The organism is Streptomyces hoynatensis (genome assembly GCF_003626535.1).
Lineage (GTDB): Bacteria > Actinomycetota > Actinomycetes > Streptomycetales > Streptomycetaceae > Streptomyces > Streptomyces hoynatensis.
Window position 1 is genome coordinate 1 of record NZ_RBAL01000018.1, and the last position, 56,051, is coordinate 56,051.

Below are 56,051 nucleotides of genomic sequence, written 5' to 3' on the forward strand. Positions count from 1 at the left end.
CGTCCAGGCCATCATCGCCCTCGCACGCCGACGGGCGAGCGTCCTGTGGGTCCTCCTGCGCGACAACCGGGTATTCACCCCCGCCCCGCCAGTCACGCAGGCGGCTTGACTTCATCATTGAGACTCCTCGTGCTCCTCGCAGGTTTGGGGCAGGGCCGGGCCACGGCCGGCCCTCCGCTTTCCGGCACCGGGCACGCTACCCGGGGGGTCCGACAGCGGCGGTGCCGCGCGGCCGGGCGCCGGAACGGGCGGACGGCGCGGGGCGGCCTCGTGTTGCCGCCCGCCCCGCCGGGGCGGGCGCCCATAATGGCGCAGGCAGGACGAATCGACGGCGCCCCGGCGCGCCTTCACGGGGTGGGCCGGGCCGCCGGGCGCCAGGAAGGCGCGAGCCCATGAGCGCAGCGGAGCGCATCACCACGCCGTTCACCGCCGACTCCACCGCGGCCGAGGTGCTCGACGGCGTCGACCTCACCGGCCGCCGGGCCGTCGTGACCGGCGCCACCTCCGGCATCGGGGTGGAGATCGCGCGGGCGTTCGCCGCCGCGGGCGCCGAGGTGACGCTGGCCGCGCGCGACCCGGACACGGGCGAGGCGACCGCAGAGGACATCAGGGCGACGACGGGGAACCCGCGGATCGCGGTGGCGCGGCTGAACCTGTCCGACCAGGGTTCGGTGGCGGCCTTCACCGCGGGCTGGCAGGGCCCGTTGCACATCCTGGTGAACAACGCGGGCATCGTGTGCACGCCGGAGCTGCGCACCAGGGAGGGCTGGGAGCTGCAGTTCGCGACCAACCACCTCGGGCACTTCGCCCTCGCCACCGGGCTGCACCCGGTGCTCGCCGCGACCTCGGGGGCCAGGGTGGTGACGGTCAGCTCGGCGGCGCACCTGAGCGGCGGCGTGGACTTCGAGGACGTCCACTTCCGCCACCGGCCCTACGACCCCGCGCTCGCCTACGCCCAGTCGAAGACCGCCAACGTGCTGTTCGCGGTGGAGGCGAACCGGCGCTGGGCGAGCGAGGACATCACCGTCAACGCCGCGCACCCCGGGGCGATCAGGACCAGGCTGACCCGCCACCTGAGCCGGGACGAGGCCGAACGGGCGGCGGCCGGGGGCGAGTTCCCGTTCAGGACGCCGGAGCAGGGCGCGGCCACCCCCGTGCTCGTGGCGACCTGGCCGCCGCTGGCCGGCCGCGGGGGCCGCTACTTCGAGGACTGCAACGAGGCCGCGCCCCACGAGCCCGGCGCCCACAGCGGGGTCGCCGCGCACGCGCTCGACCAGCAGGCCGCCGCCCGGCTGTGGCGGCTGTCGCTGGAGATGCTGGCCGCGGCCAGGCACGCCTGACCGGCGCGCGGGCGCCCGGCTCGTGGGGGCGGGGCCCGGCCGGTGGGCCGCGCCCCGGCGCGCGCGGCGTATTCTTTGGACCCCCCGGGACCCGCCGCGGCGGCGCCCCGGAGGACGAGCCTCAGCGGCGAGGGGAGCGTGCAGTGCCGTCCATGCGAGACGTGGTCGTGGTGGGTGCCGGGCCGAACGGGCTGACCGCGGCCGTCGAGCTGGCCCGCCGCGGCCTGTCCGTCGAGGTGTTCGAGGCGAAGGAGACGGTCGGCGGCGGCGCCCGCACCGAGGAGCTGACCCTGCCCGGCTTCCGGCACGACCCGTGTTCCGCCGCGCACCCGATGGGGATCGGCTCGCCCGCCTTCGCCGCCATGCCGCTCGCGCGCTACGGCCTGACCTGGCTGCAGCCGGAGCTGTCCCTGGCCCACCCCTTCCCCGACGGCAGCGCCGCGGTGCTGGCCGCATCGGTGGGCGAGACGGCCGCCTCGCTCGACCCGCGGGACGCGGGCACCTACCGCCGCCTGCTGGCGCCCTTCCTCGGCAAGTGGGCCTCGCTCAGCGGCGACTTCCTCAAGGTGCCCTGGGACGGGCTGCCGCGCGACCCGGTCACGCTGGCCCGGTTCGGCCTGCACGCGGTCCAGCCGGCCTCGCTGCTGATGCGCAGGTTCCGCGGCGAGCGGGCCAGGACGCTGTTCTCCGGCCTCGCCGCGCACGTGATCTCCGTGCCGGGCACCCCCATGACCGGGGCGATCGCCCTCGTGTTCGCCCTCGCCGCCCACGAGCGCGGCTGGCCGCTGGCGCGCGGCGGCTCGCAGGCGATCTCCGACGCGCTCGCCGCCTACCTGCGCGACCTGGGCGGGGTGATCCACACCGGGGTCGAGGTCAGGCGCCTCGACGAACTGCCGCCGGCCAGGGCGTACATCTTCGACACCTCCCCGACCGCGCTGGCCAGGATCGCCGGCCTCGGGCGGGCCTTCGACGGATTCTCCTACGGCGCCGCCGCGTTCAAGGTGGACTACGCGCTCGACGGTCCCGTGCCGTGGAAGGCCCCCGAGGCCAGGCGGGCCGGGACCGTGCACCTGGGGGCGGACAGCGGCGAGATCCACGCGGCGCTGCGGGACGCCTCCGCGCGGGGGCGCGCCCCGGAGCGCCCCTTCCTCATCACCACCCAGCCGACGCTCGTCGACCCCGGCCGCGCGCCCGAGGGCAAGCACGTGTTCTACGCGTACGGGCACGTGCCGCGCGGCTGGGACGGCGACCTGACCGAGGCGATCGAGCGTCAGATCGAGCGGTTCGCGCCCGGGTTCCGCGACCTGGTGCTGGCCAGGGCCGTCGCCGGGCCCGCGGAACTGGCCCGGCGCAACGCCAACTACGTGGGCGGGGACATCGCCTGCGGCGCGTTCCGTGGACTGCAGACGATGTTCCGGCCGCGTCCTGCGGCGAACCCCTACGCGACCCCGCACCCGGCGGTCTTCCTGTGCTCCTCCGCCACCTGGCCGGGACCCGGGGTGCACGGGATGTCGGGACACAACGCGGCGAAGGCGGCCTGGCGCCGCCTCGGCCTGGCCACCCGGGTCTGAGCCGACCGCGCGCGCCCCGGGCCCGGCCGGTAGCGTCTGCGTCTTGTGGATCCGACCATACGACCTTCACACCCCTCGCCCCGCGGGGGCCGCGGCCGGCGGCGGCACGCCCGCACCGCCGCGACCGCCCTGGCCTGCGCCGTGGCCCTGCTCGCCGCCGGCTGCTCGGGCGGCAGCGACCGTCCCACCTCGGGCCGCTCCTCCAGCGGGCCGCAGGGCGGGGAGGCGAGCCAGGCGCAGGAGAGCTACCCGGGCCTGCCCGACGAGCTGGGCAGGCAGCGCCTGAGCTGGGCGACCTGCCAGGCCCCGACCCCGCTCCAGGGCACCAGCCCCGAGGGCGCCCCGGGCGAGGAGTGGGAGTGCGCCACCCTCACCGTCCCGCTCGACTGGGACGCGCCCGAGGGCGAGACGATCCCGATCGCCCTGATCCGCGAGCGGACCACCGCGCCCGAGGCCGACCGCATCGGCTCGCTCGTCTTCAACTTCGGCGGCCCGGGCGGCTCCGGGGTGGCCACCCTCCCGCCGGCCGCGGAGGAGTACGGCGAACTCCGCGCGGGCGGCTACGACCTGGTCAGCTTCGACCCGCGGGGCGTGGGCGAGAGCGCCGGCGTGGTCTGCCTGGACGACGCCGCCACGGACGCGCAGAACCAGGAGCTCACCGGCGTGCCCGACACCCCCGAGGAGGAGGCGCTGTCCGAGCGGCAGGACGAGGAGTACATCGCCGCCTGCGAGGCCAACTCGGGAGAGCTGCTGCCGCACGTCACCACCGCCAACACCGCACGCGACATGGACCTGCTGCGGCACGTCCTCGGCGACGAGCGGCTGAACTACTTCGGCATCTCCTACGGCACCAAGCTCGGCGCCGTCTACGCCCACCTCTTCCCCGGCAACGTCGGCCACACCGTGCTCGACGGCGTCGTCGACCCCGACCCCGACCAGGTGGCCCAGACCACCCTCCAGACCGAGGGCTTCCAGCTGGCCCTCGACCACTACCTGGCCCACTGCGCCCAGCAGGACGGCGCCGAGTGCCCGACCGGCAGCGACCCCGAGGCGGGCAACCAGGAGCTCGCCGGCCTCCTCGCCGGCCTGGAGGAGAGCCCGCTGCCGACCTCCGACCCCGACGGCAGGAAGCTGACCTCCCTCATCGCGCTGACCGCCGTCGCCGCCGCGCTCTACTCGCCCGACACCTGGGACTACCTGACCCTCGGCCTGCAGGAGGCCGTCTGGTCCGGCACCGGCGACACCCTGCTCTACCTCGCCGACCTCTACACCGGCCGCGACGCCCAGGGCCGTTACAGCAACCAGAACGCCGCCAACAACGCGATCAACTGCGCCGACGATCCCTCGGGCATGAGCCCGGAGGAGGCCACGGCCCACGAGGACGAACTCACCGGCATCTCCCCGGTGTTCGGCGAGTACATGGCGGCGACGCTGACCGGCTGCGAGGGCTGGCCGGTGTCCGCCTCCGAGACCGAGCGGCCCGCGTACGAGGCCCGGGACGCCGCCTCGCCGCTCCTGCTGGTGGCCACCACGGGCGACCCGGCCACCCCCTACGAGGGCGCCGCCCGGATGCAGGAGGCCATCGGCGGCCCCGGGGTGGCCCCGCTGCTCAGCTTCGACGGCGAGGGCCACAGCGCCTACACCTCGGGCGACGCCTGCGTCACCGGGGTGGTGAACGCCCACCTGCTGACCGGCGAGGTGCCCGAGGACGGGCGGGCCTGCTGAGAGGGCGCCCGGCCCGCCCCTCCCGGCGGGCCGGGCCGGTGTGACCGGCGCCGCCTCCGCGGGCCGGGGCGGGCATGGCCCGCACGGGCCCGGGCCGGATAGGGTCGCCAGCGGCTTTGACCGCCTGCTCGACCGCGGGGCGCTACGACCACAGGGGCTGACCATGACGGACACGGGGACCACCACGCGCGTGCTGATCGCCGCGGACAAGTTCAAGGGCTCGCTGACCGCGGCCCAGGTCGCGCGGCACGTCGCCGCGGGCCTGCGCGCGGCCAGGCCCGCCCTCGACGTGGCCTCGCTGCCCGTCGCCGACGGCGGGGACGGCACCGTGGACGCGGCGGTCGCCGGGGGCTTCTCGGCGCGGGAGGCCGAGGTGACGGGCCCGCTCGGCCTGCCCGTCACGGCCCGGTTCGCGCTGCGCGGGGACACGGCCGTGATCGAGATGGCGGAGGCCTCCGGGCTGCGCCTGCTGCCGCCGTTCACCTTCGCGCCGATGACCGCCACCACCTACGGGACGGGCGAGTTGATCGCGGCGGCGCTGGACGCCGGGGCGCGCACCGTCGTCCTCGGCGTGGGCGGCTCGGCGACCACGGACGGCGGCGCGGGCATGCTGACGGCCCTGGGCGCGCGGCTGTACGACGCGGAGGGCGACCCGCTGCCGCACGGTGGCGGGCCGCTGCGGGAGCTGGCCAGGGCGGACTTCTCCGGGCTCGACCCGCGGCTGAAGGACACCGCGTTCGTCCTCGCAAGCGACGTGGACAACCCGCTGACCGGCCCGGCGGGGGCCGCGGCCGTCTACGGCCCGCAGAAGGGGGCCGACCCGATGGACGTGGAGGCGCTCGACGCGGCGCTCACCACCTACGCGCGGGTGCTCGGGGAGACCCTGGGCGCCCCCGCCGCCGCGGCCGCCAAGGCCCCGGGCGCGGGCGCGGCCGGCGGCATCGGCTACGGCGCCCTCGTCGGCCTCGGCGCCACCTTCAGGCCGGGCATCGAGGTGCTCCTGGAGGTCCTCGGCTTCGAGGCCGCGCTGGCCGCCGCCGACCTGGTGATCACCGGCGAGGGCTCCCTCGACGCACAGACCCTGCACGGCAAGGCGCCCGCGGGCGTCGCCGCGGCGGCCAGGGCCGCGGGCAAGCCGGTGGTGGCCGTCTGCGGGCGCCTGGCCATCGAGGAGGCGGCCCTGCACGCGGCCGGGATCGAGGCCGCCTACGCGCTGACCGACCTGGAGCCCGACCCCGCGGTGTGCATCGCGCAGGCGGCGCCGCTGCTGGAGCGCGCCGCCCGCCGGCTCGCCGAGGAACGCCTGTGACCCCGGCCGCGCATCCGGCGCGAGGCGGCGGCCCCGTGGGCGGGCCGCCCCGGCGGGACGGCCCGATCCTCACTGCTCGCTGGTGGACACCACGTAGACCCGGGGGCGTTCCTCGCTGGTGACGTCGACCGTGACCGCCACCTCCGGCTCCGCCTGCGACTTGTGGACGACCAGCCCGGCGAAGGTGCGCCCCGGGTCCTCGAAGTCCCAGCCCACGGTGTTGGCGTCGGCCCTGCCGACGGTGACCTCGCCCTCCTCCAGCGCCGAGGGCTCGGTCCCCAGGTCCTCGAGGAAACGCGACAGCTGCCGCGGCGAGCAGCGGAACTCGACGTACATCGTGCTCCGGTCCCAGGAGTTCTCCTCGTAGTAGCCCACGTACGCGGCGCCGCTGGGGATGGGCACGTCGTAGATGCGCCGCTGGACCTTGCTCGGCCACTCGTAGATCAGCCCGCGCGCCGAGGCGATGCGCTCCTTGCCCTCGCCGCTGTCCCGGCTCTGGTAGGCGGAGAGCGCCAGGTAGCCCGCGGGCAGGGCGATCAGCAGCACGACGAAGAGGGCCGTCAGCCAGCGGTGGCGGGGGCGGCGGGGCGGGCGCCCCGGGGCCGCGGCGGGCGCGTCGGCCGTCGTCGTGGCCATCAGCCGGCCGCCCGCCCCCGCGGCGGCAGCCGCAGCTCGAAGCCGGTGCGGTGCACGCGCTCGGCGCGCCGCCGGTTGGCGCGCCGGAACCTGCGGGCCACCAGCCGCGCCAGGTCGGCGGCGCCCACCATGCCCGCGTCCGCGCCCAGCTCGGCGCGGACGACGGTGGCCTCGGGGCGGTAGCCGCGGCCGGTCAGCTGGCGGCGGAACGCGTCCCGCGCGGGCGCGATGAGCAGCTCGTCCGCCTCGCTGACGCCCCCGCCGATGACGAACCTGGCCGGGTCGAGGGCGGCGGCCAGGTTGGCGATGCCCACGCCGAGCCAGCGGCCGACGTCCTCCAGCAGCTCCACGCACATCGGGTCGCCCGCCCTGGCCAGCTCGCTGATCAGCGGGCCGGTGATGTCGCCGATCTGGTGGCCCACCCGGTCCAGGATGTGCTGGGCCACCGGCGAGTCGGCCGCGGCCAGCTCGCGGGCCTCGCGCACCAGGGCGTTGCCCGAGCTGTACTGCTCCCAGCAGCCCCGGTTCCCGCAGGGGCAGCGGTGGCCGCCCGGCACCACCTGCATGTGGCCGAACTCGCCCGCGACCCCGAACGCGCCGCGCTTGACGCGGCCGCCCTCCAGTATGGCGCCGCCGATGCCGGTCCCCAGGGTGATCATCACCAGGTGCTCGGCGCCCCGGCCGGCGCCGAAGCGCCACTCGCCCCAGGCGGCCGTGTTCGCGTCGTTGTCCACCATGATCGGCACCGCGAGCCGGGTGGCCAGGGAGTCGCGCAGCGGCTCGTTGCGCCAGGCCAGGTGCGGCGCGAACAGCACGCGCGAGCGGTCGGCGTCCACCCAGCCCGCGGCCCCGATGCCCACGGCGTGCACGTCGTGCCGGTCGGACAGGTCGAGGACGAGCTCGGCGATGGTGTCCTCGACGACCTTCGGGCTCTTGGACTTGTCCGGCGTCTCGGTGCGCACCCGCTCCAGGATGGTGCCGTCGGCGTCCACGACCCCCGCCATCACCTTGGTCCCGCCGATGTCGATGCCGACGGTGGGGACCCGGGGGGCGGACAGATGTGAGCGCCGCTCGCGCGTGGCGAGGGCGCGCAGCACGTTGCCCCGCGCCGTCCGGCGGTTCGCGCGCTCACGGTAGGTACTCATCGGCTCGATTGTGCCCTACCCCGGCGTGGGCCGGGCCGGTGGCCGCCCGCATCGGGGTGCTCCCCTCCTGCGGCGGCCGAAAGGCCCCCGGGCGCCCGATGCGCTCGATGCGGCCGGGGCGATCCCCCGCCGCCCGGGCGCACGGGCGTGGCTGCCCGGCAGGCCGGCCGGGCGGCTTTCCGCGGGGGCGTTGCCGGGAAATGCCGGGGCCGCGCGGTGCCGGATGCCGCTGCCGCGTCCCGGCTTTTCGGCATTCGTGCAAAGATCCCGCTGAACCGGATCGGGGATCTCCCGGGAGAAACCGGCTCAGGGCGCGGGAGGAGAGCAGGTGAAGCGTCCCACGATGCAGGACATCGCCCGCCGGGCGGGCGTGACCAAGGCCGCCGTTTCCTTCGCGCTGAACGGGCGCCGGGGCGTCTCCGAGCCGACGCGGCGGCGCATTCTCGCGATCGCCGAGGAACTCGGCTGGCAGCCCAGCAGCGCCGCCAGGGCCCTGTCCGACGGCAGGGCGGGCTCCTTCGGGATGGTCATCGACCGGCCGGCGCGCACGCTGGGCCTCGAACCCTTCTTCATGCAGCTGATCTCCGGCATCCAGGCCGAACTGGCCGTGGACACCACGCCCCTGCTGCTGACCATGGCCGAGGACCAGGCCGCGGAGATCGCCCTGTACCGCAGCTGGTGGGCGCGCCGCCTGGTGGACGGGGTCTTCCTGGTCGACCTCCAGGTCGAGGACGCCAGGGTGCCGGTGCTCCGGGAGCTGGGCATGCCCGTGGTGGTGATCGGCGCGCCGCTCGGCACCGGCGGGCTGCCCGCCGTGTGGAGCGACGACGCGGCCGCGGTGGCCACGGCGGTCGCCCACCTCGCGGAGCTGGGGCACCGGCGCCTCGCCCGCGTCTCGGGGCCAGGGCACCTGCGGCACACCTCGATCAGGAACGCCGCCTTCGACCGGGTGATCCGCGAACTCGGCCTGAGCGGGCGGACCCTGGAGGCCGACTACAGCGGCGAACGGGGCGCGGCGGCCACCGCCGAGCTGCTCGGCGGGCCGGGGCGGCCGACGGCGATCCTCTACGACAACGACGTGATGGCCGTCTCGGGGCTGACCGCGGCCCAGCGGCTCGGCCTCGCCGTCCCCGCCGAGCTGTCGATCGTCGCCTGGGACGACTCCCCGCTGTGCGAGCTGGTCAGCCCCTCGCTCACCGCGCTCAGCCGGGACATCTGCGCCTACGGCGCCCACGCGGCCAGGCGGCTGCGGGAGGCGGCGGGCGGCGCGGCCACCGGCGACAGCGAGGACCCGGCGCCCTCGCTCGCCCGGCGCGGCTCCACGGGGCCGGCTCCCCGGGACGGATAGTGCCGCAGGGCACCCCCGGGGCGGCGCGGCAAAAGAAGTAAACCGGTTTAGAGAGCTCCCTCCCGGGATGCCGGAAGGGAAGCGGGACGATTCTGCGAACACGTCCGCACAGGGCCGCACCGAAATTTTCGCAATCGCCTGGCCCTGGTTTTCCTCCGCACTTCCCGCCGCTCTCCCCTCTTGACGCTGAACCGGTAAAGCAGTTGACTTCCCTCGGCCCGCCGGGGCCGCGCGACCGCCCTCGCCTCAACCGCCTTCCCCGCGAGGAGCCGCAGCCGCGCCACGCACGCCTTCCGGCCTTCCGCCGACGTGCGCGGACACGGCTCGGCCCGGCTGCCGGTCGCGCCCCGACGGGCCCGCCGGCGCTGCGCCGCCTTGCCGCGGCGCAGCGCCCCTCGCCCTGCGGGCGCCGTTCACTCGCCCGTGCGCCGGCGGGCGGGACTCCCCCGCCGTCCGGCGGCGCGCCCCCGCGGCCGGTCCGGGGCCAGCCGCCACAGGGTCACCACCTCCGCGGCGCGCGCGGCGTGCAGCGGGTCCGCACGCCGGCGCGAGCGCGGGTGCCCGGGCCTGGTGCGGAGCCGGCCCGCCACCCGCAGCCCGGCGGCCGCGATCAGCTCCCGCAGCTCCCCGGGGGCGCGCAGGCCCAGGCGCTCGGCCAGGTCGGAGAGGATCAGCCAGCCCTCGCCGCCCGGCCGCAGGTGCCCGTCGAGCCCGTTCAGGAAGCCACGCAGCATGCGGCTCTCCGGGTCGTGGACGCCCGCGTCGAGCGGCGCCCGCGGATCGCCGGGCAGCCAGGGCGGGTTGCACACGACGAGGTCGGCGCGCCCCTCCGGGTACAGGGCGGGCCCGGTGATCCGGACGCGGGCGGAGAGGCCGAGCCGCCCCATGGTGTCGCGGGCGCAGGCCAGGGCGCGCGGGCTGACGTCGGTGGCCAGGACGCGGCCGAACCCGCGGCGGGCCAGCACGGCGGCGAGGACTCCGGTGCCCGTGCCGAGGTCGAAGGCGATCCGCCGGGCGCCCCCGGCGGTGGCCGCGGGCAGCGGCGCCTCGGCGACCAGGCGGACGTACTCGCCCCTGGTGGGCGGGAAGACGCCGTAGTGCGGGTGGATGCGTGCGCCCAGGGCGGGCACCACGACTCCCGTGCGGCGCCACTGGTGCGCCCCCAGCACGCCGAGCAGTTCGCTCAGCGCGACCACCATCGGGCCGCGCACCGGCCCGTATGCCTCGGCACAGGCGCGGCGGACGTCGGGGGCCCCGGGCAGGTCGAGGCCGAGGTCCTCGCCGAGCAGCACCAGCAGCGCGCCGCGGGCCGCCGCCCGGCGGGCGCGGGCGGCGCGGTGGGCGGCGTAGGAACCGGGCGGGCTCCCCGCCGGGGAGGGCTCGCGCGCGGCGCGGCTGCCGAGTTCCCGCAGCAGGCGCCCGGCCCCGGGGTAGTCGCCGCGCCACAGCAGTGCCGTGCCCCCGCGGGCCAGGCGGTAGGCGGCGTCCCGGCTCAGGCTCTCGTCGGCGGGGAGGACCCGCCCGGGCGGCGGGGCGCCCTGCGCGGAGTGCCAGGGGGCGGCTCTGGGGAAGTGGGCCTCCCGCCAGCGCACCAGGGGCGCGGCACCGGCCGGGGGCAGGCCGGGCCCGGCCGGTGGGCCGTCCGCGGACGGAGGCGGGGACGGGGGCGGGGACTCGGGCGGTGGGGTGGAAGGGGGCGTGCATCGGGACGTGGACACCACGTGCTCCTCGTGCTCGGGCCAACGGTGACGCGAGACGCACGTCGGCGGGGAGCGCTGCCGGGGCCGCCCGACGCGGGGCCGCGCCGGTGGTGCCCGCGCCGGGGCCGGTCCCGCCCGGGGCCGCGATCCGCCCCGGGGCCGGGGCGATCGGGCGGACGGTGTGACGGGCGGCAGGGGTGACGGGCCGGCTATCGCTCCCGCGCCGAGGCGCGGCGGGAGGCGTCGCCGAGGACGAGGCCGGGAACCGGGGCGGGGGCACAGCCCGAGATCATCAACCCGCCCCTTCCGGTCGCCTGGCGTTCGGTCACCTGCACGTGGGCCCGAGGTTCGCACGGCGGGGCGCCGCGGGGCAAGCCGGGGCGCCTGCCGGGGCGTTCACCAGCGGACCGGCAGGCTCACCGGTCCCCTGATGAGCATGCCCACGCGCCAGGAGAGGGCGTCGGGGGCCGGCACGTCGAGGGCCAGCCCGGGGGCGCGGGCGAGGAGTTCCGCAAAGGCGACGCGGGCCTCCAGGCGGGCCAGCGGCGCGCCGAGGCAGTAGTGGATGCCGTGGCCGAAGGCGATGTGCCCCCGGGTCTCGCGGGTGATGTCGAACCGCGCCGGCTCGGGGAACTTCGCCTCGTCGCGGTCCGCGTCCGCGATCACCGGGAGGACGACCTCCCCGGCCGGGATGAGGGTGCCGGCGATCCGCGTCGGCTCCCTGGTGAAGCGGACGGTGGGGGTGGGCACGGGTCCGTCGTACCGCAGCATCTCCTCCACCGCGCCCTCCAGCAGGGAGGGGTCGCCGCGCAGCAGGGCGAGCTGGTCGGGGTGGGTGAGCAGGGCCAGGGTGCCGTTGGTGATCAGATTCACGGTCGTCTCGTGGCCGGCGATGAGCAGGATCCAGGCCATGCCGAGCAGTTCCCCGGGGGAGAGCCGGTCGCCCTCCTCGTCGGCCGTGGCGATCAGGTCGCTCATCAGGTCCTCGCCCGGCCGGCTGCGCTTGGCCTCGACGAGGTCGGCGAGGTACGCGCCGACCAGCGGCACCGCGGCCTCCTGCTCCTCGACGGGCGCGGCGCTCGTCAGCGTGTTGGACCAGGCGCGGAACTGCTCGCGGTCCAGCTCGGGGACCCCGAGCAGCTCGCAGATCACGGTCATCGGCAGCGGGAAGGACAGGGCCGGCACCAGGTCGGCGCGCCGCGACGGGGCGGCGAGCATGGCGTCGAGCAGCCCGGTCGTGATCTCCCGCACCCGCGGTTCGAGGGCGGCCACCCGGCGGGCGGTGAACTCCCTGGCGACCAGCCGCCGCAGCCTGGTGTGGTCGGGCGGGTCCACGGCCAGCAGGTGCGTGTCGGGGCCCGGGCGCACATAGCCGACCTCCCCGGGGGCGGTGGGGTACGCCTTGACCAGCCGCGGGTCGGCGAGTGCCGCCCGCGCCTCCTCGTAGCCGAGAATCAGCCAGGCCTCGTAGCCTGCGGGCGTGCGCACGCGCTGCACGGGGCCGCGGGCGCGCAGCCGCGCGAAGACCTCGTAGGGGTTGCGCGCGAAGTCCTGGCCGAGCGCCGCCAGGTCGGCGATGACGTCCTGCGCCACGAGGCCCCACCCTTCGTCGTGCCGTTCGTCCTGCCGCGTCGCCGGCCGGGCCGGCCCGGGCGTCCTCCGGCATCATCGCCGCCGCCCTGGCGGAGCGTCAACGACCGGCCCCGACCTGCGGGTTCACGGAAGAAGCCCCTGGCACGCCGGGGTGCGGGCGCGGCAATCGGCGCCGGGAACGCCGCGGGGGCAGCGCGGGAAGGAACCCGAGAGGAAGGCGGGAGGAACGCGAAAGGGAGGCGGAAGGAACGCGGGAGGAACCCGAAAGGAACGCCGCAGAAAAGGGGGCGCCGGAACCGTGTGGGGGACGGTTCCGGCGCCGTGTGGGGGGACGCGCGTGCGGGAGTCGTGGGGTGGGCCGGGCGGCCGGCCGCCAGGTCAGCAGTCGAAGTCGACGAGGTCGAAGGAGGCGTAGTGGTCGGCGGTGTAGTAGTCCTCCTCGTAGCCCTCGCCGGTGACGATGCGGCGGGCGCCGCGGTCGTCGCTGCCGGGGGTCTCCACGGTGTACTCGTGGTAGTAGCCGGAGGGCTGGGAGGGGAGGATGCCCTCGCGGTTCTGGAAGACGGTCCCGTCCTGGGGATAGGGGAACGGGCCGCCCGCGTCGATCAGGTCGAGCGTGTCGTATGCCTCGTCGGGGAGGTCGGTGTAGCAGATGTCGCCGACGGCGAACGGCGCGACGGTGGCGGCGGGCCGGTCCGCGAGGGTGGGGGAGGCGGCGGTCGCCTGACCGCCGAGGAGCACGGTCGTCAGCAGGGCGCCGAGGGCGCCGATCCGGACAGTCCCGCGAAGGCGGGAGCGAGGGTTCATGCCCATGCCAACAGGATGGGCCGAGGGCCGCGCGGCTCGTCAACGTGGCCCTGCGGATATTTCCCAGGAGTTCACAGGATGGTCCCGCCGCTCCACAGCTTCCCCCCGGCGGCCGCCACAGAGCATTCGCCTCACTCGCACCGGCGTCCGGTTTCGGCCGTGGGGCGGCGGGGAGGGCGCGCCGGGTGCGGGTAGGCTGCCGCTGATCGCCACACCGAGCCCCGACCTCTTCGAACAGGAACGCGACGTGCCGCCGTCCGACGTCCGCAAGTCCTCCGCCAGCGGCGGGGTCCAGTCCCTGGAGCGCGCCTTCGGCCTGCTGGAGCACATGGCCGACGCGGGCGGGGAGACGGGGCTGAGCGAGCTCGCGGCGAGCAGCGGCCTGCCGCTGCCCACGATCCACCGGCTGATGCGCACCCTGGTCGCCTGCGGCTACGTGCGCCAGCAGCCCAACCGCCGCTACGCGCTTGGCCCGCGGCTGATCCGCCTCGGGGAGAGCGCGGCGCGCCCGCTCGCCACCTGGGCCAGGCCGCACCTGGCCCGGCTGGTGGAGGAGACCGGCGAGACGGCCAACATGGCGCTGCTCGACGGGGACGACGCCGTCTACGTGGCGCAGGTGCCCTCGCGGCACTCGATGCGGATGTTCACGGAGGTCGGGCGCCGGGTCAGGCCGCACTCGACGGGGGTGGGGAAGGCGCTGCTCGCCGGGCTCCCCGACCGCGAGGTGCGGGCCCTGCTCGCCCGCACCGGGATGCCGGCGGCGACCGAGCGCACGCTCACGACGCCGGACGCGTTCCTGGAGGCGCTGACCCGGGTCCGCGCCCGCGGCTACGCCGTCGACGACAACGAGCAGGAGATAGGCGTGCGATGCGTCGCGGTGCGGGTCCCCGACTCCCCCACCTCGGCGGCGATCTCGGTGTCGGGTCCCGCCGGGCGGGTCACCGACGAGGCCATCGAGAAGATGGTGCCGCTCCTGCAGGAGGTCGCGCGGGACCTGTCCGCGGCGCTCGCCGGCCACACCGGCGCCTGAGCCGCGCCCGCCCCGGTTTCCCGGCGCGCCCGGGCCCGCGCGCTCCCGGGCGGCTCGCTCTAGGCTGGGGCGCATGACTGAGGGCGCCGTGGGCGGACTCGTGCTCGCCGCGGGCGGCGGGCGGCGGCTCGGCGGCAGGCCCAAGGCCCTGCTGGTGGGCCGGGGGCGGCTGTTCGTGGAACGGGCCGCGGCCGACCTGCGCGCGGCCGGCTGCGGCCGGGTGCACGTGGTGCTGGGCGCCGCCGCGGAAGAGGTGCGGGCCAGGGCGGACCTGACGGGCTGTGTGGTGGTGGTCAACCGGGACTGGGAGTCCGGGATGGGCTCCTCGCTGCGGGCCGGCCTCCGTTCGCTCGCCGGCGCCGGCGCCCGGGGCGCGCTGGTCAGTCTCGTGGACCAGCCGGGGGTGGGCGCGGCGGCGATGGCCCGGGTGCTCGCCGCGTACCGGACGCCCGAGACGCTGGCCGCCGCGGCCTACGCGGGGCGGCGCGGGCACCCGGTGCTGATCGGCGCCGCCCACTTCGCGGGGGTGGTGCGGGAGGCGCGCGGGGACCGCGGGGCGCGGGCGTATCTCCGGGCGCACGAGGGGGAGATCACGCAGGTGGAGTGCGCCGACGTGGCCGCGCCCGACGACATCGACGAGCCGGGAGACCTCGTTGACCTTCGGTGAGCCGCCCGGCCACGCCGCCGGGTGAGCCGCCAGGCCCGCACTCCTCGTTGATCTTCCGCAATGAGGAAACTAGCATCCGCATTCCGTCTCGCTGAAGGAGTGACCGCCCATGTCCGCCGTCACCGTCGACGCCCCGGCGCCCCTGCCCCGGCAGGACGAGGTGCTCACCGAGGAGGCGCTGGACTTCCTCGCCGAACTGCACCGGCGGTTCACCCCGCGCCGGGACGAGCTCCTCGTCCGGCGGGCCGCGCGCCGCGAGGAGATCGCACGCACCGGCAAGCTCGACTTCCTGCCCGCCACCGGCGTGCAGGCGGGGGTGTGGCAGGTGTCCCCCGCGCCCCCCGCGCTCGAGGACCGGCGGGTGGAGATCACCGGCCCGGCCGACCGGAAGATGACCGTCAACGCGCTGAACTCAGGCGCCCGGGTCTGGCTCGCCGACTTCGAGGACGCCTCCTCCCCCACCTGGGAGAACGTGGTGGGCGGCCAGCTCAACCTGGCGGACGCCCTGCGCCGCCGCATCGACTTCACGGACGAGCGGGGAAAGCGCTACGCGCTGCGCCCCGACGAGGAGCTGGCCACCATCGTGACCAGGCCCAGGGGCTGGCACCTCGACGAGCGGCACCTCACTGTCGAGGGGCGGGCGATCCCGGGCGCGCTGGTGGACTTCGGCCTGTACTTCTTCCACAACGCGCGCCGGCTGCTCGACCTCGGCAAGGGCCCGTACTTCTACCTGCCGAAGCTGGAGTCGCACCTGGAGGCGCGGCTGTGGAACGACGTGTTCGTCTTCGCGCAGGAGCGGCTCGGCATTCCCTACGGCACGGTCAGGGCCACCGTGCTGATCGAGACGATCACCGCGGCCTTCGAGATGGAGGAGATCCTCTACGAACTGCGCGACCACGCCTCGGGGCTGAACGCCGGCCGCTGGGACTACCTGTTCTCGCTGATCAAGAACTTCCGGGACCGCGGCGCGAGGTACGTGCTGCCCGACCGCAACGCCGTGACGATGACCGCCCCCTTCATGCGGGCCTACACCGAGCTCCTGGTCCGCACCTGCCACCGGCGCGGGGCGCACGCGATCGGCGGCATGGCGGCGTTCATCCCCTCCCGCGACGCCGAGGTCAACGAGCTGGCCTTCGCCAAGGTCAAGGCCGACAAGGACCGGGAGGCGGCCGACGGGTTCGACGGCTCCTGGGTGGCGCACCCCGGGCTCGTCCCGGTGGCCAGGGAGTCCTTCGACGCGGTGCTGGGCGACCGGCCGCACCAGAAGGACCGGCTGCGCGAGGACGTCAACGTCACCGCGGAGGACCTGCTGGCCGTCGGCGATGTGGACGCCGGCCCCACCCAGGCCGGCCTGGAGAACGCGATCCAGGTGGGCACCCGCTACCTCAGGGCGTGGCTGGACGGGAAGGGGGCGGTGGCCGTCTTCGACCTGATGGAGGACGTGGCCACGGCGGAGATCTCCCGCTCGCAGATCTGGCAGTGGATCGCCGCCGGCGTCACCCTCGACAACGGCGAGCGCGTCACCCGCGACTACGTGCAACGCGTCGCGGCCGACCAGCTGGTGGCGATCCGTGAGGAGGTCGGCGAGGACGCGTACGTGGACCAGGGCTGGGAGCGGGCCTTCGACCTGCTGATGCGGATCGCCCTCGACAAGGAGTACGTGGACTTCCTCACCCTGGCCGCCTATCCCCTGCTCCCCTGAGGCCCGCCGCCCCCGGCCGGGGAGGCGTCCCCGGCCGGGGAGGGGCGCGAACCCGCCTGCGATGATCGGGGGATGGACAGACCTCTCACGCCGATCACGGACCGGGTGACCGGCCCCCGCCTGCGGTGGGCGGCGTTCGGCTGCCTGCTGGCCGGCCTCCTGGCCGGCTGCGGCACGGAGCGCGCCGGGCAGCAGGCCGCGGCGGTGCCCCCCGCTCCCTCCGGCTCCTCCCCGGCGTCGGACCCGGCCTACGTGGTGCCCTCCCCGTCCGCCGGGGAGGAGGCGGTGGGAACGGAGTGCCCGGACGACGGCGTCCGTCTCTCCCCGGCGCCGGTGGACGCCGCCCTGGGGCTGCGGGCCACCTCGATCCTGCTGACGAACTGCGGGGAGGAGCCCTACCCGGTGGAGGGCTACCCGCTGCTGCGGCTGCTGGACGAGCAAGGGCAGCCCCTGGACGTGGAGTTCGCGCGGGGCTCGGCCGGCATCGCGGTCGTCGAGGGCTTCGACGATCCCCCGCAGCAGGTGACGCTGGCCCCGGGCGAGACCGCCGAGGCCCCGCTGCTGTGGCGGAACACGGTCACCGCGGGGACGCCGGTGAACGGCGCCTTCCTCGAGGTCACCCCGGCCGAGGGCCTGGCGCCCCAGCGGGTGCGGCCGGACGGCGGCGTGGACGTCGGCACCACGGGCCTGGTCGGCGTCGGCCCCTGGCGGGAGCGCGGCGGCGAGGACCAGGGCACCGGCGCGGCCGAAGGCTTCGACCCCGAGGCGGGGGCAACGGAACGGCCCGGCCCGGACTGAGCCCGCCGCGCCGGGCCCGCGTCACCCGGGCGGCGCGGGTCGCGGCGCGGACTGCGGATCTGCGGCCAGGAAGGGGCGCAGCAGCCCGAGCAGCGCGTCGGGCCGGTGCAGGGGAATGATGTGGCCGCAGTCCTCGATGACGTGCCCGGTCAACTCGTCTGCGAGGGGCCGCAGTTGGCGTTCCAGGGCCGCGCCGACCGGGTGGGCGCCCACCGCCATCGCCGGCACCAGGAGGCGGGCCCCGGCCGTCTCCTGCCGGATCTGCGCCGCACTCTGGGGCAGGGCCCGGTAGTGGGAGAACGCGCACCGCAGCGCCTCCCTGCCGGTGTAGGCGCGCACGAAGGCGTCCCGCAGGGCCGGGCGCACCCCCGCGCCGAGGGTTCCGGTGTCCAGGAACCAGTCCACGTAGGCCGCCTCCCTGCCCTGAAGCAGCCGCTCAGCGAGGCCGGGGACGGCGTGGAAGCCGAACCACCACGGGCGGCCCTCCGCCGGGAGGTCCCCGGCCCCAGGCAGCCCGCCGAGCAGGGCCTCCATCAGGACCAGCCGCCGCACCCGACCCGGGTGCCGCAGGGCGAACAGGAAGGCGGGCGCGACGCCCGCGTCGATGCCGACGACGGCGGCCGAGGGGACGCCCAGCGCCGTGAGCAGCCCGGCGACGTCCTCGGCGAGGGTCCCCGCGTCGTACCCGTCCGCGGCGCGGCCGCTGCCGCCGAGGCCGCGCAGGTCGGGCGCGATCACCAGGTGACGCCGCGCCAGGTCCGCCATCACGTCCGTCCACAGCTCCCAGGTGTGGGGGAAGCCGTGGAGCAGCACGACGGCCGGGCCGCGGCCTGCGGTCGCCACGTTCAACTCGACGCCTTCGACGGCGATGCGACGGACCTCGGCCATGGAACTCTCCAGCTCGTCAGGGGTAACCATTGGTGACAAGCTCACGCTAGGGAACTAACCTGGCGGCCGGAAGACGGCACTTCTCCCTCAGGTGGTGAGCCACGGGTGACCGGGTCAGAACGGGGCAGGCGCGGGGATCTCTTCTCCCCGTGGTGCCCGACGCGCGAGCTGCTCGACCGCATCGGCACCAAGTGGACCTCGATGGCGGTCAAGGCGCTTGCGGAGGCCGCCCCGGCGGAGGTCCGCTTCGCCGAGCTGCGCCGCCGCATGCCGGGCGTCTCGCAGAAGATGCTGTCCGTCACCCTGCGGAGCATGGTGCGCGACGGCCTGGTGGAGCGCCGCGTCGAGCCCACCGTGCCGCCCGCGGTGCACTACCGGCTCACCGGCCTGGGCCTGTCCCTCGAAGGCCCGCTGTCCGCGCTGCGGGACTGGGCCGAGACGCACATGGCGGAGATCGAGCGGCACCACCTGCCGGCCGAGGACACCCCGGCGCAAGCGGGGCCCCGGGCCGCGCCCGAGCCCCCCGCTCCCGCCGGCACGTAGCCCACCCGTGCGGCGGCCCGCCGGGGTGCGCGGCACGGCCGCCGCACGGCACCGGCGGCCACGGGGCCGGGCGCGCCCGCGCGGCACGGCCGCCGCGGGCCCGGTTCCGCCCGCGGCCCGGGTTCAGGCCGCGGGGCTCACCTCGACCGGGTGGCGCACCACGGCGTCGAACAGGTAGCCCTGCTCGTTGAAGACCGCGCGCTCCGGCTGGGTGGTGCCCCGCTCGTCGGTGGCCCGCGCCAGCAGCTCCGCGGGTCCGGCCGCCGCCGGCGTCCACTCCGCCGACCAGCGGACCCAGCCGTCGCGGCGCGGCGCGTCCCGCAGCCTGGCCGGCCGCCAGCTCGCGCCCCCGTCCGTGCTCACCTCGACCCGGCGCACGCCCCCGGCGCCCGACCAGGAGCGGCCGTGCAGCCGGTAGGAGCGCCCGGCCACGAAGGCGGCGCCGAAGGGGAGTTCGAAGGCGCTCTTGAGGCTCTGCCGGGTCAGCGGCTCGCTGCCCTCCGGCGGGTAGACGGGCCCGAAGAGCCGGTAGAGGTCGGTGTTCCAGGGGGAGTAGAGGGGCTCGGCCGCCACCTCGATGTCCCCCACCCACTTGAGGTGCGAGATCCCCACCCAGGACGGCACCAGAACCCGCACCGGGGCGCCGTGGTCAGGGGGAAGCGGCTCGCCGTTCATCTCGTAGGCGAGGAGCACGTCCGACAGCGCCTTGGCCAGCGGCAGCGGGCGCCTGACGTGCCCGAGGTTCGCGCCCGCGGCGTCCGTCACCTCCGCGTCCAGCCCGCGCGGCATCACGTCGACGGCGTCGCCGCGGAGCCCGGCGCGGGCCAGCACCTCGGCCAGCCTGACCCCGCGCCAGCGCGCCACGCCGATCGCGCCCAGCGTCCACGCGGTGCCCGAGACGGTCTCGCCCTGCTGCGAGGCGTAGAAGGAACGGCCGTTGCCGGCGCACTCCACGAAGGCCGAGTGCGTGGTGGCGGGCAGGCGGCGCAGGTCGTCGAGGCCGAAGACGGCCTCGCCGCCGCGCAGCCCGCTCCCCCAGACCCGCAGCCGCCACGCGTCCGCGTCGAGGAGCGGCGTGGCCGTGTGGTTGCGGACGAAGAACAGCGCGTTGGGCGTGTGGTAGCCGGTGCCGCGCAGGGCGGACCAGCGGGTCTCGGCGTTCGTGCCGCGGACGGTGAACTGCTCCTCGGGCAGCGGCTTGACGATGCCAGGCGCCGGGTCGGCCGGGCCGTCGGCGGGCGCCGGGGCGGCGGCGGCGCGGGGGGCCGCGGCGGCACCCGCGGAGACGGCACCCGCGGCGGCGAGCAGCCGCAGCAGGTCCCGGCGGCGCACGCCCTCCGCGCGCGCCCGGCCGGCGAGCCACTGGCGCAGCCGCCGGCGGTCATGGGCTCTCTCGTCGATGGACATCCACCGATCGTGCAACGGGCCGTGCCCGGCGTGCCATTGCGGCACATTGCGGCCCCGTGAACTTTGGCGCGGGGGCCCGCGCTGCCGCCCCCCGCGCGCCCCCGGGGCGGGCCCCGGCGCGCCCGTGGTGCGCCGGGCGCGCTCAGCCCGCGAGTTCCGCCAGACGGCGCGCCTCGGACCTGGCGGCCCGGGCGATGACCTCCTCGTCCGCCCTCAGCAGCCGCCCGTTCTCCACCACGGGCACGCCGCCGACCAGGGAGAGGGTGACCGGCGCCGGTGGGCCGAGGACCAGCGCGGCGACCGGGTCGGCGATGGTGGAGTGGCCCAGCCCGTCAAGACGCCACAGCACGAGGTCGGCCAGTTTTCCGGGTTCGAGCGAGCCGATCTCGCGCTGCCTGCCCAGGACCCTGGCCCCGCCCATGGTGCCCAGCCACAGCGCCTGCCTGACCGTCAGGGCCCGTTCGCGGTGCGGGCCGAGGCGGTTGAGGAGCAGGGCGTTGCGCAATTCGGTGTGCAGCTCACCCGTCTCGTTGGAGCCGGTGCCGTCCACGCCGAGGCCGACGGGCACGCCCGCGGCGAGCAGTTCCGGCACCCGGGCCAGCCCGGCGCCGAGCCGCGCGTTGGAGGAGGGGCAGTGGGCCACACCGGTGCCGGTGCGGGCGAAGGCCGCGAGGTCCGCGTCCTCCAGGTGCACGCAGTGCGCCATCCACACGTCCTCGCCGAGCCAGCCGGCCGACTCCAGGTACTCGGTGGGGCCGAGGCCGAAGACCTCCCGGCAGTACGACGCCTCCTCGGCCGTCTCCGAGCCGTGCGTGTGCAGCCGCACGCCGAGGCGCCTGGCCAGCACGGCGGCCTCGCGCAGCAGCTCGGTGGACACGGAGAAGGGCGAGCAGGGCGCCACGACGATCTGCCGCATCGAGCCGAAGGAGGGGTCGTGATGGGCGTGTACGGCCTCCTCGGTGGCCCGCAGCGCCTCGTCCACCGGCTCCACCGCGAAGTCGGGCGGCAGCCCGCCCCTGGAGGCGCCCAGGTCCATGGAGCCGCGGGCGGCGACGAACCGCACCCCGAGCGCGGCGGCGGCCCGCAGTTCGGCCCCGAGCAGGTCGCCCGCCCCCTTGGGGAAGACGTAGTGGTGGTCCATGGCGGTGGTCACGCCGCCGCGGGCCATCATCGCCAGGGAGGCGCGGGCCGCGGTCTCCACCATCGGCTCGTCGATCCTCGCCCAGATCGGATACAGCGCGGCAAGCCAGTCGAAGAGCTTGGCGTCCTGGGCCAGCCCCCTGGTGAGCCACTGGTAGAAGTGGTGGTGGGTGTTGATCAGGCCCGGGGTGGCCAGGTGCCCGGTGGCGTCGATCCTGCGGGTCACGCCCGCGAGAGGGGCGGGGACCGGTCCGGGGCCGAGGGATTCGATGCGGCCGTCGGCGAGGACCAGGTGGCCGGCGGCGTGTTCCGTTCCGGCGGCGTCCACGGTGGCGAGGGCACAGTTCTCGATGACGGTCCGGTCGGTCACGCCGTCAAATCTAGCCACAGCGGCGGGAGCCGTGTCGAGGGCCGTGCCGGAACCGGTGCCGCGGGGGCGCCGCTCACCTGGGGGTGCGCCGCGTGGCGGGGAGCCCGGGGTGCGGGACGCCGAACAGCTCGACGGCATGCCGCAGCCGCACCACGCCGGGCGCGAGGGCGCTCACCGAGCCGACCGCCGCGGCGATCAGCAGCAGCGTGTGCCGCAGCGCCGCCTCGTCGGGCACTCCGGCGGCGATGAGGCCGTCGAGGGCGGTCAGCTCGCGCTCGGCGATCTCCCGGTCCGCGAGCGGGGCGCGGAAGGCGTTGAGATCGCGGCGCAGCCGCGTCGCCGCCTCCCGCAAGGCGAGCAGCCGCGGGTCGGCGCTCGCGCCCACGCTCCGCATCATGCGAGCGGTCTCGGCTTCTCCTGGCACCACTCGGCCTCCCCTGCCGTCCTGTTCGAGGCGGATCGCCTTCACCGTTCCCCCGCACTGTGCGGGTGGTCGGCAGACCCTACAGCGACAGTAAATATCACTGTCCGCGCATCACGCCATACGGAGGGCGAGAATGAACGCCACGTACGAGTGAACAAATCCCTTGTCAGGGCGTGGAACAGGAAAAGCGGCCCGTTGGGATTACCTCGCGCGCATCTGGCTGACCAGGCACCCTCACCGGGGCGGGCGCTGCGACAATCTCCGCAGGAAGTCCGGTCTCTGGAGTGAGAGATGGCGAAATGCATGCTCGTGCGCTGCCCGGCGTGCCGCCGGGAGCATTCCTACATACCGCCTGCGTTTCCGTGCGCGTGTGGGGCGCCCGTGGAGGTGCCGCCGCCCCGGGCGAGCGCCGCGGCGGTGCCGGTGCGGCACCGGTCCTGGGCGGGGTCCTGGACGGAGATCGACTGCGCCACCTGCGGGCGCCGCGGGCAGTGGCCGCAGCCGGAGTTCGAGTGCCCCTGCGGGGTGACCGTGCGGCTGGCGGCGGGTGACGAGCCGCCTCCCGCGTCCCCCCGGGCGGCGGTGGCGCGCCCGCCCTTCGAGCCGCTGACGATCAGGACCGCCTACGACGCGGTGGCCTGCGCGGCCCGTTACCTGGACTGGCTCGGCTTCGCCGGGGTGCGCACGGCCGTGCCGCGCCCGGGCTCCGTGGTCGGGCTCACCGGGCAGGGCGTGGTGGGCCTGGTCGACCCTACGACGGCCCCGACCGGGCCGCGCAGGATCGAGACGCTGTGGCTGCACGGCATGGCGGAGGGCGCGCTCGCGGTGGCCTTCGCGCTCGCCGGGTACGACCGGCGGGCCAGGGGCCAGGCGGACGCGCTGCGGGTGCCGCTGTTCGTGCTCGACCTGACGGGCACGCCGCAGCCGGTGAACGAGGCCGCGGAGGAGCTGGTGGCGCGGGGGGCGGGCGGCGCGGCCTGAGCGGCGCCGCCGGGGGCGGCGGCCCGGCGCGAGGGGTCAGGCGAAGCGGATCTCGTGGGCGGCGTCCGGGGCGTGGAAGCCGAGCAGCCGGGCCCCCTCCTTTTCGAGACCGGAGCGCTCGGCCGGGGCGAGCGGCCCGAAGGGGGTGAGCAGCAGGGTGGCCCGGGTGCGCCCGCGGTCGGCGTCGATCCGCCAGGAGCCGCGGACGAAGCCGTCGGCGAGGAAGACCGGGAGCGGGCGGCTCCCGCCCGACCAGGAACGGGACTTGGCCTCGTCCGATATCACCCGGGTGCGGTCCGCGTGCCCGATGAACACGTTGTCGAACTCGGGCAGGAAGCGGGCCGGGGCGGGCGCCTGGGCGCCCGGGCGCGGCGCCTCGGGCAGGTCGAACAGCTCGGTGCCCTGCTCGTCGCGGAAGACGGCCAGCCGCGGCCGGAGCCGCTCGAAGACCTCGCGCAGCCTGCTCAGCCCCGACCACATCTGCGCGTCCTTGACCGAAGCGGGCCCGAACGCGCCGAGGTAGCGCAGCATCAGCGCGTCCGGGGCGGTCTCGGTGCCGAGTGCGGCGCCGAGCCAGCTCTGGGCCGTGGTGTGCCGGGGGGCGCCGCCGCGCTGCCAGAGGCCGCGTGGGGGCACCTGCACCATCGGCAGGGCGTGCCGCACCGCGGCGCCGAGGGCGCGGGCCTCGCTCTCGGGCCACCGCTCCCGCAGCAGCGCGCCGAACTCCGTGAGCGTGCGCGGCTGTTCGGCGGCGAGCCCGGCGGCGCGGGCCGCGAGCTCCGCCAGGTCGACCCCGGGCAGGCGCCGGGCCCAGTTGGAGCGGAAGCTGCTCTCCCCCGCCGCCTGGAGCACCGGCCGCAGCGCCAGGCAGTCGGCCGCGGTGACCGTGTGGATGGTGGAGCGCTGCATGCTGAGCCTGACGAACTCGCGCTCGGCCAGGCGCCGCGAGAAGTCGCGCGGGTCGAAACCGGCCAGCCGCGAGAACAGCGCCGTGTAGTGGTTGCCGGGGACCTGGGTCTGGAGGCCCACGAGGTGCGTGACGGCCCGCGCCGCGTCCCAGGGGGAGCGCTCGGCGAGCAGCTGGCGGGCGAGCAGGGCACGGTTGAGTTCACGAGTGGTGAGCGGGCGTCCGGTCATGCCCGGACTCTAGAAGGCGCCTGTGACAGTCCGGTGGAGCGGCAGGTTTGTGCCGGTCAGCGGGCGGCCCGTGCCGCCACGCCGCAGGGCGACGACCTCGGCGACGATCGCCAGCGCCGTCTCCTCGGGGGTGCGGGCGCCGAGGTCGAGGCCGATCGGCGCGCGCAGCCTCGCCAGCTCCTCCTCGGTGGCCCCTGCCTCGCGCAGCCGGCGCAGCCGGTCGGCGTGGGTGCGGCGCGAGCCGAGCGCGCCGACGTAGGCCACCGGCAGCCGCAGGGCCCGCACCAGCAGCGGCACGTCGAACTTCGCGTCGTGGGTCAGCACGCACACCACGGTCCTGGCGTCGAGCCGGTCGCGTTCCGACTCCAGGTAGCGGTGCGGCCAGTCGGCGACCACCTCCGCGGCCCCGGGAAACCTGGCGGCCGTGGCGAAGACCGGCCGCGCGTCGCAGACCGTGACCCGGTAGCCGAGGAACGCGCCCGCGCGCACCAGGGCGGCGGCGAAGTCGGCGGCGCCGAAGACCAGCATCCGCGGCGGGGGCAGGCTGCACTCGACGAAGAGGGTGACCTGCCGCCCGCAGAGCCCGCCCCGGTCGCCGACCCGGACGGTGCCGGTGCGCCCGGCGCCCAGCGCGTCCGCGGCGGCGCGGGCGGCGGCGCCGTCGAGGGCGGCGCCCAGGCCGAGGCCGCCGGCCGCGCGAGCGCCCGGCGTGACCAGCAGCGCGCCGCCGGGCAGCGGGGCGGGCCCGGCCACCACCCGGGCGAGGGCCGCCGCCTCGCCCCGCGCCGCCGCGGCCAGGGCGGCGCCGAGGGCGGGCCGCGCGGGGGCGTCCGCGGGCACCGGGGTGACCAGCACCTCGACGCTGCCGCCGCAGGTGAGGCCGACCGCGAGGCCGTCGGCGTCGGCGTAGCCGAAGCGCTCGACGAGCGGGCGCCCGGTGTCGAGGGCCTGCCGGCACAGCTCGTAGACCGCACCCTCGACGCAGCCGCCGGAGACGCTGCCGAGGGCCGTGCCGTCCGCGGCCACCGCGAGGGCGGCGCCCGGCCGGCGCGGCGCGCTGCCGCCCACGGCCACCACGGTGGCGACCGCGAAGGCGCGCCCCTCACGGCACCACTGGTCCAGCTCGGCGGCGAGGTCAAGCATGTGCGGTTCTCTCCTGGTGTCTCGGGTGGGCCGGGCCCGGCGCTCCCGGGCCCCGCAGGCTGCGCGTCCCGCCCCCGGTTTCCTCCCCGGGCCCCCGGCCGCCGCCCCCTCGGCCCCCCCGGCCCCGCCCCGGGGAACCGGCGCTACTCCGCCAGGCCGACGAGGTGTTCCGGCCGGACCGGCACCCGGCGCAGGGCGCGTCCCGTCGCCTGCCTGAGGGCGGCCACCACGGCCGGGGTGGCCGAGAGGGTGGGGGCCTCGCCGGCGCCGCGCAGCCCGTACGGGGCGTGCGGGTCGGCGAGTTCGAGCACGTCCACGGGCATGCTCGGGGCGTCCAGGACGGTCGGCAGGAGGTAGTCGGTGAACGAGGGGTTGCGCACCCGGCCCGCGGCGTCGACCCGGAGCTCCTCCAGGATCGCGAGGCCGAGGCCCTGGAGGGAGCCGCCGTGGATCTGGCCCACCACCGCGCGCGGGTTGATCGCCCGGCCGACGTCCTGGGCGGCGGCCAGCTCCACGACCTTCACCAGGCCGAGCTCGGTGTCGACCTCCACGACGGCGCGGTGGGCGCAGAAGGAGTACTGCACGTGCCCGTCGCCCTGCCCGGTCACCGGGTCGAACGGCCGGGTCGGGCGGTGCCTGAACTCCCGCTCCGCCGTCACGGGGCCGGCTTCCAGCAGCTCGGCGAGGCCGGCAAGCACCTCGCCCTCCGCCGTGACCACCTTGCCCTCGGCCAGCCGCAGCCCGTCCGCGGGCGGGCCGTCCGCGGGCCGGCCGCGGCGCTCGCGGGCGCGCCGCAGCACCTCGGCGCGCACGGCGGCGCACGCCTCGCGGACCGCGCCGCCGGTCAGGTACGTCTGCCGGGAGGCCGAGGTGGAGCCGGCCGAGCCGATGCCGGTGTCGGGGGGCGCCAGGACCACCCGGGAGACGCCGAGTTCGGTGCGGGCGATCTGCGTCTGGACGGTGACCCCGCCCTGCCCGACCTCGGCCGCGGCGGTGCGCACCGTGGCCACCGGCTCGTCCCCGGACAGCTCCAGGGTGACCCGCGCCGTCGAGGGGTCGTCGTAGCCCTCGGAGAAGGCGACGTTCTTGATGCCGACCGCGTAGCCCACGCCGCGCACCACGGACTCGCCGCGGCTCGCCCGGCCGAGCCCGCCGGGCAGCGCGCGCGGCTCGACGCGGCGGGCCCCGGTCGCCGAATCCCGCGTCTCCCACTGCCGCGGGCGCGGCAGGGGGCGCTCCTTGACCAGGCGCAGGAGCTCGGCGACCGGCGCCGGGGAGTCCACCCGCTGGCCCGTGGGCATGACCGAGCCCTCGGAGAGGGCGTTGCGCTGCCTGAACTCGACGGGGTCCAGGCCGAGTTCGGCGGCGAGCAGGTCCATCTGCGCCTCGTAGGCGAAGCAGGCCTGGACGGCGCCGAAGCCGCGCATCGCGCCACAGGGAGGGTTGTTGGTGTAGAGGGCGAGGGCCTCCACCTCGACGGCGGGCACCTCGTAGGGGCCCACGCCGAGCGAGGCCGCGTTGCCGACCACGGCGGGCGAGGAGGAGGCGTAGGCGCCGCCGTCGAGGACGATGCGCGCCCGCACGTGCGTCAGCCTGCCGTCGCGGGTGGCGCCGTGCTCGTAGCTGAGGGTCGCCGGGTGCCGGTGGACGTGGCCGAGGAAGGACTCGTCGCGGCGGTAGGACATCTTCACGGGGCGGCCGGTGCGCAGCGCCAGCAGGCAGGCGTGGGCCTGCATCGACAGGTCCTCGCGGCCCCCGAAGGCGCCCCCCACCCCGGCCAGGGTCAGGCGGACCTTCGCGGGCGGCAGGCCGAGCACCGGCGCCAGCTGGCGCCGGTCCACGTGCAGCCACTGGGTGGCGACGTACAGGTCCACGCCGCCCTCCCCGTCCGGCACGGCGAGGCCCGACTCGGGCCCGAGGAACGCCTGGTCCTGCATGCCGACCCGGTACTCGCGGGCGACCACCACGTCGGCGCGGGCCGCGGCCGCGGCCAGGTCGCCGCGCCGCACCGGCTGGCGGTGCACGACGTTGGGGTGCGGCACCAGGGCGGCGTAGCGGTCGGCGCGGTCCGGATGCAGGAGGGGGGCGCCGGGGGCGGTGGCGCTCGCCTCGTCGTGGACGCCGGGGAGTTCGGCGTACTCCGCCCGGATCAGGGCGGCGGCCCTGCGGGCGGTCTCCGGGTGGTCGGCGGCGACCAGCGCCACCGGCTCGCCGTGGTAGCGGACCCGTCCTTCGGCGAGCACCGGCTGGTCGGGGAGGTCGAGGCCGTAGTGGGTGGCGGCGGGCAGGTCGCGGGCGGTGAGCACGCAGGCGACCCCGGGGACGGCCAGGGCCGGGGCGACGTCCAGGCCCAGCAGCCTGGCGTGGGCGTGCGGGCTGCGCAGCGTGTGCCCCCACAGCATGTCCGGGTGCCGCAGGTCGGAGGCGTAGGGGAAGGCGCCGGTCACCTTCTGCCGCCCGTCGGGCCGGCCGGCGGACTCCCCCACGCCGCCGAAACCCCCGGGCGCTGCCGGCGCGTTCACCGGGCGCCCTCCGCCCGCCGGGCCGCGGCCAGTCTCACCGCGGACAGGATCTGCTCGTAGCCGGTGCAGCGGCACAGGTTCCCCGACAGCGCCTCCCGGATCTCGGCCTCCGCGGGCCGTGGCTCCCGGCGCAGCAGCGCGTCGGTGGCCATGAGGAGTCCCGGCGTGCAGAAGCCGCACTGCACGGCCCCCGCCTCCGCGAACGCCTCCTGCACCGCCGAGAGGCCCGCGGCGCCGGCCAGTGACTCGACGGTCTCCACCTCGCGGCCCTCGGCCTGCCCGGCGGCGACCAGGCAGGCGCACACCGGCTCGCCGTCGAGCCGCACCGTGCAGGAGCCGCACTCGCCCTGCTCGCAGGCGTTCTTGGTGCCGAACAGGCCGAGCCGCTCGCGCAGCACGTACAGCAGGCTCTCGCCCTCCCACACCCCCTCCGCGTGGGCGGGGCGGCCGTTGACGGTCAGGTTCACGCGCACCGTTCTCCTCCTCGGTAGGCGGTCCAGGTCCGGTCGAGGGTGCGCCGCGCGAGCACCGCGACGGCGTGCCTGCGGTAGGCGGCCGAGCCGCGCACGTCGTCGATCGGGGCGCAGGCCGCGGCGGCGAGTTCGGCGAAGCGGCGCGCGGCCGAGGGCGGCGGGGGCCGCCGGTCCTCCCAGTGCCCGCCCTCGGCGAGCACGCCGGCGAGGAACTCCTCTGCCTCGCGGGCGCGCCGCGGGGTGGGCGCGGCGGAGCCGATGCCGGTGCGCACCGAGCGGCCTGCCTCGTCCAGGGCCAGGGCGAAGGAGCACACCGCCACGACCATGGCGTTGCGGGTGCCGACCTTGGCGAACTCCTGCGGCCCGCCCGCGGGGTCGATCCGCACCGCGCGGATCAGCTCGTCCGCCGCGAGGGCGTTGCGCCGCGGCCCGGTGAAGAACTCCTCGACGGGGATCAGCCTGGTGCCGCGCACCGAGGCGGCCTCGACGGCGGCCCCGGCGGCGAGCAGCGCCGGATGGGCGTCGCCGGCGGGCGAGGCGGTGCCGAGGTTGCCGCCCACGGTGCCCCGGTTGCGGATCTGCGGCGAGCCCACGGCGCGGGCGGCGTGGGCGAGCGCGGGCAGCGGGCCCCCGAGCGCCGCCGCGATCTCCCGGTAGGGGACGGCCGCGCCGAGCCGCACGGCGCCCTTCTCCCGGTGCCAGCGGGCGAGTTCGCCGATGCGGCCCAGGTCGAGGAGGCACGCGGGCCGCCTGCGGCCGAAGTTGAGCTCGACCATGAGGTCGGTGCCCCCGGCGATCGGGACCGCCTCCGGGTGGGCCGCCTTGGCGGCCAGCGCCTCTTCCCAGGTGGCGGGGCGGAGGAAGTCCATCGTCGTATGCCCTTCGCGGTAGGCGGTCCCTCCAGTAAGCGGTCTGGTGAGGGGGTGCGGACAGTCACGGATGGTGCGAAGATCCGCCCGGGGCGCGGGCGCCGTTCTTGTAGATTCGTACGAGGCGATCCGCGGCCGGGGAGGCGGTGCCCGATGCGTCTGCGCACTCTGCTCGAGGGCAGGTCCCCGGGCCTGCGGCTGCTCACCGGCGAGGGGGAGCTCGACCGGCTGGTGCGCGGGGTCATGACCACGGACCTGCGCGACCCCAGCCGTTACCTGCGGGGCGGGGAGCTGGTGCTGACCGGCCTGGCCTGGTGGCGGAGTCCCGCGGACGCCGAGCCCTTCGTGCGGGTGCTCGTGGCCGCCGGGGTGGCCGGACTCGCCGCGGGCGAGGCGGAGTTCGGGGCGGTGCCGACGGAGCTGACGGCCGCCTGCGCCCGGCACGGGCTGCCGCTGTTCGCGGTGGCCGAGGAGGTCGGCTTCGCGGAGCTGACGGAGCATGTGCTGCGGCGGGTGTCCGGTGAGCGGGCCGGGGACCTCGCCGCGGTGGTGGAGCGGCACCGGCGGCTGCGGGCGGCCGGCGGCCCGCGCGCCGTGCTCGAACTCCTGGCCTCCCACCTGGACCTGCCGGCCTGGCTGCTGACCTCCACCGGCCGCGAGGTGCCGGCCGCCCCGGGGCCGCTGCCCGGGCCGGTGGCGCGGGAACTGGCCGCCAGGTGGCTGGCCGCCGCCTGGCGCGGCGCGCCCCACCTGGGGACCACCGTCGAGGGGGTGGAGTACACGCTGTTCCCGGTGCCGGAGGAGCCCGGCCGGCCAGGCGGCGAGGGGGCGCCCGGCGGCCGCGGCGGCGCGCCGCTGACGGACTGGCTGCTCGTGGTGCAGGGCGGCGCCGCGGACTGGCCGGCCGAACGCCTCGGGCTGCTGGGCAGCGTCGCCGCCCTGCTCGCCGAGGAACGCGGGCGCGAGGACGCCGCCCCGGCGCTCGGGCGGCGGCTGGTGCGTGAGGTGTTCACGCTGCTGGGGACCGGGGCCCCGGCGGCCGAGCTGGCGGCGCGGCTGCGGCTGGCCGCTCCGGTGCTCGCGCCGGGCCGCGCCGCGCCGCACTGGCAGGTGGCGGTCGCCAGGCTCGAGCCGCCCGAGGGCGCCGATGCCGGCTCGGGTGCGGCGGCCCGCGGGCTGCTGAGCGAGCTGTTCCGGGCCCCGGCCGTGACCGGCCGCGAGGGGGAGGCGGCCGCGCTGCTTCCGGTGCCCTCGGCCGACGCGGCGTTCCGGGCCGAGGCGGTGCTGGCGCCGGTGCGCCCCGCGCTCGCGGCCGGGCTGCGGGGCGGCGGCCGGCTGACGCTGGGACTGAGCGCGGCCGTCGACTCGGCCGAGGGGCTGCCCGGCGCCCTGGAGGAGGCGCGGCACGCCCGCCGGGTGGCCGCCGCGGGGCCGGGGGCGGTCCGCGGGGCGGGGCACGAGGAACTGGCCTCGCACGTGCTGCTGCTGCCCTTCGTGCCGGAGGACGTGCGGCGGGCGTTCACCTCCCGGCTGCTCGAACCGCTGCGGGAGTACGACCGCGCCCACCACTCCGACCTGCTGGCCACGCTGGAGGCGTTCCTGGAGGCCGACGGCTCGTGGACCCGCTGCGCGGCCCGGCTGCACCTGCATGTGAACACTCTGCGCTATCGCATCGGCCGCATCGAGCAACTGACCGGGCGGGCGCTGACGCGTCTCGAGGACAAGGTCGACTTCTTCCTCGCGTTGCGCATGAACTGAGGGGCCGTGCGGCTCCGCGCCCGCTCCGGGGGTTGCCAGGCCCACCCGCCCACCGCCGGGCGGCACTTGTGAACTGATTCACGCAGCCCTCTTGGCCTGGGCCGGGAGCTCGTGCTGAGATGCTCACGTATCACTTCTTGTCAACGGCTCGATGACGCGCTGGGGAGGGCAATGTGACGGAGACCGCCGTGCCACATTCCGTTCGGCAGGTGAACGGTGATCCGCTGGAGAGTGCGGTATGGCGGCTGCGGTCACGGGGCTGTTGGGAGGATGCGGCGGCCCTGCTGGAACCCCGGGCGGCGAGCGAGCCGAAGGCGGCCCTGGCCAGGGCCGAACTCCTCGTCGAACGCTGCATGTTCACGGCCGAGGGCTGGGGCAGGGCCGAGGAGGCGCTGCGGGCGGCCGAGTCGCTGTCCCTGAGCGACGAGGAACGCGGCACCGCCGCCTGTGAGCGCGGCTACCTCGCCTACGCCTCCACCCTGCTGCGGGTCCGCGACCGGGCCGACGAGGCGCGGGCCGCGCTGGGGCGGGCCGCGGCGCTCCTCGCCCCCGACTCGCCCGGCCGCCCGCTGCTCGACTTCAGGCGCGGCCTGATGGCCGAGCACGTCAGCGGCAATCCGCAGGCGGCCGAGGCCGGCTACCGGCGGGCGCACAACGAGGCGATCAGCCGCGGCGACGCGCTGCTGGGCTCCTACACCTGGCGGCACCTCGCCGCCCTGGCGCTGCTCGCGGGCGAGACGGCGGAGGCGCGGCACGGCTTCGCGGAGTCCCTGCGGCTGCGGGAGGAGACCGGCTTCCTGGTCGGGGTCGCGCCCGCGCTGGTGGCGCTCGCCGAGGTGACGGAGGAGCCGGAGGCCGGGCGGCTGCTGGCGGAGGCCCGCCGCCTGTTCCACCTGCTGGGCGGGGTGCCCCGCTGGCTCGCCGCGCACCTCGACGAGGAGGAGTAGCACTCCCCCACGCGGCCGGGGACGCGGCGCGCGTGCGGCCCACGGGAGCGGGCCGACGCGGCACCCACCGGGTGCCCGGCCTGCCGCCGGCCGTCACCTTCCGGGCACGGCGGGCCCCGGCGCCCCGGAGGCGGCCTGCTCAGGGCGTGGCGCGTTCGGGCGCGGCGGTCCCCGCCAGGTGCGCGCGGACCAGCCGTTCCGCCGTGGCGAACTCGCCCTGCCGCAGGGCGTCGAGCAGCTGCTGGTGCTCCGCCGCGCTCGCCACCAGCTCGGCCGCCTCGGGCGGCCGGCGGCCCGCCGCCGGGGTCTGCGCCTTCCGGTGCAGCTCCCCGGCGACCCGCACCAACTGCCGGTTGCCCGTGAGGGCGAGCAGCGCCCGGTGGAAGCCCAGGTCGGCCTCGGCGTAGGCGGCGCGGTCCCCGGCCGCGGCCGCGGTCACGGTCGCCTCGGCCAGCGGGCTCAGCTCGTCCCAGCGCTCCCTGGGCAGCGACCTGGCGAGCCGCAGCACCGCGGGCACCTCCAGGTCCGCCCGCACCTCGGCGAGTTCCGCCAGGTCCCGCGGGCTGTTCGCGGCCACCCGGAAGCCGCGGTTGGGCACGGTCTCCACGACGCCCTCGCTGACGAGTTGCTGCATCGCCTCGCGCACCGGCGTGGCCGACACGCCGTAGCGCTCGGCGAGGAGCGGCGCCGAGTAGGTGCCGCCCGGCTGCAGCTCGCCGGTGGCCAGCGCGTCCCGCAGCGCGGCGAGCACCTGGGCGCGCACCGAGTGCCGCTCCGGCAGCGTGCGCGGCCTGACCGGCAGCGCGGGCCGCGCCCGGCCCGCCGGGGCAGGCCCGGGCGCCGTGACGGCCGGCCCGCTCGCCGGCTCCGTCCGGGTGGGCTCCATCGGTCCGCTCCGTCCCCTTCGGCGCCCCACACAACGAGGTTTTGTGCACCTTAGGCGTAGTCGGCCCTCCGGCACACCCCAACCGGCATCGGGTAAGGTAAGGCTAACCTGCCCGTGATCAAGGAGACCGTGGCTCCATGAACGTGCCCGCCCCCGCCCCGGCCCTCGCGACGACCACCCCCCTCACGCCCGCCTACGCCCGCGTCGCCGAGGTGCTGCCCGGGCTGCGCATCACCGAGGACGAGGCGCCGCGGCGGGGGGCGGGCTGGGCCCAGGCCGCCGGCCTCGCGGCGGGCGGCGCGGAGCTGGCCGCGTTCCTCGCCGAGGACGCCGCGCAGATCCGGCGCGACTACGGCCGGGAGGGGCGCGGGGACGTGGTCGCCGGCTTCGCCCTGCACCGCTACGGCTGGCCCGCCGCCGTGCTGTTCACCGCCCCCTACTTCCTGCTGCGCCGCGTTCCCCGGCTCTCGGTCGGCGACGTCGCCTTCCACCGCGGCGAGGGGCGGATGAGCGTGCGGCGCACCACGTTCAGCTGCCTGCCCGACGACCCGGCCGCCGGCCACCCCGACGCCCGGGTGGTCCCCGGCGAGGAGGCCCTGCGCGCGGCCGTGCGGCAGGCGGCGGCCGAGCACTTCGAGCCGCTGCTCGCCGCCTTCGGGCCCCACATGCGCCGCGGGCGCCGGGCCCTGTGGGGCACGGTGACCGACGAGCTCACCGAGTCCCTGTGGTACGTGGGGCACCTCCTCGGCGAGGAGGGCCGGGCCAAGGCAGAGGCGGCACTGCTGCTGCCCGGCGGCACCGCGCCCTACCCGGGCGGCGCCGGCTTCCGCGAACTCCGCGGCCCGGAGGGGCAGTCGCTGCCCACCAGGGACCGGGCGAGCTGCTGCATGTTCTTCACGCTGCGCCCCGAGGACACCTGCGTCACCTGCCCGCGCACCTGCGACGCCGACCGCGTCCGGCGGCTGACCGCGAACTCATAACAGATTCGCCTACCGGCCGCATCAACTACCGCGCTTTTCCCTCTCCTTGACACTCGTTAGGGGGATTGGGCCCGAAATTCCGCTGACGTTGGCTCAGGTAGCATCAGGATGCTCTGCGGCGCCGGACGCTCACGATTCCGGCACAGGCACCGCACGATCAGCACACCCATGCGAGGGGCAGCCCTATGGCATCGACGGACATAGACATCAGCTGGGTGCTCGCGGGAGCGGTGCTGCTGTTCGGTCTCCTGCTCGCGGCCATCCTGCTGACCCGGGGCAAGAAGCCCTCGGGCGAGCACGCGGACAACGACTCCTGGGAGCGTCTCGAGGCGGCCAGGCGGCGCCGCGAGCGGATCTACGCCTTCGCCTCCTACGCGCTGCTCTTCTGCTGCGCCGGGGTGGCCGCCGCCCTCTCTTTCCAGGGCCTGGTCGGCTTCGGCCGCCAGAACCTCGGCCTGGACGACGGCTGGGAGTACCTGGTCCCCTTCGGGCTCGACGGCGCGGCGATGTTCTGCGCCGTGATCGCGGTCAGGGAGGCCAGCCACGGCGACTCCTCGATGGGCTCGCGCATGCTGGTGTGGCTCTTCGCGGGCGCCTCGGCCTGGTTCAACTGGGTGCACGCCCCGCGCGGGGCGGCGCACGCCGGCGCGCCGCAGTTCTTCGCCGGGATGTCGCTCTCGGCCGCGGTGCTCTTCGACCGGGCGCTGAAGCAGACCAGGCGGGCCGCCCTGCGCGAGCAGGGTCTGGTGCCCAGGCCCCTGCCGCAGATCCGCTTCGCCAGGTGGCTGCGGGCCCCGCGGGAGACGTACGGCGCCTGGTCGCTGATGCTGCTGGAGAACGTCCGCTCCCTCGACGAGGCGGTCGAGGAGGTCAGGGAGGACCGCAACAGCAAGCGGCAGACGCGGATGCGGCGGCGTGAGCAGCGCAGCATGGAGCGGGCCAGGCTGAAGGCGCTCAGCCGCCAGCACCGGATGTTCGGCCGCCGCCAGCAGGTCGCGGTCGCCGCGCCCGAGCCCGCGGCGCTGGAGGCCGGCGGCACGGCGCGCCGGGCGGCGCTGAACGCCACCGCGGAGGATGCGCTGGGCGGCCGAGGCGAGGACCCGACCTCGATCTCGCAGGCGGCCCCGCGGCTCGACTCGCTGGAGGAGAAACTCGCCCGGATCGAGCGGCAGTTCGGCTGAGACCCGCCCCGGTCCTCGCCCGGGCCGGCCGGGCCGGCCGTGGGCCGCGCCGCCGCGGAAGCCCTGGGCCACCGCCGGCGGCGCGGCCCACGGGACCGGCCGGGCGGCCCTCAGCCCAGGGCGGCGGGCAGCGCTCCCTCCAGGGTGAGCAGCTGCCGCTTGCGGGGCAGGCCGCCCGCGTAGCCGGTGAGCGAGCCGTTCGCGCCGAGGACTCGGTGACAGGGCCGCACCACGGACAGCGGGTTGGCGCCGACCGCGCCGCCGACGGCCCGCACCGAGGCGGGCGGCAGCCCGGCGAGCCTGGCCAGCGCGCCGTAGGTGACGGTCGTGCCGTAGGCGATCCGGTCCAGCTGCTCCCAGACCCGCCGGCGGAAGGGCGTGCCCTCCGCGGCGAGCGTGAGGTCGAACTCCCGGAGCTCGCCCGCGAAGTAGGCGTCGAACTGCTCGGCGGCCCGGGCGAAGGCGGCGTCGTCCCTTCGCCAGCCGGGACCGATCCGTGCCCCGCCGCGCTGCCCCGGCACGGTGACCGAGGCGAGGGTGTCCGGGCGCGGCCCGGCGATCAGCAGCTCGCCCAGCGGGCTCGGGTGCGTCGTGTACAGCATGGCTCTCTCCGGTGATTCGCGTGCGTTCGGCGTTCGGTGGGCGTGCGGTGGGCGTGCGTGCGGTGGGCGATCGGCGTTCGTTCGGCGTGGTTCGGTGTGGTGCGGCCTGGTTCGGTGTGGTGCGGCGTGGTGCGGGCGGGGATCAGGCGGTGGCGTTCCACAGGTGGTGCACGGCGTACGAGCGCCAGGGCCGCCAGGCTTCGGCGTCCGGCGCGGGTCCCGGGCCGGCGAGGGCGCGCAGGCCGTGGCGCACCCCCGCGTCGCCCGGCAGGAAGACGTCGGGATCGCCCAGGGCGCGCATCCGCACGTAGCCCGCGGTCCACGGGCCGACGCCGCGCAACGCCAGCAGCGCGCGCGTGGCCTCCTCCCGGTCGGCGCCGGGGCCGAGGTCGACGGTGCCCTCGGCGAGTGCGGCGCACACGGTGCGGATCGCCGCCCGCCGCGCCTCGGGCATGCCGAGTTCGGCCAGCGGGGCGCCGGCCAGGGTCCCTGGCTCGGGGAAGGTGTGGGTGAGCGCGCCGTCGGGCGCGGACAGCGGCTTGCCGTAGGCGGCGACCAGCCGCCCGGCCAGGGTGCGCGCCGCGGCCACGGTGACCTGCTGGCCGAGCACCGCGCGCACGGCCGGCTCCGCGGGGTCCGCGGCGCCCGGGGAACGCAGCCCGGGGCGGGCGGCGACCAGCGGCCCGAGCGCCGGGTCGGCCCCGAGCCGCTCGGCCACGGCGTAGGGGTCGGCGTCGAGGTCGAAGAGCCGCCGCATCCGCTGCACGGCCGTGGTCAGGTCGCGCAGGTCGGTCAGGCGCAGGCGGCAGGGCAGCCAGCGGGCCTGCCTGCCGCCCGGCGCCTCGTCCACCTCGGCGACCCCGGTGCCGTGCGGGAGCGCGAGCGTGCGGCGGTAGGTCCTGGCGCCGGGGCTGCCGCGCAGCTCCTCGATGCCGGGGACGGCGCGGCGGGCCAGGAAGTCGAAGACCTGGGCGGCGTCGTACGCCCCCCGGTAGGCGAGCCGCAGCGGCACCCCGGCCGGATCGGCCCCGGCCGCGGGCCGGACGCCGCGCCCGGCGCGGGGCGTGGCGGCGGCGCGCAGCTCGCGCGGGGGGCGGGCGTAGGTCTCCCGGATCGTGTCGTTGAACTGCCGCACGCTCGCGAAGCCGGCCGCGAAGGCGATCTCGGTGATCGGCAGGGCCGTCGTCTGCAGGAGGATGCGCGCGGTGTGCGCCCGCTGGGCGCGGGCCAGCGCGACCGGGCCCGCGCCCAGCTCCGCGGTCAGCTGCCGCTGCACCTGCCGGGGGCTGTAGCCGAGCCGGGCCGCGAGCCCGGGCACCCCCTCGCGGTCGACGACTCCGTCGGCGATCAGCCGCATCGCGCGGCCGACGGCGTCCGCCCTGAGGTTCCACTCGGCCGAGCCGGGGACCGCGTCCGGGCGGCACCTGCGGCAGGCGCGGAACCCGGCGGCCTGGGCCGCGGCTGCCGAGGGGTGGAAGCGGACGTTCTCCCGCTTGGGCGTGGTCGCCGGGCAACTCGGGCGGCAGTAGATGCCGGTCGTCAGGACGGCGGTGAAGAACACGCCGTCGAAGCGCTCGTCCCGGCTGCGCACCGCCTCGTACCTGCTGTCGTCGTCCATCACGCCTCCAGTCTGCGGCGCCCGGCGGGCGGCCTGCTGGCGGAATTCGGACACGGACGTGCGGCCCCGGCGGACGGCCCCCGTCCCCGCCTGGGGCGTGGACGGGGCGGTGGGCCCGGGGGCGGCGGTGCCGTCAGCGGGGGGCGAGGCGGGCGGGGAAGCCGCCGGTGGAGATCGGGCTCCAGCGGCGGGGGGTGACGCGGATCAGCGACTTGCCCTGCTTGCGCATCGCGGCCCGGTACTCCGCCCAGTCCGGGTGCTCCCCGGCGATGTTCCGGTAGTACTCCACGAGCGGCTCGATCGCCTCGGGCACGTCCAGCACCTCGGCCGTCCCGTCGATCTGGACCCAGGGCCCGTCCCACTCGTCGGAGAGGACCAGGACGCTCACCTCGGGGGAACGCCGCGCGTTGCGGGTCTTGGCCCGCTCCGGGTAGGTGGCGATGACGATCCGCCCACTGTCGTCGACGCCGCAGGTCAGCGGGGAGGCCTGGGGGGAGGCGTCCGCCCGCCGGGTGACCAGGATGGCGCGGTGCCTCGGGCGGACGAAGTCGAGCAGCCGCCCGAGGTCGACGGGGGTGTTCGTCGCGATCGAAGGACTCATGGCGCAGCACCCTACGCGCCCGGCCGGGGCACGGGTGCGGTGCCCCGGCCGGGCGCGGTGCGGCGGGTTCAGGCGGCGACCGCGACCGCCGGCGCCTCGGCCGGGCTCAGCGCGAGTTCGAGCACCTGCCGGACGTCGGAGACCGGGTGCACGTCCAGCTTGGCCAGGATCTCCGGCGGCACGTCGTCCAGGTCGGGCTCGTTCCGCTTGGGGATGATCACGGTGGTCAGCCCGGCGCGGTGGGCGGCGAGCAGCTTCTGCTTCACGCCGCCGATCGGCAGCACCCGGCCGGTCAGCGAGACCTCGCCGGTCATCGCCACGTCCGGCCGCACCTGCCGCCCGCTGAGCAGCGAGGCCAGGGCGGTGGTCATCGTGATGCCCGCGCTCGGCCCGTCCTTGGGGACCGCGCCCGCGGGGATGTGCAGGTGGATGCCGCGCTCCTTCAGGTCGCCCACCGGCAGCTCCAGCTCGGCGCCGCGCGACCGCAGGTAGGAGAGCGCGATCTGGCCCGACTCCTTCATCACGTCGCCCAGCTGGCCGGTCAGGGTCAGCCCCGCGCCGCCGGTCTCCGGGTCGGCCAGGGAGGCCTCGATGTACAGGACGTCGCCGCCCGCGCCGGTGACCGCGAGGCCGGTGGCCACGCCGGGCACCGCCGTGCGCCGCTCGTCCGGCTCCTGGGCGGACTCCGGCGTGTGGTGCGGGCGCCCGATGAGGTCCCGCAGGTGCTCCTCGCCGACCGTGAACGGCAGCGTCAGCCTGCCGAGCTCGGCCCGCGCGGCGACCTTGCGCAGCAGCCGGGCGATGGTGCGCTCCAGGCCGCGGACGCCCGCCTCCCTGGTGTACTCCCCGGCCAGCTTGCGCAGCACGCCCTCCTCGACGGCGACCTCGGCCGCGTCGAGACCGGCCCGCTCCAGCTGCCGCGGCAGGAGGTGGTCACGGGCGATGACCAGCTTCTCGTCCTCGGTGTAGCCGTCGAGCCGCACCAGCTCCATCCGGTCGAGCAGCGGCTGCGGGATGGCTTCGAGGACGTTCGCGGTGGCCAGGAAGACCACGTCGGACAGGTCGAGCTCGACCTCCAGGTAGTGGTCGCGGAAGGTGTGGTTCTGCGCCGGGTCGAGCACCTCCAGGAGGGCGGCCGCGGGGTCGCCGCGGTAGTCGGAGCCGACCTTGTCGATCTCGTCGAGCAGCACCACCGGGTTCATCGACCCGGCCTCCCTGATGGCCCGCACCACGCGGCCTGGCAGGGCCCCGACGTAGGTGCGCCGGTGGCCGCGGATCTCGGCCTCGTCGCGGACGCCGCCGAGGGCGACCCGGACGAACTTCCGGCCCATCGCCCGGGCGACGGACTCGCCCAGGGAGGTCTTGCCCACGCCGGGCGGGCCGACCAGGGCCAGCACGGCGCCGCCGCGGCGCCCGCCGACGACCCCGAGGCCGCGCTGGCCGCGCCGCTTGCGCACGGCCAGGTACTCGGTGATCCGCTCCTTGACGTCGTCCAGGCCGGCGTGGTCGGCGTCGAGCACCGCCCTGGCCCCGGGAATGTCGTAGGCGTCCTCGGTCCGCACGCTCCACGGCAGGTCGAGCACGGTGTCCAGCCAGGTGCGTATCCAGCCGCTCTCCGGGCTGGCGTCCGAGGCGCGCTCCAGCTTGTCGACCTCCTTCAGCGCGGCCTCGCGCACCTTCTCGGGAAGGTCGGCGGCCTCGACCCGGGCGCGGTAGTCCTCGCCCTCGTCGGCGGCCTCGCCGTTCAGCTCGGCCAGCTCCTTGCGGACGGCCTCCAGCTGGCGGCGCAGCAGGAACTCGCGCTGCTGCTTGTCCACGCCGTCCTGGACGTCCTTGGCGATGGACTCGACCACGTCCTCCTCGGCCAGGTGCTCGCTCAGCCACCTGGTGGCGAGCCTGAGGCGCTCGACCGGGTCCGTGGTCTCCAGCAGCTTCACGCGCTGCTCGGTGCTGAGGAACGGCGAGTAGCCCGCGTTGTCCGCGAGCTGGCTCACGTCCTCGATCTGCTGCACCCGGTCCACGACCTGCCAGGCCCCGCGCTTGCGGAGCCAGCTGGTGCTGAGCGCCTTGTACTCCTTGACCAGCTCGGCCACCGCGCCGGGCAGCGGGCTCGGCACCTGCTCCTCCATGCGGGTGCCCTCCACCCACAGGGCGGCGCCCGGACCCGTGGTGCCCGAGCCGATGCGGATGCGGCCCAGGCCGCGCACCAGCGCGCCCGGGTCCCCGCCGGCAAGCCGTCCGACCTGCTCGACACGGCCCAGCACGCCGATCCCCGCGTATGTCCCGTCCACGCGCGGCACCAGCAGCACCCGCGGCTTCTCGCCGCCGGGCGCGGCGGCCTGCGCGGCCTCCACGGCGGCGCGCACCTCGGAGTCGGAAAGCTCCAGCGGCACCACCATCCCTGGCAGCACCACCTCGTCATCCAGCGGCAGCACGGGCAGGGTGAGTACGTCGAACGACGAAGTCATGACCTCTCCCTCGGCAAGCAAATTGAGCTACACCGGCTCAATGCGCCGGGGTCCCGTGTTGTTCCCGGGGCGCGAGGTTGTTCGCCCTGAGCGATCGGCCGCCTTCCCTGGGTTCGCGGGCCGCCCCGCGGGCGGGGCCGGGGCGCGAGCGCGCGGGCAGGGCGCGCGGGGGGGCGCGCTCAGGTGTCGCGCAGGGCCGCGCGCAGGAAGCCGAGGGAGTCGGCCGGGGAGAGCGACTCGACGACCAGGCGGTTCAGCACGTGCCGGTACAGCTCGATCTCCGCCGGCTTGTCGGGGTAGACCCCGCCCGTCTGCTGCTCCAGGTAGACGACGTCGGGCAGGTCGCCGCCCGGCGGGCGCAGCACGGTGACCGGCCCGGCCATCGCCGGGTGGCCGCCCGCCCCGAAGGGCACCACCTGGATCGTCACGTGCGGCAGCTCCGACAGCTGCAGCAGGTGGGCCAGCTGGCCGCGCATCACCGCGGCGCCGCCGACCGGGCGCCGCAGGGCCGCCTCGTCGATCACCACCCACAGGTGGGGCGGCCGCTCGCGGTGCAGGATGCGCTGGCGCCCCATCCGCAGCTCGACCCGCCGCTCGGTGCGCTCGCGGGTGTCGTCGAGCGCGAGCCGCAGCACGGCGCGGGCGTAGCTCTCGGTCTGGAGCAGGCCCGGCACGAACTGGAGCTCGTACCCCCTGATCACGGTCGCGGCCTGTTCGAGGCCCAGGTACACGTTCAGCCAGCTGGGCACGATGTCGTGGTAGACGTGCCACCAGCCGGGCGAGTTCGACTGCCTGGCCAGCGCGAGCAGGGTGGCGCGCTCGGCCTCGTCGCAGACCCCGTAGAGCGAGAGCAGGTCCTGCACGTCGCGGGTCTTGAAGCCGGTCCTGCCCATCTCCAGGCGGCTGATCTTGGAGTGCGAGGCGCGGATGGTGCGGCCGGCCTCCAGGCCGGTGATGCCCCTGGCCTCCCGCAGCCGCCTCAGCCGGGCGCCGAGGATCATCCGCGGGACCGTCGGGCCGGCCTGGCCGAAGTCGACGAGGCGGCTCCCCCTGCGCTCCGCGACGGCCTCGTTCGCGCTCAGGTCCACGTCCATGTACGCTCCCCTGCCGTCATACCGAACGGCCAACTGTACTAGAGGCGTTCGTGCCGGAGGCAGCCCTCGTCCGGCGTGCCGGTCCCGGGGACTGGCTGGGCCGCGTCCGCGCTCATACGGTAGCGGCATGACTCCCAGCACCCACGTGGTGACCAATCAGCCCCCGCCACTGGCGGACTACGACGTATTCAGTCAGGACGCCGCCCTCCGCGAGGCCTTCGCCCGCCACGTCGGGGACGAGGTGGCCGAGGAGGCGACCGGGGAACTGCGCGCCCTGGGGGAGGCCGCGGGCTCCGCCCGGGCCCAGGAGTGGGGGGCGCGGGCCAACGAGCACCGTCCCGTGCTGCGCACCCACGACAGGTTCGGGCACCGGATCGACGAGGTCGACTTCCACCCCGACTGGCACCTGCTGCTCGGCCAGGCGGTGTCGGCCGGCCTCACCGACGCCTGGTCGAGGCCGCACGGCCAGCTGCGGCGCAGCGCCGGCTTCCTGGTGTGGACGCAGGTGGACGCCGGTCACGGCTGCCCCGTCTCGATGACGCACGCCGCCGTGCCCGCGCTGCGCGCCCAGCCCGAGCTGGCCGCCGTCTGGGAGCCGCTGCTGACCTCGCACGTCTACGAGCCGGGGCTGCGCCCGGCCACCGCCAAGGCCGGGGCGCTGGCCGGGATGGGGATGACGGAGAAGCAGGGCGGCTCCGACGTGCGGGCCAACGCGACCCGGGCGGAGCCGCTGGCCGAGCCGGGCGTCTACGCGCTGACGGGCCACAAGTGGTTCTGCTCGGCGCCCATGTCGGACGTCTTCCTCGTGCTCGCCCGGGCGCCGGAGGGCCTGACCTGCTTCCTGGTGCCCCGGGTGCTGCCCGACGGGGAGCGCAACGCCTTCCGCATCCAGCGCCTCAAGGACAAGCTCGGCGACCGCTCCAACGCCTCCTCCGAGGTGGAGTTCGACGGGACGACCCAGGGCTGGCGGGTCGGCGAGGAGGGCCGCGGGGTGGCCACCATCATCGAGATGGTCGCCGCCACCCGGCTGGACTGCGTGACCGGCTCGGCGGCGATCATGCGGCAGGCCGTGGCCCAGGCCACCCACCACGCCGCGCACCGCGAGGCGTTCGGCGGCCCGCTGATCGACAAGCCGCTGATGCGCAACGTGCTCGCCGACCTCGCCCTGGAGTCGGAGGCCGCGACCGCGCTCGCGATGCGCCTCGCCGCGGCCTACGACGCGGCAGCCGCGGGGAGCGCGCAGGAGCGGCACCTGCTGCGCCTCGCGCTCCCGGCCGCCAAGTACTGGGTCACCAAGCGCTGCACGCCGCTGACCGTGGAGGCGCTCGAATGCCTCGGCGGCAACGGGTACGTCGAGGAGTCGGCGATGCCGCGGCTGCTGCGCCAGTCCCCGCTGAACTCGATCTGGGAGGGCTCGGGCAACATCCAGGCCCTGGACGTGCTGCGGGCCCTGCAACGGGAGCCCGGCGCGCTGAACGCGTTCCTCACCGAGGTCGGCCAGGCGGCGGGCGGCGACCACCGGCTGGACGCCGCGGTCAAGGCGCTGCTGCACGAGCTGTCCGACCTGGAGGGCATCGAGGCCAGGGCCAGGCGCCTGGTGGAGCGGCTGGCGCTGGTGCTCCAGGGGTCGCTGCTGGTGCGGCACGCCCCGCCCGCGGTCGCCGACGCCTTCTGCGCCTCGCGCCTCGGCGGCGACTGGGGCGGGGCCTTCGGCACCCTGCCCGGCACGCTCGACCTGGCCGCGATCGCCGAGCGGGCCCGCCCCCTGCCGGAGGGCTGAGGGGCGGCGCGGGCGCCAAGTCCCGGGCCGGAAAGCAGGTTTGACTCCGGGGCCGCGGGCTACCCGGGAGGAGCCGCCGCGCGCACGGTCCGGTGAAGCGCGCTCGCGCCGCTCGGCAGGCGCGGGCGCGGGGCGCGGCGGCGGCACGCGGCCCCGGGTTCCCACGCCCCGGGGCCGCCCCTTTCCGTCACGGGACGACGGGAAAGGACGAAAAAGCACGAGGAAGGGCGGAAAACACCGGAGAACGGTGGGGAACGGCGGGGAACAGCAGGAAAGGCGTCTCCGCGCGCATTCGCGACCCACCGTGCCCACCCCTTCACTCGTCTCACATATCGGGACCGCCCTGTCCATATAGCGGATATTGGTGGACGGGTGCGTCACCGCGTGCAACCCTGCCGTCATGTCTCGAACGGGAATCGCGCTGGTGAGCCGTCGCCACGTCGACTTCGGCCGCATGTCGAGCGCCATCTGTCGGGCACGCTGAGCCGCACCGCCACCGCCCGCCGGCGCCCCCAGCGTCTCGTCCCCGTCCGACCCGGTTCGCCCCGGCGCCCGCCCCCGGGCCCCCGGGAGGCCGGCTCCGCACCGCCACGCCCCACCCCGAACTCGCTCTGCCCCGAACGCCGCACGGCCGCGGCCCCGGGTCGGAGCCGTCCTGCTGCCTGCAGAAGGAACACGCCGCCACCATGTCGGACACCGCGAACAAGCCCGCAGCTCCGAGCCGCCGCAAAGCCGGCCGCCACCGCGGCGAAGGCCAGTGGGCGGCCGGGCACTTCACTCCGCTCAACTCCAACGAGCAGGTCAAGAAGGACGACGACGGTCTCAATGTGCGGACACGCATTGAGACGATCTACGCGCACCGCGGCTTCTCGGCCATCGACGGCCAGGATTTGCGCGGCCGGATGCGCTGGTACGGGCTCTACACCCAGCGGCGCCCCGGGGTCGACGGCGGCAAGACGGCCGTCCTCGAACCCGAGGAGCTCGAGGACGAGTACTTCATGATGCGGGTGCGCATCGACGGCGGCCGGCTGACCACGGCCCAGCTGCGCGTCCTCGGCGAGATCTCCCAGGAGTTCGCCCGCGGCACGGCCGACATCACCGACCGGCAGAACATCCAGTACCACTGGGTGCGCATCGAGGACGTGCCGGAGATCTGGCGCCGCCTCGAAGCCGTCGGACTGTCGACCACCGAGGCCTGCGGCGACACCCCCCGCGCCTTCCTCGGCTCCCCCGTCGCCGGCATCGCCGCGGACGAGATCATCGACGGCACCCCGGCGCTCGAGGAGATGAAGCGCCGCGTGGTGGGCAACAAGGCGTACTCCAACCTGCCGCGCAAGTTCAAGACCGCCATCTCCGGCTCCCCGCAGCTCGACGTGGCACACGAGGTCAACGACGTCTCCTTCGTCGGCGTCGAGCACCCCGAGCACGGCCCCGGCTTCGACGTCTGGGTCGGCGGCGGCCTGTCCACCAACCCGCGGATCGGCGTCAGGCTGGGCGCCTGGGTGCCGCTGGAGGAGGTGCCCGACGTCCACGAGGGCATCGTCAAGATCTTCCGCGACTACGGCTACCGGCGGCTGCGCAACCGCGCCAGGCTGAAGTTCCTCGTCGCCGACTGGGGCGCCGAGAAGTTCCGCCGGGTGCTCGAGGACGAGTACCTGCTGCGGAAGCTGATCGACGGCCCGGCCCCCGAGCAGCCCGCGCGGCAGTGGCGCGACCACGTCGGCGTGCACCCCCAGCGGGACGGCCGCTGCTACGTCGGCTTCGCCCCGCGCGTGGGGCGGGTGGACGGCGCCACCCTGAGCAAGATCGCCGACCTCGCGGAGGCGCACGGCTCGGGCCGCGTGCACACCACCCCCCACCAGAAGCTGATCATCCTGGACGTGGAGCCGGACCGGGTCGCCTCCCTCACCGAGGGCCTGGAGGCCCTGGGCCTGACCACCACGCCCTCGGTCTTCCACCGCGGCACCATGGCCTGCACCGGCATCGAGTTCTGCAAGCTGGCCATCGTCGAGACCAAGGCCCGCGCCACCTGGCTGATCGAGGAACTCGAACGCCGCCTGCCCGACTTCGACGAGCCGCTCACCATCAACGTCAACGGCTGCCCCAACTCCTGCGCGCGCATCCAGACCGCCGACATCGGCCTCAAGGGCCAGCTGGTGATCGACGGCGAGGGCAGGCAGGTGGAGGGCTACCAGGTGCACCTGGGCGGCTCGCTGGGGCTCGACCCCGGCTTCGGCCGCAAGGTCCGCGGCCTGAAGGTCACCGCCGAGGGGCTCGCGGACTACGTGGAGCGGGTGCTGCGCCGCTACCTGGAGGCGCGCGAGCCGGGCGAGCGCTTCGCGACCTGGGTCGCACGGGCCGAGGAGGGAGCGCTTTCGTGAGCGAACGAGCCGCCCCGTTCTACTGCCCCTACTGCGGGGACGAGGACCTGCGCCCGAGCGAGGCCGGGCACGGCGCCTGGGAGTGCGCCGCCTGCCGCCGCGCCTTCCGGCTCTCCTTCCTCGGCCTGCTCGCCGGCCCCTCGGCCGGCCCCGAGTCCGGCTAGCCGCGGGTCTGCGGCGGGCGCCCCGGCCCGCACCGGGGGCACCGCCCGCCGACGCCCCCGCCGCACGGCATCGGAAAGCTGTCGACGCCCCCGTCGACGTCCCTTCGGGAATTCTCCGGAAGTCCGAAAGAGGCCACCATGACCACCGCCACCACCACGGAGTCGCCCCGGGCCGGCGAGTTGCGCCGGCTCGCCGAACGGGCGGGCCGCGACCTGGAGGACGCGTCCGCGCTCGACATCCTGCGCTGGGCCGCCGACACCTTCGGCCCCCGCCTGTGCGTCACCTCCTCGATGGCCGACGCCGTCGTCGCCCACCTCGCCTCCCGCGCCAGGCCGGGCATCGACGTGCTCTTCCTCGACACCGGCTACCACTTCCCCGAGACGATCGGGACCAGGGACGCGGTCGCCGCCGTCATGGACGTCAACGTCCTCACCCTCACCCCCCGCCTGACGGTCGCCGAGCAGGACGCCGAGTACGGCCCGCGGCTGCACGACCGGGACCCCGACCTGTGCTGCGCCATGCGCAAGGTCGAGGTGCTGGAGGCGGGCCTCGCGCCGTACGACGCCTGGGCGACCGGACTGAGGCGCGACGAGTCCCCCTCGCGGGCGAACACCCCGGTCGTCGGCTGGGACGCACGGCGCGAAAAGGTGAAAATTGCCCCCATAGCCCGATGGACCCAGTCGGATGTGGAAGCCTACGTCTCCGAGCACGGCGTCCTGCTCAACCCGCTGCTCTCGGACGGCTACCCGTCCATAGGCTGCGCGCCCTGCACGCGGCGGGTCGCCGAGGGCGAGGACCCACGGGCGGGCCGCTGGGCCGGCCTGACGAAGACCGAGTGCGGGCTGCACACCTGATGAGCGGGCCACGGACGGCCGGGCCTGCCTTCGCCGCCCGCCCCCGGCCCGGGGCCGCACCCCAACCGACAGCCCACCCGACAGCCCAACCGACAGCGAGGAAGCAGCAGATGAGCGGAACCGGCCAGGGCGCCACCATCTGGCTCACCGGCCTGCCCAGCGCGGGCAAGACCACCCTCGCCCGCGCCCTGGCGCGGCGGCTGGCCGCGGAAGGGCACCGCGTCGAGGTGCTCGACGGCGACGAGATCAGGGAATTCCTCTCCGCCGGGCTCGGCTTCAGCCGCGAGGACCGCCACCTGAACGTGCAGCGCATCGGCTTCGTCGCCGAACTCCTCGCCTCGCACGGCGTGAAGGCGCTGGTTCCGGTGATCGCGCCCTACGCCGACAGCCGCGAGGCCGTCCGCAAGCGCCACCAGGCCGCGGGCACCGGCTACGTCGAGGTGCACGTGGCCACGCCGGTGGAGGTGTGCGCGGAGCGGGACGTCAAGGGGCTGTACGCCAGGCAGGCCGCGGGCGAACTCACCGGGCTCACCGGGGTCGACGACCCGTACGAGATCCCGGAGGCCCCCGACCTGCGGATCGCGGCGCACGAGCAGAGCGTCGAGGAGTCGGCGGCGGCGCTGTACGCGCTGCTGGGCGAGCGGGGCCTGCTGTGACCGGCACGCTCGGCGACCAGCACCTCCACGGGGGCAGGCCAGTCAATCCACCCGAGGGACGTGGGCGACGTGAAGAACCCGAACTGCGCAAGCCGCGCACACGCGACGAGCACGGCACACGCGAGGAGCGCCGCGCCGGCGAAGAACGGGCCGGCCGGCAGGGAAGCGAGGGCGGAGGCATGACGGCTGCGGTGGACTCCGGCGGCCCCTACGCCCTGTCGCACCTGGACGTCCTGGAGTCGGAGGCGGTCCACATCTTCCGCGAGGTCGCCGGGGAGTTCGAGCGCCCGGTGATCCTCTTCTCCGGCGGCAAGGACTCCATCGTCATGCTGCACCTGGCGCTCAAGGCCTTCGCGCCCGCGGCGGTGCCCTTCTCGCTGCTGCACGTGGACACCGGGCACAACTTCCCCGAGGTGATAAGGCACCGGGACCGGCTGGTCGCCCAGCACGGGCTGCGGCTGCACGTCGCCCTGGTGCAGGAGTTCATCGACGACGGGCGCCTGCGCGAGCGCCCCGACGGGACCCGCAACCCGCTGCAGACGGTGCCGCTCCTCGACGCCATCGAGCGCAACCGCTTCGACGCCGTCTTCGGCGGCGGCAGGCGCGACGAGGAGAAGGCGCGCGCCAAGGAGCGGGTCTTCTCGCTGCGCGACGAGTTCGGCGGCTGGGACCCGCGCCGCCAGCGCCCGGAGCTGTGGCAGCTCTACAACGGCAGGCACGCCCCCGGCGAGCACGTGCGGGTGTTCCCGCTGTCCAACTGGACCGAGCTCGACGTGTGGCAGTACATCGGCCGGGAGAAGATCGACCTGCCGGAAATCTACTACGCCCACGAGCGTGAGGTCTTCCGGCGCAGCGGCATGTGGCTGGCCCCCGGCGAGTGGGGCGGGCCGCGGGAGGGCGAGCCGCTGGAGCGCCGCACCGTCCGCTACCGCACGGTCGGCGACATGTCCTGCACCGGCGCGGTGGACTCCGAGGCCGCCACCATCGAGGAGATCATCGCCGAGATCGCCGCCTCCAGGCTCACCGAGCGCGGCGCCACGCGCGCCGACGACAAGCTGTCGGAGGCCGCGATGGAGGACCGCAAGCGGGAGGGCTACTTCTGATGACGACCTTCTCCGCGGGGCTGGGGGCGGAGACCTCCGCCACCTCCCTGCTGCGCTTCGCCACGGCGGGATCGGTCGACGACGGCAAGTCCACCCTCGTCGGCCGCCTGCTGCACGACTCCAAGTCGGTCCTCTCCGACCAGCTGGAGGCCGTCGAGCTGGCCTCCCGCAACCGCGGCGCCGACGCCGTGGACCTGGCCCTGCTCACCGACGGGCTGCGCGCGGAACGCGAGCAGGGCATCACCATCGACGTGGCCTACCGCTACTTCGCCACCAAGCGCCGCCGGTTCATCCTGGCCGACACCCCCGGGCACGTGCAGTACACGCGGAACATGGTGACCGGGGCCTCCACCGCGGAGCTGGCCATCATCCTGGTGGACGCGCGCAACGGCGTGGTGGAGCAGACCAGGAGGCACGCGGCCGTGGCCGCCCTGCTGCGGGTCCCGCACGTGGTGCTCGCCGTCAACAAGATGGACCTCGTGGACTACGCGGAACCCGTCTTCGCCGCCATCGCCGGGGAGTTCGGCGCCTACGCCGCCTCCCTCGGCATCCCCGAGGTGACCGCCATTCCGATCTCGGCCCTGGCCGGGGACAACGTGGTGACCGCCTCCGCGACGATGGACTGGTACGGCGGGCCCACCGTGCTCGAACACCTGGAGACCGTGCCCGTCACCCGCGACCCGGCCCAGGACCCGGCGCGGTTCCCCGTGCAGTACGTCATCAGGCCGCAGACCGCCGAGCACCGCGACTTCCGCGGCTACGCCGGGCAGGTCGCCTCCGGGGTGCTGCGGGTCGGCGAGCGGGTCGTCGTCCAGCCCTCGGGCCGCACCAGCACCCTCGTCGGCATCGACGCCCTCGGCCAGTCCGTCGACGTGGCCTGGGCGCCGATGTCGGTGACGCTGACGCTGGCCGACGACCTCGACATCTCCCGCGGGGACCTCATCGCCCCCGCGGGCGGCGCCGCCGAGCCGACCAGGGACGTCACCGCGACGGTCTGCCACCTGCACGACCGGCCGCTGACGCCGGGTGCCAGGGTGCTGCTGAAGCACGCCACCCGCACCGTGAAGGCAATCGTCAAGGAGATCCCCTCCCGGCTGACGCTGGACGACCTCTCCCCGCACCCGCAGCCGGGCGAGCTGGCCGCCAACGACATCGGCCGGGTGGTGATCCGCACCGCGGAGCCGCTCGCGCTCGACGATTACGCCGCTTCCAGATCAACAGGTTCCTTCCTGCTGCTCGACCCCGCAGACGGCGCTACGCTGACCGCGGGCATGGCGGGCGAGGCGTTCAACGGCGCCGCCCGCGAGCCCGGCGGCGCCGCCGGCGCGTCCTTTGGGGCCGAGGACGAGGGGTGGGACTTCGACTGATGGCGAGTCGTGTCTTCTGCGTCTTCTCGACCTTCGCCAAGGAGGGCGGGCGGATAGGCAGCGGGACCCTCGGCAGTGGCCAGGGCGGAATCGGGCGATGTGCGCGCGTGAGCTGACACGCTCGCTCAGCCGGCACGGGCGCGCGCCCGTGCGCACCTCGCTCACCCCTGCTCACTTTCCCCCGGCCGCGCCGCGCGCGCCGCCGGGACCCAACGGGAGGACCCGGCCCCATGACCGCCGCATTCACCAGCTCTGCCAGACGCTCCCCCGGACGTTCCCCGAGGCGCGCGGGACGCCGCCGTCTCCTGGCCGCCGCCGCGCCGCTGCTGCTCCTCGGCACGCTCGCGGCCTGCGGCTACGGCTCCGATGCCGAGGCGGACGACGAGGAGAACAGCCCCGCCGCGAGCGGAAGTTCCTCCGGCGAGCAGCTGTCGGCCGACTCGGTGTCGATCGGCTACTTCGCGAACCTCACCCACGCCACGGCCGTCATCGGCCTGGAGGACGACGGCCTCATCCGCCAGTCGCTCGGCGGGACCGAGGCCGAAACCCAGATCTTCAACGCGGGCCCCTCCGCCATCGAGGCGCTGAACGCCGGCGACATCGACGTGGCCTTCGTCGGCCCCAACCCCGCGATCAACGGCTGGTCGCAGTCCGGGGGGCAGAGCCTGCGCATCGTCTCGGGCGCGGCCTCGGGCGGCGCCTCGCTCGTCGTCGACCCGGACGCGATCCACGACACCGGGGACCTGGCGGGCAAGCGCATCGCCACCCCGCAGCTCGGCAACACCCAGGACGTCGCGCTGCTCAGCTACCTGGCCGACCAGGGCTACGAGGTGGACCCGCAGTCGGGCAGCGGGGACGTCTCCGTGCTGCGCATCGCCAACTCCGAGGTGCTGGCCGCCTTCGAGGGCGGCGACATCGACGGGGCCTGGCTGCCCGAGCCCTACGCCTCCACCCTGATCAGCCACGGCGCCCAGACCCTGGTCGACGAGGCGGACCTGTGGGACGGGGGGCAGTTCGTCGTCACCCAGGTCATCGCCTCGCAGGACTTCCTGGCCGAGCACGAGGACGTGGTCGAGGCCATCGTGCGCGGCGTCGTGCAGACCAACGCCTGGATCAACGAGAACCCCGACGAGGCCAAGACCCACTTCAACGCCGCCCTCGGCCGGCTGCCCGGCGGCAAGGAACTCGACCCCGAGGTCCTCGACCCGGCCTTCGACCACGTCGAGTTCACCGACGACCCGCTGGCCCCGACCCTCCAGCAGGGCGCGCAGAACGCGATCGACGCCGGCCTGCTGGACGACACGGACCTGTCCGGGATCTACGACCTGTCCATCCTCAACCGGGTGCTGGCCGAGGAGGGCCGGCCCGAGGTCGACGACGCCGGACTCGGCGTCGGGGACTGACGGCTTCGCCACCCAGGAGGTGACACCGATGGCCATCACGCTGGACAAGGCGGGCGGCGAGGACCGCGGCACGCAGGCCGAGTACGCCGTCAGGCTCGCGCACGTGTCGAAGTCCTTCGGCCGCCCGGGCGCGCAGCAGCTGGTGCTCGACGACATCAGCCTCGACGTCGCCCCGGGTGAGTTCGTCACCCTGATCGGGGCCTCGGGCTGCGGCAAGTCGACGCTGCTCAACCTCACGGCGGGGCTGGACGCGGCGAGCGCGGGCACCATCGCGGTGCCCGGCGGCCGCCCCGCCCTGATGTTCCAGGAGCACGCGCTCTTCCCGTGGCTGACCGCGGGCAGGAACGTCGAACTCGCCCTGCGGCTGCGCGGCCTCGCCAAGGCCGAGCGCCGCGCCGAGGCGGAGCGGCTGCTCTCCCTGGTGCGGCTGGGCGGCGCGTACGGCAAGCGGGTCCACGAGCTGTCCGGCGGCATGCGCCAGCGGGTCGCGCTGGCCAGGGCCCTGGCCCAGGACAGCAGGCTGCTGCTGATGGACGAGCCCTTCGCGGCCCTCGACGCCATCACCAGGGACGTGCTGCACGAGGAGCTGACCCGGATCTGGCAGGAGACGGGCATCTCCGTGCTGTTCGTGACGCACAACGTCCGGGAGGCGGTGCGGCTGGCGCAGCGGGTCATCCTGCTGTCCTCCCGGCCCGGCCGGATCGTGCACGAGTGGCGGGTGGAGCTGGGCCAGCCGCGCCGCATCGAGGACCCGGAGGTCTCCGCGCTCTCCGTGGAGATCACCGAACGGCTCAGGGAGGAGATCCGCCGCCATGGCCAGCAGTGAGACGACGCCCGCGAGTTCCGACCTCGCGGGGCTCGAGGCGGGCCTGGACGCCCTCGACTCGGGGCAGGCCACCGAGCAGGGCCCCTTCCCGCTCGGCCGGCTGCTGCTCACCAGGGTGCTGCCGCCGCTGGTGGCGATCGCCCTGGTGCTGACGGTGTGGCAGGCGGTCTACTGGGCGGACGTCCAGCCCGACTACCTGCTGCCGAGCCCCGGGGACGTGTGGGACGAGTTCAACGAGATGTGGCGGCAGGGCACCCTGTTCGACTACGTCTGGACCAGCGTCTCGCGCGGCGTCCTCGGCTTCCTCATCGCGGTCGCCGTGGGCACGCCGCTGGGCCTGGTGGTCGCCCGGGTGCGGCTGGTGCGGGCGGCGATCGGCCCGATCCTCACCGGCCTGCAGTCCCTGCCCTCGGTGGCCTGGGTCCCGGCCGCGATCATCTGGTTCGGCCTGACCAACGGCACCATCTACGCGGTGGTGCTGCTGGGCGCGGTGCCCTCCATCGCCAACGGCATCGTGGCGGGCGTCGACCAGATCCCGCCGCTGTACCTGCGGGCCGGGCGGATGCTGGGCGCCCGGGGGCTGACCAGCGTCAGGCACGTGCTGCTGCCCGCGGCCCTGCCCGGCTACCTGGCGGGGCTCAAGCAGGGCTGGGCGTTCTCCTGGCGCTCGCTGATGGCCGCGGAGCTGATCGTGTCCTCCCCGGAGCTCGGCACCGGCCTGGGGCAGCTGATGGACACCTACCGGACCATGCAGAACCAGTCGGGGGTGCTGGCGACCATCATCCTCATCCTGGTGGTCGGCGTCGCCATCGACCTGCTGGTGTTCTCCCCGCTGGAGCGGCGGGTGCTGCGCAACCGGGGCCTGCTGGTGCGCGCGTCGTGACCCTGCTGCTCCTGGCCCACGGCAGCCGCGATCCGCGGCACGCCGCGACCGTGTCCGCGCTCGCCGCGCGGACACGGTCGCTGGCGCCCTCGCTGCGGGTGGCGGTGGCCTTCCTCGACTTCGACCGCCCGGGCGTGGGCGAGGCCCTGGCCGCGCTCCACGCGGCGGGCGAGCGGGAGGTCACGGCGGTGCCGCTGCTGCTGACCAGGGCCTACCACGCCAAGACCGACATCCCCGCGGCCCTGGCGGAGCAGACCGCGCGGCTGCCGGGGCTGCGGGTGCGGCAGGCCGAGGTGCTCGGTCCCGACCCGCTGCTGCTGGCGGCGGTGACCCGTCGCCTGGGCGAAGCCGTGGCGGCAGGGCGCGGTCTGGGCGCGGGGGGCCTGGGTCCGGCTCGCCGGGCGGAGATCGGGGTGGTGCTGGCGGCGGCCGGCTCCTCGGACCCGGAGGCGCTCGCGGTGCTCGCGGAAACCGCGCGGGAGTGGCGGCGTACCGCAGGTTGGTGCGCTGTGCGGCCCGCGTTCGCCTCCGCCGCGCGGCCCACCACGGCGGACGCGGTGCGCGCCCTGCGCGCGGACGGCGTCCGCCGGGTGGCCGTGGCTCCCTACGTCCTGGCGCCCGGGCGGCTGCCGGACCGGATCTTCGCCGGGGCGCGGGAGGCGGGTGCGGACGTGGTGGCGCCGGTGCTCGGCGCCGCCCCGGAGCTGGCGCGGCTGGTGCTGCGCCGCCACGCGGCGGCGCGGGGTGCCGGCCGGCTGCTGCTCGCGGGCTGAGTCCGGCGCCCGCGGGGGCCGGGCCGTGCCGGGGGGAGGCGTCCGGTGCCGCGTGCGGGGCGAGTTCCCGGCTCGGGTGCGGCGTGCGGGGCCGGGCCGCGCGGGGCGGCCCGGCCCGAGGGGGCCGGCTCAGGCGCTCGGCACGTACTTGTAGCCGACGCGCCGCACGGTGACGATGCGCTCGCGGTAGCCGGCGCCCAGCTTGCGGCGCAGCCTGGCGATGTGCACGTCCACGGTGCGCTGGTCGCCGACGGGGCCGTAGCCCCAGATGGCGGCGACCAGTTGCTCGCGCGTGTAGACCCGGTGCGGGTGCCGCACCAGGTGCGCGATGAGCTCGAACTCCAGGTAGGTGAGCCGCAGGAGCGTGCCGTCCACGGTGACGGTGCGCTCCTCGGTGTCGACGGTGATGCCCTGCCCGGCGCCCCGCTCGGCGGCGTTTCCGGGCCCTGGCACCGGGGCCACGGCGCCGCTCGCGGACAGGAGTTCGGTCAGCTGGTGCGGCTGGGTGCCGGCCGGGGCGAGGATCAGGTAGCCGACCAGGGGGACGGTGCCCTCCTGCGGCCGCCGGGTGCCTGGCACCTCGGGGACCAGGGTCACGGTGACGTCGGACAGGTCGGGAAGGCCGGACAGGTCGGGAAGGCCGTGGAGGTCGGGGAGGGAGGGGAGGGGGGTGAGGTGCCGCGCGAGCGGTTCCTTGCGCGCGGTCCTGGGCGGGCCGATGCGGCCCACCCCGTCGTGGTTGACGCCGGGGAGAGTCATGCTGCTGCCTTTCGCGGTTCACCGAATGCAGGGGTGAGGGCAGCCGGAGAGATCTTCGCGTGAGGCGGTCACGGGCCGGAAACGACCGGGAAAACAGGCAAAAGGACGAAGGGCCCGTAAAGCCCGGGAAATTCCGGAAAGCGCCTGGCGGAACGCGAGAGAAAACCGGCCGGCCGGCTGGTTCAGCGGCCGACGGCACAGATGGCGCTGGCTTGCCGCCGAAGATCGACGTGCAGCCGCGCGACGAGAAAGTCAGCTTGACTCACGGTAATTGAGCATGCCAGCGGCCGAGGCTTACCGTCAAGGTAATTCCGGCGCCGTCTCAAATGCCGAAACGCCGGGCTTTCTGTGGGTCCCGCGGGCCGCCTTCGCGCCCCCGGCAGCCGCGCGCACGCCCGCGAACATTGCCGTGACATTGCGCCGTGTTGCGCGTTTCCGGCCCGGCTTGACCTCGCGAGCGCCGTCCTGTCACTGTGTCGCCATGGCAACCGGCAAGCGCTTCTTCTCCAGGTGGCACGTGGACCTCGTCCGTGTCGCCAGCGCGCTGTGTCGCCCCGGCCGTCCCTGAATCGACGGCCATCCGGCGCCTGACCTCGGGCGCCGCCCGCTTCTCCCTTTCGGTTCCCGAAATCCCCGGTCTTCCCGGCCCTTTCCGCATGGCCGGCTTCCCGCGTCGCCGGCCGCCGGGTGCGGCCCCTCGCCGAAGGCCGCGTCGCCGTTCCGCAGGCGCCGGGCCCCGGGTTCCGGGTTTCCCCCGTCTCGCCGCCCGGGCGTTCCCGGCTCCCGCCCGGCGTACCCCTCGTGAGGTCCTGAATGTCGCTGCCCTCCCCTTCCCTCGTCACGCCACGCCAACTCGCCGCCACCGTACGGAGGTTCGCCGCCCGCCCCGAGCTGTGGCGCCCGCAGGCCCGCTTCACCTCGCCGGAGCGCTGGTACCAGCGCCTTGAGGTGACAGAAGACCACGAGGTCTGGCTGCTGACCTGGCTTCCCGGCCAGGGCACGGAGATCCACGACCACGGGGACGCCTCCGGCTCCTTCGGCGTGGTCGAGGGCACGCTGACCGAGCGCTCCTTCGGCTCCGGCGGGGCGCGGGAGCGGTCGCTCGGCCCCGGCGGGCTCAGGGCGTTCGGCCCCGACTACGTCCACCAGGTGGTCAACGACCAGACCGCGCCCGCGATCAGCATCCACGCCTACTCCCCCGTGCTGACCAGGCAGTCCTACTATGCGCAGACCGCGGACGGCGGCCTGCGGCTGCTGCGCACCGACGCGGTGGAGGACTGATGGCGGGCGCCGTCGACGCCCACCTCGCCGCGGTCAGAAGGACCCTGGACCGGCTCGAACCGCACCAGGCGCGGGCGGAGGCCGCGGCCGGGGCCGTGCTGGTCGACACCAGGCCGGAGTTCCAGCGGGCGGCGGGGGGCACGATCCCCGGCGCCCTGCTGATCGAGCGCAACCACCTGGAGTGGCGGTGCGATCCGGGCAGCGGCGCCTCGGTGCCGGAGGCGACGGGCCCCGACGTGCGCTGGATCGTGTTCTGTGAGGAGGGCTACGCCTCCTCGCTGGCCGCGGCCTCGTTGCGCGCGATCGGCCTTTCCCGGGCGACGGACCTGGTGGGCGGCTTCCGGGCCTGGCGCGCCGCCGGCCTGCCGGTCACCCCTCCCGCCTGAGCGCCCCACCGGCCCGCGCGCCCTCGGGCCC

Annotated in this window: 51 protein-coding genes; 29 read left to right on the forward strand and 22 right to left on the reverse strand. The window is 75.8% G+C overall.

What is annotated here, in order from left to right; all coding sequences use genetic code 11:
• Positions 1-392 precede the first annotated feature (392 nt).
• The 4 genes from D7294_RS24410 (at position 393) to D7294_RS24425 (ending at position 5,945) form a co-directional block, all read left to right on the forward strand.
• Positions 393-1,340, forward strand: a complete 948-nt coding sequence (locus D7294_RS24410; protein WP_120683363.1) for an SDR family NAD(P)-dependent oxidoreductase — start codon at positions 393-395, stop codon at positions 1,338-1,340.
• Positions 1,341-1,492: 152 nt separating this feature from the next.
• The gene (locus D7294_RS24415) at positions 1,493-2,911 is read left to right on the forward strand and encodes a phytoene desaturase family protein (RefSeq protein ID WP_120683569.1); all 1,419 of its coding nucleotides are present in this window, start codon (positions 1,493-1,495) and stop codon (positions 2,909-2,911) included.
• A 45-nt stretch (positions 2,912-2,956) separates the two neighbouring features.
• Complete coding sequence (locus tag D7294_RS24420) at positions 2,957-4,636, forward strand: alpha/beta hydrolase (protein WP_241562595.1); 1,680 nt, start codon at positions 2,957-2,959, stop codon at positions 4,634-4,636.
• Between the two features lie 163 nt (positions 4,637-4,799).
• A complete protein-coding gene (locus tag D7294_RS24425; protein ID WP_120683365.1) occupies positions 4,800-5,945 on the forward strand; it encodes a glycerate kinase in 1,146 nt (381 codons plus the stop codon).
• A 69-nt stretch (positions 5,946-6,014) separates the two neighbouring features.
• Here D7294_RS24425 and D7294_RS24430 read toward each other — a convergent pair whose 3' ends face one another.
• Both D7294_RS24430 and D7294_RS24435 read right to left on the reverse strand, forming a co-directional pair.
• Positions 6,015-6,581: a hypothetical protein gene (locus D7294_RS24430; protein ID WP_120683367.1), complete on the reverse strand. Its 567-nt coding sequence runs from the start codon at positions 6,579-6,581 to the stop codon at positions 6,015-6,017.
• The gene (locus D7294_RS24435; RefSeq protein WP_120683369.1) at positions 6,581-7,726 is read right to left on the reverse strand and encodes an ROK family glucokinase; all 1,146 of its coding nucleotides are present in this window, start codon (positions 7,724-7,726) and stop codon (positions 6,581-6,583) included. Before D7294_RS24435 ends, D7294_RS24430 begins: the two co-directional genes overlap by 1 nt.
• Before the next feature lie 328 nt (positions 7,727-8,054).
• Here D7294_RS24435 and D7294_RS24440 point away from each other — a divergent pair, with 328 nt between their 5' ends.
• The gene (locus D7294_RS24440; RefSeq protein ID WP_120683371.1) at positions 8,055-9,074 is read left to right on the forward strand and encodes a LacI family DNA-binding transcriptional regulator; all 1,020 of its coding nucleotides are present in this window, start codon (positions 8,055-8,057) and stop codon (positions 9,072-9,074) included.
• 413 nt (positions 9,075-9,487) lie between these two features.
• On the opposite strand, the gene D7294_RS24445 is transcribed toward D7294_RS24440, so the two are convergent.
• The 3 genes from D7294_RS24445 to D7294_RS24455 all read right to left on the reverse strand — a co-directional run bounded on the left by D7294_RS24445 (position 9,488) and on the right by D7294_RS24455 (position 13,180).
• Positions 9,488-10,792 (reverse strand): methyltransferase, encoded by a 1,305-nt coding sequence (locus D7294_RS24445; RefSeq protein ID WP_479681733.1) that lies wholly within the window; start codon positions 10,790-10,792, stop codon positions 9,488-9,490.
• A gap of 378 nt (positions 10,793-11,170) precedes the next feature.
• Entirely contained in the window at positions 11,171-12,367 is a 1,197-nt protein-coding gene (locus tag D7294_RS24450) for a cytochrome P450 family protein (protein ID WP_120683373.1), read from the reverse strand.
• A gap of 378 nt (positions 12,368-12,745) precedes the next feature.
• Positions 12,746-13,180 (reverse strand): guanyl-specific ribonuclease, encoded by a 435-nt coding sequence (locus D7294_RS24455; RefSeq protein WP_241562596.1) that lies wholly within the window; start codon positions 13,178-13,180, stop codon positions 12,746-12,748.
• A 241-nt stretch (positions 13,181-13,421) separates the two neighbouring features.
• Between D7294_RS24455 and D7294_RS24460 the strand changes: the two genes are divergently transcribed.
• The 4 genes from D7294_RS24460 (at position 13,422) to D7294_RS24475 (ending at position 17,371) form a co-directional block, all read left to right on the forward strand.
• A complete protein-coding gene (locus tag D7294_RS24460; RefSeq protein ID WP_120683375.1) occupies positions 13,422-14,204 on the forward strand; it encodes an IclR family transcriptional regulator in 783 nt (260 codons plus the stop codon).
• A 73-nt stretch (positions 14,205-14,277) separates the two neighbouring features.
• Positions 14,278-14,871 (forward strand): nucleotidyltransferase family protein, encoded by a 594-nt coding sequence (locus D7294_RS24465; RefSeq protein WP_120683377.1) that lies wholly within the window; start codon positions 14,278-14,280, stop codon positions 14,869-14,871.
• Positions 14,872-14,980: 109 nt separating this feature from the next.
• On the forward strand, positions 14,981-16,573 hold the full coding sequence (aceB, locus tag D7294_RS24470; RefSeq protein ID WP_120683379.1) for a malate synthase A: 1,593 nt from the start codon (positions 14,981-14,983) through the stop codon (positions 16,571-16,573).
• A 72-nt stretch (positions 16,574-16,645) separates the two neighbouring features.
• Entirely contained in the window at positions 16,646-17,371 is a 726-nt protein-coding gene (locus D7294_RS24475; RefSeq protein WP_120683381.1) for a DUF4232 domain-containing protein, read from the forward strand.
• 21 nt (positions 17,372-17,392) lie between these two features.
• Here the strand turns inward: D7294_RS24475 and D7294_RS24480 are convergent, their stop codons facing one another.
• On the reverse strand, positions 17,393-18,259 hold the full coding sequence (locus tag D7294_RS24480) for an alpha/beta fold hydrolase (protein ID WP_120683383.1): 867 nt from the start codon (positions 18,257-18,259) through the stop codon (positions 17,393-17,395).
• Positions 18,260-18,364: 105 nt separating this feature from the next.
• On the opposite strand from D7294_RS24480, the gene D7294_RS24485 reads away from it, so the two are divergent.
• A complete protein-coding gene (locus tag D7294_RS24485) occupies positions 18,365-18,802 on the forward strand; it encodes a winged helix-turn-helix transcriptional regulator (protein ID WP_120683385.1) in 438 nt (145 codons plus the stop codon).
• Positions 18,803-18,925: 123 nt separating this feature from the next.
• Here D7294_RS24485 and D7294_RS24490 read toward each other — a convergent pair whose 3' ends face one another.
• From D7294_RS24490 to D7294_RS24500, 3 genes are all read right to left on the reverse strand, one after another.
• Positions 18,926-20,209, reverse strand: a complete 1,284-nt coding sequence (locus D7294_RS24490; RefSeq protein WP_120683387.1) for a sulfite oxidase — start codon at positions 20,207-20,209, stop codon at positions 18,926-18,928.
• Between the two features lie 142 nt (positions 20,210-20,351).
• Positions 20,352-21,719 carry an 8-oxoguanine deaminase gene (locus D7294_RS24495; RefSeq protein ID WP_241562597.1) on the reverse strand — a complete coding sequence of 456 codons (1,368 nt, stop codon included), beginning with the start codon at positions 21,717-21,719 and terminating at the stop codon, positions 20,352-20,354.
• A 73-nt stretch (positions 21,720-21,792) separates the two neighbouring features.
• Positions 21,793-22,116: a DUF5955 family protein gene (locus tag D7294_RS24500; RefSeq protein ID WP_120683391.1), complete on the reverse strand. Its 324-nt coding sequence runs from the start codon at positions 22,114-22,116 to the stop codon at positions 21,793-21,795.
• 408 nt (positions 22,117-22,524) lie between these two features.
• Between D7294_RS24500 and D7294_RS24505 the strand changes: the two genes are divergently transcribed.
• Positions 22,525-23,124, forward strand: a complete 600-nt coding sequence (locus tag D7294_RS24505; protein ID WP_338325691.1) for a hypothetical protein — start codon at positions 22,525-22,527, stop codon at positions 23,122-23,124.
• A gap of 36 nt (positions 23,125-23,160) precedes the next feature.
• On the opposite strand, the gene D7294_RS24510 is transcribed toward D7294_RS24505, so the two are convergent.
• The 5 genes from D7294_RS24510 to D7294_RS24530 all read right to left on the reverse strand — a co-directional run bounded on the left by D7294_RS24510 (position 23,161) and on the right by D7294_RS24530 (position 29,268).
• On the reverse strand, positions 23,161-24,261 hold the full coding sequence (locus tag D7294_RS24510; protein ID WP_120683395.1) for a winged helix DNA-binding domain-containing protein: 1,101 nt from the start codon (positions 24,259-24,261) through the stop codon (positions 23,161-23,163).
• Positions 24,262-24,270: 9 nt separating this feature from the next.
• On the reverse strand, positions 24,271-25,404 hold the full coding sequence (locus D7294_RS24515; protein ID WP_120683396.1) for an XdhC family protein: 1,134 nt from the start codon (positions 25,402-25,404) through the stop codon (positions 24,271-24,273).
• A gap of 143 nt (positions 25,405-25,547) precedes the next feature.
• A complete protein-coding gene (pucD, locus tag D7294_RS24520) occupies positions 25,548-27,926 on the reverse strand; it encodes a xanthine dehydrogenase subunit D (RefSeq protein ID WP_120683398.1) in 2,379 nt (792 codons plus the stop codon).
• On the reverse strand, positions 27,923-28,399 hold the full coding sequence (locus D7294_RS24525) for a (2Fe-2S)-binding protein (protein WP_120683401.1): 477 nt from the start codon (positions 28,397-28,399) through the stop codon (positions 27,923-27,925). Before D7294_RS24525 ends, pucD begins: the two co-directional genes overlap by 4 nt.
• Positions 28,390-29,268, reverse strand: a complete 879-nt coding sequence (locus D7294_RS24530) for an FAD binding domain-containing protein (protein ID WP_120683403.1) — start codon at positions 29,266-29,268, stop codon at positions 28,390-28,392. The genes D7294_RS24525 and D7294_RS24530 overlap by 10 nt, the downstream gene beginning before the upstream one ends.
• Positions 29,269-29,421: 153 nt before the next feature.
• On the opposite strand from D7294_RS24530, the gene D7294_RS24535 reads away from it, so the two are divergent.
• Both D7294_RS24535 and D7294_RS24540 read left to right on the forward strand, forming a co-directional pair.
• Positions 29,422-31,026, forward strand: coding sequence for a PucR family transcriptional regulator (locus tag D7294_RS24535; protein WP_120683405.1), 1,605 nt, complete (start codon positions 29,422-29,424; stop codon positions 31,024-31,026).
• Between the two features lie 188 nt (positions 31,027-31,214).
• Entirely contained in the window at positions 31,215-31,973 is a 759-nt protein-coding gene (locus D7294_RS24540) for a hypothetical protein (protein ID WP_120683577.1), read from the forward strand.
• 139 nt (positions 31,974-32,112) lie between these two features.
• On the opposite strand, the gene D7294_RS24545 is transcribed toward D7294_RS24540, so the two are convergent.
• Entirely contained in the window at positions 32,113-32,859 is a 747-nt protein-coding gene (locus tag D7294_RS24545; protein ID WP_120683407.1) for a GntR family transcriptional regulator, read from the reverse strand.
• A gap of 137 nt (positions 32,860-32,996) precedes the next feature.
• Between D7294_RS24545 and D7294_RS24550 the strand changes: the two genes are divergently transcribed.
• Positions 32,997-33,839: a (2Fe-2S)-binding protein gene (locus D7294_RS24550; RefSeq protein WP_120683408.1), complete on the forward strand. Its 843-nt coding sequence runs from the start codon at positions 32,997-32,999 to the stop codon at positions 33,837-33,839.
• 185 nt (positions 33,840-34,024) lie between these two features.
• On the forward strand, positions 34,025-35,020 hold the full coding sequence (locus tag D7294_RS24555) for a DUF2637 domain-containing protein (RefSeq protein WP_120683410.1): 996 nt from the start codon (positions 34,025-34,027) through the stop codon (positions 35,018-35,020).
• A gap of 110 nt (positions 35,021-35,130) precedes the next feature.
• Here the strand turns inward: D7294_RS24555 and D7294_RS24560 are convergent, their stop codons facing one another.
• The 5 genes from D7294_RS24560 to D7294_RS24580 form a co-directional block, all read right to left on the reverse strand.
• Positions 35,131-35,622, reverse strand: a complete 492-nt coding sequence (locus tag D7294_RS24560) for a methylated-DNA--[protein]-cysteine S-methyltransferase (protein WP_120683412.1) — start codon at positions 35,620-35,622, stop codon at positions 35,131-35,133.
• A gap of 142 nt (positions 35,623-35,764) precedes the next feature.
• A complete protein-coding gene (locus tag D7294_RS24565; RefSeq protein WP_120683414.1) occupies positions 35,765-37,240 on the reverse strand; it encodes an AlkA N-terminal domain-containing protein in 1,476 nt (491 codons plus the stop codon).
• 133 nt (positions 37,241-37,373) lie between these two features.
• Positions 37,374-37,841, reverse strand: coding sequence for a PPOX class F420-dependent oxidoreductase (locus tag D7294_RS24570; protein ID WP_120683416.1), 468 nt, complete (start codon positions 37,839-37,841; stop codon positions 37,374-37,376).
• A 68-nt stretch (positions 37,842-37,909) separates the two neighbouring features.
• Entirely contained in the window at positions 37,910-40,309 is a 2,400-nt protein-coding gene (gene lon / locus D7294_RS24575; protein ID WP_120683418.1) for an endopeptidase La, read from the reverse strand.
• 179 nt (positions 40,310-40,488) lie between these two features.
• Positions 40,489-41,403 (reverse strand): DUF5753 domain-containing protein, encoded by a 915-nt coding sequence (locus D7294_RS24580; protein WP_120683420.1) that lies wholly within the window; start codon positions 41,401-41,403, stop codon positions 40,489-40,491.
• A gap of 127 nt (positions 41,404-41,530) precedes the next feature.
• Between D7294_RS24580 and D7294_RS24585 the strand changes: the two genes are divergently transcribed.
• The 11 genes from D7294_RS24585 to D7294_RS24630 all read left to right on the forward strand — a co-directional run bounded on the left by D7294_RS24585 (position 41,531) and on the right by D7294_RS24630 (position 53,594).
• On the forward strand, positions 41,531-43,183 hold the full coding sequence (locus D7294_RS24585) for an acyl-CoA dehydrogenase family protein (RefSeq protein ID WP_120683422.1): 1,653 nt from the start codon (positions 41,531-41,533) through the stop codon (positions 43,181-43,183).
• A 686-nt stretch (positions 43,184-43,869) separates the two neighbouring features.
• A complete protein-coding gene (locus D7294_RS24590; protein WP_120683424.1) occupies positions 43,870-45,564 on the forward strand; it encodes a nitrite/sulfite reductase in 1,695 nt (564 codons plus the stop codon).
• A complete protein-coding gene (locus tag D7294_RS32300) occupies positions 45,561-45,728 on the forward strand; it encodes a hypothetical protein (RefSeq protein ID WP_174248429.1) in 168 nt (55 codons plus the stop codon). Before D7294_RS24590 ends, D7294_RS32300 begins: the two co-directional genes overlap by 4 nt.
• Positions 45,729-45,866: 138 nt before the next feature.
• On the forward strand, positions 45,867-46,583 hold the full coding sequence (locus tag D7294_RS24595; protein ID WP_120683426.1) for a phosphoadenylyl-sulfate reductase: 717 nt from the start codon (positions 45,867-45,869) through the stop codon (positions 46,581-46,583).
• A gap of 110 nt (positions 46,584-46,693) precedes the next feature.
• Positions 46,694-47,239: an adenylyl-sulfate kinase gene (gene cysC / locus D7294_RS24600; RefSeq protein WP_120683429.1), complete on the forward strand. Its 546-nt coding sequence runs from the start codon at positions 46,694-46,696 to the stop codon at positions 47,237-47,239.
• A 179-nt stretch (positions 47,240-47,418) separates the two neighbouring features.
• The gene (cysD, locus tag D7294_RS24605; RefSeq protein ID WP_120683431.1) at positions 47,419-48,342 is read left to right on the forward strand and encodes a sulfate adenylyltransferase subunit CysD; all 924 of its coding nucleotides are present in this window, start codon (positions 47,419-47,421) and stop codon (positions 48,340-48,342) included.
• Complete coding sequence (locus D7294_RS24610; protein ID WP_120683433.1) at positions 48,342-49,709, forward strand: sulfate adenylyltransferase subunit 1; 1,368 nt, start codon at positions 48,342-48,344, stop codon at positions 49,707-49,709. Before cysD ends, D7294_RS24610 begins: the two co-directional genes overlap by 1 nt.
• Positions 49,710-49,939: 230 nt before the next feature.
• Positions 49,940-51,112, forward strand: coding sequence for an aliphatic sulfonate ABC transporter substrate-binding protein (locus D7294_RS24615; RefSeq protein ID WP_120683435.1), 1,173 nt, complete (start codon positions 49,940-49,942; stop codon positions 51,110-51,112).
• Positions 51,113-51,140: 28 nt separating this feature from the next.
• Positions 51,141-51,938, forward strand: a complete 798-nt coding sequence (locus D7294_RS24620) for an ABC transporter ATP-binding protein (protein ID WP_120683437.1) — start codon at positions 51,141-51,143, stop codon at positions 51,936-51,938.
• Positions 51,925-52,821 (forward strand): ABC transporter permease, encoded by an 897-nt coding sequence (locus D7294_RS24625; protein ID WP_120683438.1) that lies wholly within the window; start codon positions 51,925-51,927, stop codon positions 52,819-52,821. Before D7294_RS24620 ends, D7294_RS24625 begins: the two co-directional genes overlap by 14 nt.
• Entirely contained in the window at positions 52,818-53,594 is a 777-nt protein-coding gene (locus tag D7294_RS24630; protein ID WP_120683440.1) for a sirohydrochlorin chelatase, read from the forward strand. The genes D7294_RS24625 and D7294_RS24630 overlap by 4 nt, the downstream gene beginning before the upstream one ends.
• Positions 53,595-53,723: 129 nt before the next feature.
• On the opposite strand, the gene D7294_RS24635 is transcribed toward D7294_RS24630, so the two are convergent.
• Both D7294_RS24635 and D7294_RS34040 read right to left on the reverse strand, forming a co-directional pair.
• Positions 53,724-54,353 carry a winged helix-turn-helix domain-containing protein gene (locus D7294_RS24635; RefSeq protein WP_120683443.1) on the reverse strand — a complete coding sequence of 210 codons (630 nt, stop codon included), beginning with the start codon at positions 54,351-54,353 and terminating at the stop codon, positions 53,724-53,726.
• A gap of 182 nt (positions 54,354-54,535) precedes the next feature.
• Positions 54,536-54,769, reverse strand: coding sequence for a putative leader peptide (locus D7294_RS34040; protein ID WP_422070735.1), 234 nt, complete (start codon positions 54,767-54,769; stop codon positions 54,536-54,538).
• 65 nt (positions 54,770-54,834) lie between these two features.
• Here D7294_RS34040 and D7294_RS34045 point away from each other — a divergent pair, with 65 nt between their 5' ends.
• The 3 genes from D7294_RS34045 (at position 54,835) to D7294_RS24645 (ending at position 56,020) form a co-directional block, all read left to right on the forward strand.
• The gene (locus D7294_RS34045; protein ID WP_422070738.1) at positions 54,835-54,921 is read left to right on the forward strand and encodes a putative leader peptide; all 87 of its coding nucleotides are present in this window, start codon (positions 54,835-54,837) and stop codon (positions 54,919-54,921) included.
• Positions 54,922-55,166: 245 nt separating this feature from the next.
• Positions 55,167-55,634, forward strand: coding sequence for a cysteine dioxygenase (locus tag D7294_RS24640; RefSeq protein ID WP_120683445.1), 468 nt, complete (start codon positions 55,167-55,169; stop codon positions 55,632-55,634).
• Positions 55,634-56,020: a rhodanese-like domain-containing protein gene (locus tag D7294_RS24645; protein ID WP_120683447.1), complete on the forward strand. Its 387-nt coding sequence runs from the start codon at positions 55,634-55,636 to the stop codon at positions 56,018-56,020. Before D7294_RS24640 ends, D7294_RS24645 begins: the two co-directional genes overlap by 1 nt.
• Positions 56,021-56,051 lie beyond the last annotated feature (31 nt).

Bases quoted from the DNA above. Each gene is read 5' to 3' on its own strand.
- cysD (WP_120683431.1), top strand. From the start codon at position 47,419: ATGACGGCTGCGGTGGACTCCGGCGGCCCCTACGCCCTGTCGCACCTG.
- D7294_RS24530 (WP_120683403.1), bottom strand. From the start codon at position 29,268: ATGGACTTCCTCCGCCCCGCCACCTGGGAAGAGGCGCTGGCCGCCAAG.
- aceB (WP_120683379.1), top strand. From the start codon at position 14,981: ATGTCCGCCGTCACCGTCGACGCCCCGGCGCCCCTGCCCCGGCAGGAC.
- D7294_RS24610 (WP_120683433.1), top strand. From the start codon at position 48,342: ATGACGACCTTCTCCGCGGGGCTGGGGGCGGAGACCTCCGCCACCTCC.
- D7294_RS24550 (WP_120683408.1), top strand. From the start codon at position 32,997: ATGAACGTGCCCGCCCCCGCCCCGGCCCTCGCGACGACCACCCCCCTC.
- D7294_RS24435 (WP_120683369.1), bottom strand. From the start codon at position 7,726: ATGAGTACCTACCGTGAGCGCGCGAACCGCCGGACGGCGCGGGGCAAC.
- D7294_RS24565 (WP_120683414.1), bottom strand. From the start codon at position 37,240: ATGGACGACGACAGCAGGTACGAGGCGGTGCGCAGCCGGGACGAGCGC.
- D7294_RS24545 (WP_120683407.1), bottom strand. From the start codon at position 32,859: ATGGAGCCCACCCGGACGGAGCCGGCGAGCGGGCCGGCCGTCACGGCG.
- D7294_RS24480 (WP_120683383.1), bottom strand. From the start codon at position 18,259: ATGGCCGAGGTCCGTCGCATCGCCGTCGAAGGCGTCGAGTTGAACGTG.
- cysC (WP_120683429.1), top strand. From the start codon at position 46,694: ATGAGCGGAACCGGCCAGGGCGCCACCATCTGGCTCACCGGCCTGCCC.
- D7294_RS24410 (WP_120683363.1), top strand. From the start codon at position 393: ATGAGCGCAGCGGAGCGCATCACCACGCCGTTCACCGCCGACTCCACC.
- D7294_RS24615 (WP_120683435.1), top strand. From the start codon at position 49,940: ATGACCGCCGCATTCACCAGCTCTGCCAGACGCTCCCCCGGACGTTCC.
- D7294_RS24585 (WP_120683422.1), top strand. From the start codon at position 41,531: ATGACTCCCAGCACCCACGTGGTGACCAATCAGCCCCCGCCACTGGCG.
- D7294_RS24430 (WP_120683367.1), bottom strand. From the start codon at position 6,581: ATGGCCACGACGACGGCCGACGCGCCCGCCGCGGCCCCGGGGCGCCCG.
- D7294_RS24590 (WP_120683424.1), top strand. From the start codon at position 43,870: ATGTCGGACACCGCGAACAAGCCCGCAGCTCCGAGCCGCCGCAAAGCC.
- D7294_RS24640 (WP_120683445.1), top strand. From the start codon at position 55,167: ATGTCGCTGCCCTCCCCTTCCCTCGTCACGCCACGCCAACTCGCCGCC.
- D7294_RS24595 (WP_120683426.1), top strand. From the start codon at position 45,867: ATGACCACCGCCACCACCACGGAGTCGCCCCGGGCCGGCGAGTTGCGC.
- D7294_RS24555 (WP_120683410.1), top strand. From the start codon at position 34,025: ATGGCATCGACGGACATAGACATCAGCTGGGTGCTCGCGGGAGCGGTG.
- lon (WP_120683418.1), bottom strand. From the start codon at position 40,309: ATGACTTCGTCGTTCGACGTACTCACCCTGCCCGTGCTGCCGCTGGAT.
- D7294_RS24510 (WP_120683395.1), bottom strand. From the start codon at position 24,261: ATGACCGGACGCCCGCTCACCACTCGTGAACTCAACCGTGCCCTGCTC.
- D7294_RS24465 (WP_120683377.1), top strand. From the start codon at position 14,278: ATGACTGAGGGCGCCGTGGGCGGACTCGTGCTCGCCGCGGGCGGCGGG.
- D7294_RS34040 (WP_422070735.1), bottom strand. From the start codon at position 54,769: ATGTCACGGCAATGTTCGCGGGCGTGCGCGCGGCTGCCGGGGGCGCGA.
- D7294_RS24415 (WP_120683569.1), top strand. From the start codon at position 1,493: ATGCGAGACGTGGTCGTGGTGGGTGCCGGGCCGAACGGGCTGACCGCG.
- D7294_RS24580 (WP_120683420.1), bottom strand. From the start codon at position 41,403: ATGGACGTGGACCTGAGCGCGAACGAGGCCGTCGCGGAGCGCAGGGGG.
- D7294_RS34045 (WP_422070738.1), top strand. From the start codon at position 54,835: ATGGCAACCGGCAAGCGCTTCTTCTCCAGGTGGCACGTGGACCTCGTC.
- D7294_RS24535 (WP_120683405.1), top strand. From the start codon at position 29,422: ATGCGTCTGCGCACTCTGCTCGAGGGCAGGTCCCCGGGCCTGCGGCTG.
- D7294_RS24625 (WP_120683438.1), top strand. From the start codon at position 51,925: ATGGCCAGCAGTGAGACGACGCCCGCGAGTTCCGACCTCGCGGGGCTC.
- D7294_RS24515 (WP_120683396.1), bottom strand. From the start codon at position 25,404: ATGCTTGACCTCGCCGCCGAGCTGGACCAGTGGTGCCGTGAGGGGCGC.
- D7294_RS24425 (WP_120683365.1), top strand. From the start codon at position 4,800: ATGACGGACACGGGGACCACCACGCGCGTGCTGATCGCCGCGGACAAG.
- D7294_RS24635 (WP_120683443.1), bottom strand. From the start codon at position 54,353: ATGACTCTCCCCGGCGTCAACCACGACGGGGTGGGCCGCATCGGCCCG.
- D7294_RS24570 (WP_120683416.1), bottom strand. From the start codon at position 37,841: ATGAGTCCTTCGATCGCGACGAACACCCCCGTCGACCTCGGGCGGCTG.
- D7294_RS24475 (WP_120683381.1), top strand. From the start codon at position 16,646: ATGGACAGACCTCTCACGCCGATCACGGACCGGGTGACCGGCCCCCGC.
- D7294_RS24620 (WP_120683437.1), top strand. From the start codon at position 51,141: ATGGCCATCACGCTGGACAAGGCGGGCGGCGAGGACCGCGGCACGCAG.
- D7294_RS24560 (WP_120683412.1), bottom strand. From the start codon at position 35,622: ATGCTGTACACGACGCACCCGAGCCCGCTGGGCGAGCTGCTGATCGCC.
- D7294_RS24455 (WP_241562596.1), bottom strand. From the start codon at position 13,180: ATGGGCATGAACCCTCGCTCCCGCCTTCGCGGGACTGTCCGGATCGGC.
- D7294_RS24500 (WP_120683391.1), bottom strand. From the start codon at position 22,116: ATGATGCGGAGCGTGGGCGCGAGCGCCGACCCGCGGCTGCTCGCCTTG.
- D7294_RS24490 (WP_120683387.1), bottom strand. From the start codon at position 20,209: ATGTCCATCGACGAGAGAGCCCATGACCGCCGGCGGCTGCGCCAGTGG.
- D7294_RS24645 (WP_120683447.1), top strand. From the start codon at position 55,634: ATGGCGGGCGCCGTCGACGCCCACCTCGCCGCGGTCAGAAGGACCCTG.